The following is a 57480-nucleotide window of genomic DNA, read 5'->3' as shown; positions in this document are numbered from 1 at the left end:
TTTGCAGCAATTGGTGGCCGACAACCCGCAGCAGGTCGACCGCCTCAAGCGTCTTGAAGCGTTGCAGGCAGAGTGGAACAACTACGCGCAGTCGATGATTGAATTGCAGCGCGACAGCGGCGACTTCCGCGGTGCGGTGAAGGCGGGCCGGGGCAAGCGCCTGACCGATGAGATTCGCAAGGAGTACGACGACGCGGTGGCGATGGAGCAGCAGTTCCGTATCACCCGCAATGAAGAGGTCACCCGCACCACGGTGCTCAGCGTCACCCTGTACCTGGTGTTCGTACTCGGGCTCAGTGGGTTTCTGGCGTATGTCGGCCGAAAAAACCTGGTCGAACTTTCAAACAGTTACAGCGCAAGCCTCGCGTCACAAAAGAAGATCGCCAAGCGCCTGGAGCAGCAGGCCTGGCTGCGCAACGGCCAAACTGAACTGGCCGAACAGGTGCTCGGCCAGCTGACCCTGAACCTGTTGGGCCGCAATATCCTGCAGTTCTTTGCCCAATACATGGGCTCGGCCGTTGGAGCGTTGTATGTGCGCGAAGAACACGGCGGGCTCAAGCGCGTGGCCACCTACGGCTTCTCCCGCGAACAGGCGCAGCTGGAACAAGCGATCTACAGCGACGAAGGCATTGTGGGGCAAGCCGCCCAGCTCGATCGCCTGATCCGCCTGGACGACGTGCCGGTGGATTATTTCAAGGTCAGTTCGGGGCTGGGCGAGGGCGCGGCCCGCAGCGTACTGGTGGTGCCGACCAGCGATGACGACCGCGTCAATGGCGTGATCGAGCTGGGCTTCCTGCGCCCGCTGGAAGAACGCGATGTCGAATTGCTGGAGCTGATCGCGGGCAATATCGGTACGTCCATCGAAGCCGCGCGTTATCGCCAGCGTTTGCAGGAAGTACTCGCTGAAACCCAGCAGCTCAACGAAGAGCTGCAAGTGCAGCAGGAAGAACTCAAAACCGCCAACGAGGAGCTGGAAGAACAGTCACGCATCCTCAAGGAGTCCCAGGCGCACCTGGAAACCCAGCAAGCGGAGCTTGAGCAGACCAACGAACAGCTGGCCGAACAGACCCAGACCCTGGCTGACCAGCGCGATGCCATGGACCGCAAGAACATCGAACTCAACCGGGTGCAGCTGGAACTCGAAGACCGCGCCGATGAGCTGCAACGCTCCAGCAAGTACAAGTCCGAGTTCCTCGCCAACATGTCCCACGAGCTGCGCACGCCGCTGAACAGTTCGTTGATCCTGGCCAAGTTGCTGGCCGAGAACCCCCAGGAAAACCTCAGTGCCGAACAGGTCAAGTTTGCCGAGTCGATCTATTCGGCCGGCAATGACCTGCTCAACCTGATCAACGACATCCTGGATATTTCCAAGGTAGAAGCCGGCAAGTTGGAAGTGCGCCCGGAAAATTCCAGCGTCGAGCGTCTGGTGGATGGCCTGCGCGGCATGTTTGAGCCGCTGGCCAAGGATCGCCATCTGGGCTTTCAGATCGACCTGCAGGAAGGCGCACCGGCCTTGCTGTTCACCGATCGCCAACGCCTGGAGCAGATCCTCAAGAACCTGCTGTCCAACGCCATCAAGTTCACCGAGCAGGGCGACGTCAGCCTGACGGTGTCCCGTGCGCCGGGCGAGGGCATTGCCTTTACGGTGCGCGACTCGGGCATCGGTATCGCCCAGGATCAGCAGGAAAGCATCTTCGAAGCCTTCCGCCAGGCCGATGGCACCACCAATCGCCGTTACGGCGGTACCGGCCTGGGCCTGTCCATTTCCCGTGACCTGGCTAACTTGCTGGGCGGCTACATCAGCGTGGCCAGCGAGCCGGGCAAGGGCAGCATTTTCACGCTGGTATTGCCGGAACAGTATGTTGAACGCGCCGAAGACGCCGCGCCGATCGAGGCCCCGCGCCAGGCCGTAGCGGTACCGGCTCCCGCGCCCGTAAAGGTTGCGACGTTGCCAGTTGCCGATGCCGAGCCGATCCCGCGCTTTGCCGACGACCGTGACAAAGGGCCATTCACCACTCGCTGCATCCTGGTGGTGGAAGATGAGCCGAACTTTGCGCGCATCCTCTTCGACCTGGCCCATGAGCTTGGCTACAACTGCCTGGTGGCCCACGGTGCTGACGAAGGCTACAGCCTGGCCGAGGAATTCATCCCCGACGCGATCCTGCTCGACATGCGCCTGCCGGACCACTCCGGGCTGACGGTGCTGCAGCGTCTCAAGGCGCACGCCAATACCCGGCACATTCCGGTGCATGTGATTTCCGTGGAAGACCGCGTCGAAGCCGCCATGCACATGGGCGCCATCGGTTACGCGGTGAAGCCCACCACCCGTGAAGAGCTCAAGGACGTGTTCGCGCGCCTGGAAGCCAAGCTGACGCAAAAGGTCAAGCGCGTGCTGCTGGTCGAGGATGACGACCTGCAGCGCGACAGCATTGCCCGCTTGATCGGCGACGATGACATTGAAATCACCGATGTCGGCTACGCCCAGGCTGCACTGGACCTGCTGCGCACCAATGTCTACGACTGCATGATCATCGACCTCAAGCTGCCGGACATGCTTGGCAACGAGCTGCTCAAGCGCATGGCCACCGAGGATATCTGCTCGTTCCCGCCGGTGATCGTCTACACCGGGCGTAACCTGACCCGCGACGAAGAGGCCGAACTGCGCAAGTATTCGCGCTCGATCATCATCAAGGGCGCCCGTTCTCCGGAGCGCCTGCTCGATGAAGTCACACTCTTTCTGCACAAAGTCGAATCGCAGTTGTCCCATGACCGCCAGAAGATGCTCAAGACCGCGCGCAGCCGCGACAAGGTGTTCGAAGGGCGCAAGATCCTGCTGGTGGACGACGACGTGCGCAATATCTTTGCCCTGACCAGCGCCCTGGAGCACAAAGGCGCCGTGGTGGTGATCGGGCGCAACGGCCGCGAAGCCATCGACAAGCTCAATGAGGTCGAGGATATCGATCTGGTACTGATGGACGTGATGATGCCGGAGATGGACGGTTACGAAGCCACCGCCCTGATCCGCCAGGACCCGCGCTGGAAGAAGCTGCCGATCATCGCCGTGACGGCCAAGGCCATGAAGGACGACCAGGAGCGTTGCCTGGCGGCAGGTTCCAACGACTACCTGGCCAAACCGATTGATCTGGACCGGCTGTTTTCGTTGATTCGCGTATGGCTACCAAAGATGGAACGCATTTAAGTGGAGCGAAGTTTTTTGGACAAAAGCAGCGACATTGAGCTGCGCCTGTTGATCGAGGCGATTTACCTCAAGTACAGCTACGACTTTCGCGACTACTCCGGTGCGTCGGTCAAACGGCGGGTGGCCCACGCCTTGCGCCAGTTCGACTGCGCGACCATTTCCGCGCTGCAGGAGCGGGTGCTGCACGACCCGGCCGCGTTCATGCAGTTGCTGCAGTTCCTGACGATCCCCGTGAGCGAGATGTTTCGCGACCCCTCGCACTTTCTCGCGATTCGCCGGGAAGTGGTGCCGCTGCTCAAGACCTACCCGTCGATCAAGATCTGGATCGCCGGCTGCAGCACGGGCGAGGAGGTGTACTCCATGGCGATCCTGCTGCGCGAAGAAGGCTTGCTCGAGCGCACCATCATCTACGCCACCGACATCAACCCGGCATCGCTGGACAAAGCCAAGCAAGGCATCTTCTCCCTGGAGAACGTGCGCGCCTACACGGCCAATTACCAGCAGGCCGGCGGCCAACGCTCATTTGCCGACTACTACACCGCAGCTTACGATAACGCGATCTTCGACAAGACGCTGCGCGAGAACGTCACGTTCGCCGACCATAGCCTGGCGACCGACAGCGTATTCTCAGAAACTCAATTAATTTCATGCCGCAACGTGTTGATTTATTTCAACAAAAAGTTGCAAGACAGAGCGTTTGGGTTGTTTCATGAGTCGCTGTGCCATCGCGGCTTCCTGGTACTGGGCAGCAAGGAAACCCTGGATTTTTCCGCCTACAGCAAGCAATTCGAACCCTTGGTCAAACAGGAACGGATCTACCGCAAATTATGAGCGACGCTGCAATCTCCCCGATTATCGGGCTTGAAGCCATCGTCGTCGGCGCCTCCGCCGGCGGCGTGGAGGCGTTGCTGAGTATTTTTGGCCGGCTGCCGAATACGTTCGGCCTGCCGATCGTTGCCGTGCTGCACCTGCCGGATGAACGTCGCAGCCAGTTGGCGGAGGTCTTTGCGCGGCGCTTGCGCATTCCGGTCAAGGAGGCGCGGGACAAGGAGTCGATCGAGGCGGGCACCTTGTATTTCGCCGGCCCCGGCTATCATTTGTCGGTGGAACTCGACCGCAGCCTGTCCCTGAGCCAGGAAGACCGCGTGCACCATTCCCGGCCCGCCATCGATTTTCTCTTCGCCTCGGCCGCCGATGCCTACGGGCGAGGCCTGCTGGCGATCCTGCTGACCGGCGCCAACCAGGACGGCGCGCGCGGTCTGGCCCACGTCAAGCAATCGGGCGGCATCACCGTTGTACAGGACCCCGCTGAAGCCCGGATTGCCGTGATGCCCCTGGCGGCCCTGGCGTTGCACACACCCGACCATATTCTTTCCTTGAGCCAGATTGGCTCATTGCTGGCTTCCCTGGAACCTTCCCCATGTTAAGTACTGTCCAGGCCAAACTGCTGATCGTCGACGATCTGCCGGAAAACCTGCTGGCCCTCGAAGCGTTGATCAAGCGTGAAGACCGCCAGGTATTCAAGGCATTGAGTGCCGACGAGGCGTTGTCCCTGTTGCTGGAACATGAATTCGCCATGGCGATCCTCGACGTGCAGATGCCTGGCATGAACGGTTTCGAACTGGCCGAACTGATGCGCGGCACCGAAAAGACCAAAAACATCCCGATCGTGTTCGTCAGCGCCGCCGGCCGCGAACTCAATTACGCCTTCAAGGGCTATGAAAGCGGCGCGGTGGACTTCCTGCACAAACCGCTGGATATCCACGCGGTAAAGAGCAAGGTCAATGTATTCGTTGACCTGTATCGGCAGAGCAAGGCGATGAAGCTGCAGGTCGAAGCCCTGGAGCGCAGCCGCCGCGAGCAGGAGCTGCTGCTCACGCGCCTGCAGGCCACCCAGGCCGAGCTGGAGCAGGCCGTGCGCATGCGCGATGACTTCATGTCGATCGTCGCCCATGAAGTGCGCACGCCGCTCAACGGGCTGATCCTGGAAACCCAATTGCGCAAGATGCACCTGGCCCGCGACAACGCTGCGGCGTTCACCCTGGACAAGATGCACGCGATGGTCGACCGCGATGAGCGCCAGATCAAAAGCCTGATCCGCCTGATCGAGGACATGCTCGACGTGTCGCGCATCCGCACCGGCAAACTGTCCATACGCCCGGCGCGCTTTGACCTGGCGCAACTGGTGCGCAACCTGGTGCATAACTTCGAGCCGCAGGTCGCGGCCGCCGAATCGTCGATGCAGCTGGTTGCCGACGAGCCGGTGGAAGGCCTTTGGGATGAGTTCCGCATCGAGCAGGTGGTCACCAACCTGTTGACCAACGCCCTGCGCTACGGCGCCAAGAGCCCGGTCGAAGTGCGGGTTTACAGCGAACACGGCGAAGCGCGCGTGGAAGTGCGTGACCACGGCATTGGTATCAGTGAAGAGAACCAGAAGCGCATTTTTCAGCAGTTCGAGCGGGTTTCCGTCAACCATGCGGCGGCCGGCCTGGGCCTGGGACTGTTCATTTCCGAACAGATCGTCGCGGCCCACGGCGGGACCATTGAGGTCGAAAGCCAGATAGGCGAGGGCGCGCTGTTCCGGGTGTGCCTGCCGCTCCAGGCGACGGCATGAAATCAATCGTCACCTGGACGCAACCTCTACGTAACCCCATGGTCGTAACACCAGCAATTGACCGAACAAAGGCTTCCCATGAGTGAAGATGCGCAAGATGTCGTACTGATCGTCGAAGACGACGAATCCATTATGTTTGTGCTGGGTGAATACCTGGCGGGCCTGGGTTATCGGGTGTTGAAGGCGGTCAATGGAAAAGAGGCGTTTGAAATCCTCGCGACCAAACCGCACCTGGACCTGATGGTCACCGACTACCGCCTACCCGGCGGCATTTCCGGCGTGCAGATCGCCGAACCGGCGCTCAAGGTGCGCCCGGAGTTGAAAGTGATCTTTATCAGCGGTTATCCGCAGGAAATTCTCGACTGCGACAGCCCGATCACGCGCAACGCGCCGATCCTGGCCAAGCCGTTTGACCTGGATACGCTGCACGAGCATATCCAGCGCCTGTTGGCCTGACGTCTTCCAGGGCTGCCGTGCAGCCCTAGTCCCTGATCATCTCGCGTACCTTCTCGGTCAGCAGGTCGAACGTGAACGGCTTGGTGATCAGCTGCATGCCAGGGTCAAGAAACCCGCCACGCACCGCTGCATGTTCGGCATAACCGGTGATGAACAGTACTTTGAGGTCAGGGCGGATTTGTCGACCGATTTCCGCCAATTGCCGGCCGTTCATGCCAGGCAGGCCAACGTCGCTGATCAACAGGTCGATACGCTGATCGGATTCGATGATCGGTACCGCCGTGCTGGCGTCACCGGCTTCGACAAAGGCGTATCCCAATTCTTTGAGCACCGCGCTCACCAGCACCCGCACCGCCGGGTCGTCTTCAACGATCAGGACGGTCTCTCCGTCATTGGCGAACGGCAACAAGGCCGGATTCACTGCGGCATCCTCAACCATTTCCCCGACAAAGCGCGGCAGGAACAAACTGACGGTGGTGCCCTTGTCCACTTCGCTGTGCAGCGTGACATGCCCCCGGGATTGACGGGCAAACCCATAGATCATCGACAGCCCCAGGCCCGTGCCCTGGCCGATCGGCTTGGTGGTGAAGAAGGGGTCGAACACTCGGCCCATGACACTCTCTGGAATGCCGCAGCCGGTGTCACTGACACTCAACTCGACGTAGTCACCAGGGCTCAAGGTGCCATAGGCGGCCGTGAATACACTGTCGAGGTGACGGTTGGTGGTTTCCACGGTGAGGCTGCCGCCGCTGGGCATCGCGTCACGCGCATTGATCACCAGGTTGAGCAGGGCGCTTTCCAATTGATTCGGGTCGGCTTCGGCCGTCCACAGGGTGTCGCTCAGGCGCATTTGCAGGCAGATACTTTCATTGATACTGCGTTCCAGCAGTTCGCCCATGGAGGTCACCAGCTTATTGATCTCCACCGGTTTCGGGTCCAGCGACTGCCTGCGCGAAAACGCCAGCAGGCGATGGGTGAGGCCAGCGGCGCGGTTGGCCGAGGTGACGCCCAGGTCGATCAAACTGTCCAGATCGTCCAGCTTGCCCCGCGCCACACGCCGGCGCAGCAGTTCCAGGCTGCCGATGATGCCGGTCAGCATGTTGTTGAAGTCATGGGCGATACCACCGGTCAACTGGCCGACGGCTTCCATTTTCTGCGACTGGCGCAGGGCTTCTTCATTGCTGCGCAATTGCGCGGTACGTTCTTCCACTTGCTGTTCGAGGGTTTCCAGGGTGCGTTGCAGGCGCAGTTCACTGGCGCTCAGGTCGATCAAGCGGTCCCGGGCTTCGTATTGCCGGCGCCGCCCACGCAGGGCGGTACTGACCAGGCTGATCAGGGTCACGGGGTGGAAGGGGCGCTCAAGGAAAGTGACATTGCCCAGTAGCCCGCTCAGGTGCGACGAGCCATTTTGCTCGCTGCCGCCGTGATGGGTCATCAGCACAATGGGCAGGTCCGACCAGGCCGGCTGCTGGTGCAGGTACTCCAGTAGCGGCTCCATGTCCACGCCGCGCAAGGCTTCGGCGGCAATGATCAGCACGCCGGCGCCCTCGTGCAGTGCTTCGCACAAGTCGGCCAGGCTGCCGGCAACCAAGCCATGGTAGCCGGCCTCTTTGAGCATCATCAGCGCCAACGAGCTGTCGCGGCCCACAGGCGCAAGAATAATGGCCCGTTCAAAGACTGAGGAAAGGGGCGTCACACTTACTCTTCCTTGAGCAGAGGCGAGCCGGCGCCCATGTAGATCGGAATGCCGCGTAGCACACCCTGGAAATTATCCAGGGGTTCGCCAACGGTCATGCCGCGACCGCTGATGCGGTACTCGCGAATCGTCGACTCATGGCTACCGGTGCGTTTCTTGATCACCGAAATGGCCCGACGAACCTTGCCCAATGCCTCGAAGTAACGCAGCAGGATCACGGTATCGGCCAGGTAGGTGATATCCACGGGGGTCTGCATATCGCCGACCAGGCCATGCTGGGCCACGGTCATGAACGTTGCGGCACCGCGCCGGTTCAGGTACAGCAGCAGTTCGTGCATGTGCAGGATCAGCGCGTTCTCTTCCGGCATGGCCGCCTGGTAGCCGTTGATACTGTCGATGACCACGGTTTTGATGCCGCCTTCGTCCACGCAACGCCGTACTCGGTGGGAGAATTCCCCAGGAGACAGCTCGGCCGCGTCAACCTGTTCGATCAACAAGTTGCCGGTGGCCTGCATCGCAGCCAGATCGATACCCATGTTATGCATGCGCTCAAACAGCAAACCCATCTCTTCGTCAAAGATAAACAGCGCGGCCTTTTCGCCACGCTGTACGGCGGCGGCGGCGAAGACCATTGAAATCAGCGATTTGCCGGTGCCGGCCGGGCCCAGGATCAGGCTGCTGGAACCTGTTTCGACGCCGCCGCCCATCAGCGCATCGAGTTCGGGGATGCCGCTGCTCTTGGTCTGGCGTGTATACCCACCGCGATGTTCGGCGGCCACCAGGCGCGGGAACACATGTACACCGTCGCCCATGATGGTGAAATCATGAAAGCCGCCACGGTATTTCTGGCCGCGGTATTTCACTACCCGCACCCGGCGGCGTTCGGCACCGTAGCTGGGTGTCAGTTCTTCCAGGCGAATCACGCCATGGGCCACACTGTGAACGGTTTTGTCGAGGGATTCGGTGGTCAGGTCATCGAGCAGCAGTACCGTGGCGTCATACCGCACGAAATAATGCTTGATCGCCAGGATCTGCCGGCGATAGCGCAGGGAGCTCTGCGCCAACAGGCGGATCTCCGACAGGCTGTCGACCACTACGCGGGTCGGCTTGACCCGTTCCACCACCTCGAAAATCTGCCGCGTGGCTTCGCCCAGCTCAAGGTCCGAGGAGTACAGCAGGCTCTGCTGGTGCTCGGCGTTGAGCAGGCTTTCCGGCGGAGTCAATTCGAAGATATGGATGTTGTCGTCCAGGTCCCAACCATGGGACTTGGCGCCTTGGCGCAGCTCATGTTCGGTTTCGGACAAGGTGATATACAGCGATTTTTCACCGTCTTTCGCTCCCGCCTGCAGAAAGTGCAGCGCGACGGTGGTTTTACCCGTGCCCGGCTCGCCTTCCAGCAGGAACAAGTGGCTGCGCGATAGCCCCCCGGAAAGAATGTCATCAAGACCTTCGATACCAGTGGCTGCCTTTTCACTTAAAAGCGAATTAGATGTAGACAAGAAGTGCCCTCAGGTCACGTACAAGTTGGGTGCGCGCCGCTGTGGCGCGCCATATTCACTTGACCGTGTCGACCTGTGGCGGTTCAACGTTTTGGATTATTTGTGCGAAGCGCAGCCACTTTTGCACCTTTATTTGCGCGCGATCACAGGCCTTGCTGCAGCGCAGGGTCATCCGGGTTCTGTTGCTCAAGCTGTGCCAGCAGCACCTGGACATTCTGCAACTGGCCGCTCTCTTTCCAATAATTGACCAGCAACACCCGCGCTTTTCGATTGGCCGGGTGGCGCTGCACGATGTCTTCCAACTGGCGCTGGGCGGCTTCGAGTTCGTCCTGGTCGTGCAGCGTGGTAGCCAGGTCGTAGCGGTAGTCCTGATTGTCCGGTTCAAGCTCCACCGCCTTGGACAGGCCGAGCAAGGCATAGGGGCGCTCGCCATGGTGCAGCAGCCACATGCCCAGGGCGTGTTGCAGGTAAGCCGATTCCGGGTGCGCCGCCAATTGCTGCGCGAGCAGCTGGCGCGATTCGTCGGTTTTGCCCTGTTTATCCAGCAGCTCGATCTGCGCCACCACCGCTTGCAGGTTGTCCGGTTGCAGGCGCATGGCCTGCTGCAGGGCGTTTTGCGCCTCCGGCAGCAGGGCGCTGTGGATATACAGGCGCGCCAGTTGGATCCAGCCTTCGGCGGTTTCGGGCTGGGCCTTGAGGGTGTTGGCGAATTCGTCGAGCACTTGCTGCAGCGGGCCGAAGTACAGGCCCAGGGTGTCCGGCGACAGGCCGAGCAGGGCGTTGGCGGCGGCAAAGCGCACCGGCTGCTCGGGGTCATCCAGCACCGGGCCGAGCAGCAAGGTGCGCTGGCCGGAAGGCACCAGGCCGACAATGCTGTGGATCGCGGCTTCACGCACCAGGGGCGACTCATCGGCCAGGTCTTTGTCTGCCAGCTTCAACGCCTGGGGGCTGGGGTAGTTGGGCAATTCGGCATGCAGCGCGGCGCGGCGCTCAGGTGAAAGGTCCGGCCGCCCCAGCTGTTGATACAACACCCGCGCCGCGCCCGGCTCACCGTTGCGCGCCTGCTTCAAGGCTTTGGCATAACCATGGGCAATCGCCGGAGGCACGGCCACCGGTGTTGCGCGGGAGAAGAACCAGGTGATCAACAAAATCGACAACAGGGCGCACAGGCCGACGATGGCGTAACGGCGTGACTTTGACATGCAGGCGTCCGAAGGCAGGGTACAGGTACAAAGCCTCAAGCTTCGGCCAGTGCAGGGCGAGTGTCAAACCCGATTGGCCAAACCGGTCAGCCATGTTGGAGGCTTTGACCATTGCTCGTAGCGCCGCTGCAGAGCGACTATTTGAGGGCGATTGACCGCCTGGAAAGTGTCCTTAAAACAAAAAACACACAAGGAACTGAAGCGATGCGTGATTACCTGGCCGCCACCACCGAGTTCGATTACCAGCACACCGTCGACGCCGCCCTGGCCGGCAACCTGCAGGCGCTCAACGCCTGTGTGGAATGCTGTGACCGTCACGCATTGCCTGGGCGTATTGCGCTGTTCTGGGAGGGCAGGGACGGGCGCAGCGCCACGGTCACCTTCAGCGAGCTGCAGGACCAGGCCTCACGCTTCGCCAATTTCCTGCTGGCCCAGGGCGTCAAGCGCGGCGACAAGGTCGCCGGCTTGTTGCCGCGCACGGCCGAACTGCTGGTGGTGGTGTTCGCCACCTGGCGCATCGGCGCGGTCTATCAACCGTTGTTTACGGCGTTCGGGCCCAAGGCGATCGAGCATCGCCTGAACAGTTCCGGCGCCGCGCTGGTCGTCACCGATGCCGTGAACCGGCCCAAGCTCACCGACGTGGACGGCTGCCCCACCATCGTGACGGTCAGCGGGGCCAAGGGCGAAGGCCTGGTACGCGGCGATTTCAGTTTCTGGGCCGAACTGCCCAACCACTCGAACGTCTGCGAGCCGGTGCTGCTGGGGGGCGACGAGCCCTTCCTGCTGATGTTCACCTCGGGCACCACCGGCCCGTCCAAAGCCCTGTCGGTACCGCTCAAGGCGATTGTCGCGTTCCAGAACTACACCCGCGACGCGGCGGACCTGCGCCCCGAAGACGCGTTCTGGAACGTGGCCGATCCGGGCTGGGCCTATGGCATCTACTTCGGCGTGACCGGGCCGCTGTCCCTGGGGCATCCGATCACCTTCTACGATGGCCCTTTCAGTGTGGAAAGCACCTGCCGGATCATCAACAAATACGGCATTACCAACCTCACCGGTTCGCCCACCGCGTATCGACTGTTGATTGCCGGCGGCGAGCCGTTCGCTCGCTCGATCAAGGGCAAGCTGCGCATCGTCAGCAGCGCCGGCGAGCCCCTGAACCCCGAGGTGATCCGCTGGTTCGCCGACAACCTCGGCGTGACCATCCACGATCACTACGGGCAGACCGAATTGGGCATGGTGCTGTGCAATCACCATGGCCTGGCGCATCCGGTACACGTCGGCTCGGCCGGGTTCGCCTCGCCTGGGCATCGCATCGTGGTACTGGATGACAATCACCAGGAACTGCCTGCCGGTCAGCCCGGCATTCTCGCCATCGACCGCGAGCAATCGCCGATGTGCTGGTTCGCCGGGTATGAAGGCGTCAACACCAAAGCCTTTGTCGGCAAGTACTACCTCAGTGGCGACACCGTGGAGCTCAACCCGGACGGCAGCATCAGTTTTGTCGGGCGCAGTGATGACGTGATTACCACCTCAGGCTACCGCGTGGGGCCGTTCGACGTGGAAAGCGCCCTGGTCGAACACCCGGCCGTGGTCGAAGCCGCCGTGGTCGGCAAGCCCTGCCCAGAGCGCACCGAACTGGTGAAAGCCTTCGTGGTGATCAACGAACAGTACCGCGCCACCTCGGAACTCGCTGAAGAATTGCGCCTGCATGTGCGCCAGCGCCTGGCGGCCCATGCGTACCCGCGAGAAATCGAATTCGTCAGCGACTTGCCCAAGACCCCCAGCGGCAAGCTGCAACGCTTTATTTTGCGTAATCAGGAAATCGCCAAGGCCCAGGCGGCCGTGGCGTGATCCGTTGAAAAGGAAACCATGATGCAGATTGAAAACAAGGTATTTGTGGTCAGCGGCGGCGCTTCGGGCCTCGGTGCGGCCACTGCCGACATGCTGGTTGCAGCGGGTGCCAAGGTCATGCTGGTAGACCTCAACGCCGATGCCGTCGCCGCCAATGCCCGGCAGCTTGGCGATAACGCCCGCAGCGCCGTGGCAGATATCAGCCAGGAAGCCGCTGCCGAAGCGGCTGTGCAGGCCGCCGTTGCCGCCTTTGGCGGGTTGCATGGTTTGATCAACTGCGCCGGTGTGGTGCGCGGTGAGAAAATCCTCGGCAAAAACGGCCCGCACGCCCTGGCCAGCTTCGCCCAGGTGATCAACGTCAACCTGATCGGCAGCTTCAACCTGCTGCGCCTGGCTGCAGCGGCTATCGCTGACACACCCGCGGATGCCGATGGCGAGCGCGGTGTGATCATCAATACCGCTTCGGTGGCGGCGTTCGACGGGCAGATCGGTCAAGCCGCATATGCCGCCTCCAAAGGCGCGATTGCCAGCCTCACCCTGCCGGCCGCACGGGAGTTGGCCCGTTTCGGTATCCGGGTGATGACCATCGCTCCCGGCATTTTCGAAACCCCGATGATGGCCGGCATGACCCCGGAAGTCCGCGATTCCCTTGCCGCCGGCGTGCCGTTCCCGCCGCGCCTGGGCAAACCCGCCGAATATGCAGCCCTGGTGCGGCATATCATTGAAAACAGCATGCTCAATGGCGAGGTGATCCGTCTTGACGGTGCCTTGCGTATGGCTGCCAAGTAAGGAGCTCTCTTCATGAACGATCCTATCGTTATCGTCAGCGCCGTGCGCACGCCCATGGGCGGGTTCCAGGGCGACCTCAAGGGCCTGACCGCGCCGCAACTGGGCGCCGCCGCGATTCGTGCGGCCGTGGAGCGCGCCGGTATCGCCAGCGACGCCGTCGATGAGGTGTTGTTTGGCTGCGTGCTGCCCGCCGGCCTCGGCCAGGCGCCGGCACGCCAGGCAGCGCTGGGTGCCGGGCTGGACAAAGCCACCCGCTGCACCACCCTCAACAAGATGTGCGGTTCCGGCATGCAGGCGACAATTCTGGCCCACGACGCGTTGCGCGCCGGCAGCGTCGACGTGGTGATTGCCGGCGGCATGGAGAGCATGTCCAACGCACCGTACCTGCTCGACCGCGCCCGCAGCGGTTATCGCATGGGCCACGGCAAGGTGCTCGACCACATGTTCCTCGACGGCCTGGAAGACGCCTACGACAAGGGGCGCCTGATGGGCACCTTTGCTGAAGATTGCGCCGAGCACAACGGTTTTAGCCGACAAGCCCAGGACGCCTTTGCGATTGCCTCCCTGACGCGTGCGCAGGAAGCCATCACCCACGGCAGTTTTGCCGCCGAAATAGTCCCGGTCCAGGTCACCGTCGGCAAAGAGCAAAAAACCATCCTGCACGACGAACAGCCGCCCAAGGCCAAGCTGGACAAGATCGCCAGCCTCAAACCGGCGTTCCGCGAAGGCGGCACGGTGACCGCAGCTAATTCCAGCTCGATCTCCGACGGGGCAGCGGCGCTGCTGTTGATGCGTGAGTCCGATGCACGGCAACGCGGCCTCAAGCCGTTGGCGGTGATTCATGGGCATGCGGCGTTCGCCGATGAGCCGGGGCTGTTTCCGGTGGCGCCTGTCGGCGCGATCCGTAAGTTGATGAGCAAAACCGGCTGGAACGTGGCGGATGTCGACCTGTTCGAGATCAACGAGGCGTTCGCAGTGGTCAGCCTGGTGACCATGAGCAAACTGGAGATTCCCCACAGCAAGGTCAACGTGCACGGCGGCGCCTGCGCCCTGGGCCACCCGATCGGCGCCTCGGGCGCGCGCATCCTGGTGACCTTGCTCTCGGCCCTGCGCCAGAAAGGCCTCAAGCGCGGGGTCGCCGCCATCTGCATCGGCGGTGGTGAAGCCACGGCCATGGCCGTTGAATGCCTGTATTAAGGACTGACCATGCTGCCTAATGACGAACAACTGCAAATCAGCGACGCGGCCCGGCAGTTTGCCCAGGAGCGTCTGAAACCGTTCGCCGCCGAATGGGACCGCGAGCATCGCTTTCCCAGGGAGGCCATCGGTGAAATGGCCGAACTGGGCTTTTTCGGCATGCTGGTACCGGAACAATGGGGCGGCTGCGACACGGGTTACCTGGCCTACGCCATGGCCCTGGAAGAAATCGCCGCCGGCGACGGGGCCTGCTCGACCATCATGAGCGTGCACAACTCGGTGGGTTGCGTGCCGATCCTCAAATTTGGCAATGACCAGCAGAAAGACCAGTTCCTCAAACCCTTGGCCAGCGGGGCGATGCTTGGCGCCTTTGCATTGACCGAACCCCAGGCCGGTTCCGACGCCAGCAGCCTTAAAACCCGCGCACGTCTTGACGGTGATCATTACGTGCTCAACGGCTGCAAACAATTCATCACTTCCGGGCAAAACGCCGGTGTGGTGATTGTGTTTGCGGTCACTGACCCGGCGGCGGGCAAGCGCGGCATCACTGCGTTTATCGTTCCCACCGACTCGCCGGGCTATACCGTGGCGCGGGTCGAGGACAAGCTGGGGCAACATGCATCGGATACCTGTCAGATCCTGTTTGAAGACGTGAAGGTGCCGGTCGCCAACCGCCTGGGCGAGGAGGGCGAGGGCTACAGGATCGCCCTGGCCAACCTCGAAGGCGGGCGCGTGGGCATTGCCGCGCAATCGGTGGGCATGGCCCGCGCCGCCTTTGAAGCGGCCCGCGACTACGCCCGCGAGCGTGAGACCTTCGGCAAGGCGCTGATCGAACACCAGGCCGTGGCCTTTCGCCTGGCCGACATGGCCACGCAAATTGCCGTCGCCCGGCAGATGGTCCATTACGCGGCAGCCCTGCGTGACAGCGGCAAACCGGCCTTGGTCGAGGCGTCGATGGCCAAGCTGTTCGCCTCGGAAATGGCCGAGAAAGTCTGTTCGGCCGCCTTGCAAACCCTGGGCGGTTACGGTTACCTGAGCGACTTCCCGCTGGAGCGGATCTACCGCGATGTGCGGGTCTGCCAGATTTACGAAGGCACCAGCGATATCCAGCGCATGGTCATCTCACGCAATCTTTAAGGAGCCGATACATGAGTTATGAAACCATTTTGCTCGAAGTCCAAGGCCGCGTCGGGCTGATTACCCTTAACCGCCCGCAGGCGCTGAACGCCTTGAACGCCCAATTGGTCAGCGAGTTGAACCAGGCGCTGGATGGCCTGGAAGCCAATCCGGAAATCGGCTGCATCGTGCTGACCGGCTCGAAGAAAGCCTTCGCCGCCGGCGCCGACATCAAGGAAATGGCTGAGCTGACCTACCCGCAGATCTACCTGGACGACCTGTTCAGCGACAGCGACCGCGTGGCCAACCGCCGCAAGCCGATCATAGCCGCCGTGAACGGCTTCGCCCTCGGTGGTGGCTGCGAGCTGGCGCTGATGTGCGACTTCATCCTGGCCGGTGACAGCGCCAAGTTCGGTCAGCCGGAGATCAACCTGGGCGTGCTGCCGGGCATGGGCGGTACTCAGCGGCTTACCCGTGCGGTGGGCAAGGCGAAGGCCATGGAAATGTGCCTGACCGGGCGCTTTATCGACGCGGTAGAAGCCGAACGTTGCGGCATCGTTGCGCGCATCGTGCCTGCTGACGAGCTGCTGGACGAAGCCTTGAAAGTGGCCACCCTGATCGCGGGCAAATCAGTGCCGATCAGCATGATGGTCAAGGAAAGCGTGAACCGCGCGTTTGAAGTGAGCCTGTCCGAAGGCGTGCGTTTTGAGCGCCGCGTGTTTCATGCGGCGTTCGCGACCCAGGATCAGAAGGAAGGGATGGCAGCGTTCGTGGCCAAGCGCGCACCGGAGTTCAAAGACAAGTAGCTGTGGAGAGTCAAGATCGTTCCCACGCTCCGCGTGGGAACTCAGCCCGTGACGCTCTGCGTCACCCGTGGCCATCATTAGCGGGACGCGGAGCGTCCCAGGTGGCATTCCCACGCAGAGCGTGGGAACGATCAATCAGTTACTTATGGTGTGTCAGTCAGAGCTGATAATTCTTCAACTCCCTGGCAATCACCATCCGCTGAATTTCGCTGGTGCCTTCATAAATCTGTGTGATCCGTGCATCCCGGTAGTAACGCTCCACCGGATAGTCTTCCAGATACCCATACCCGCCGTGAATCTGCATCGCCTTCGAGCAGACTCTTTCGGCCATTTCCGAGGCGAACAGCTTGGCCTGGGACGCTTCCGACAGGCACGGCTTACCGGCGCTGCGCAGGCGTGCGGCGTGCAGGATCAGCAGGCGTGCGGCGTTCAGTTGGGTTTGCATGTCGGCCAGCAGGTTGGCCACGCTCTGGTGTTCAATGATTGCCTTGTCGAACTGCACCCGATCACGGGCATAGGTCAGCGCCGCTTCAAAGGCGGCACGTGCGATGCCCAGGGCCTGGGCGGCGATGCCGATACGGCCGCCCTCCAGGTTGGACAGGGCGATGGCCAGGCCCTTGCCGCGCTCGCCCAGCAGGTTGGCTTCGGGCACGGTGCATTGGTTGAGGGTGACGGCGCAGGTGTCCGATGCGCGAATGCCCATCTTGTGTTCGGTGCGGTCGACCACGAAGCCCGGCGTATCCGTGGGGACCAGGAACGCCGAAAGGCCTTTCTTGCCCAGCTCCGGGTCGGTCACGGCAAACACAATGGCCAACTTCGCGCGCTTGCCATTGCTGACAAACTGCTTGGCGCCGTTGATCACCCACTGGCCGTCGCGCAGTTCGGCGCGGGTGCGCAGGTTATGGGCTTCAGAACCGGCCTGGGGCTCGGTCAGGCAGAAGCAACCGATGGCCTGGCCGCTGGCGAGCGCGGCCAGCCAAGTGTGTTTCTGCGCCTCTGTGCCGTAGTTGAGGAGTGGGCCGCAACCCACTGAATTATGGATACTCATCAGTGCGCCCGTGGCGCCATCCCCGGCGGAAATTTCCTCCACGGCAAGGGCATAGGCGACGTAATCCACGTAGGTGCCGCCCCATTCTTCCGGCACCACCATGCCGAGCAGGCCCAGCTCGCCCATCTTGGCCACCAGCGCGTCGTCGATCCAGCCGGCCTTTTCCCAGGCCTGGGCATGGGGTGCGATTTCGCCACGGGCAAAGTCACGCGCCATGTCGCGGATCATCACTTGTTCTTCAGTGTATTCAAGATCTTGCATGGCTTATTTCTCAATCTGCGTGAAGTCGCGAAAGAAGCTGTCGACATGGTCGGCGTCCAGCCCTTGCAGGGTGGGCGGGTTCCACTGCGGGTTCTTGTCTTTATCGATGATCAACGCGCGAACCCCTTCGATCAGATCGCCGCGTGCGAACCACTGGCGGTCCAGATGCAGCTCCAGGGCAAAGCACTGTTCCAGCGGCAGGTGGCGCCCACGGCGCAGCATCTGCAGGGTGACGGCCATGGCCAGTGGCGAGCGGGTCTGCATCAGGGCGACGGTGGTCAGCGCCCAGTGGTGGCTGTCGGCGACGGTGACTTGCTGTAGCTGCTCGACCATGCTCGGCAGGTCCGGCAGGCCGAAGAAATGGTCAATGGCCGGGCGCAAGGCCGCCAGTGGCGCATCCGGCAGTTGTTGTACGGCGAGCCTGGCGAGCACGCCTTGCAGGTCCTTGAGGGGCGAATCGCGCCATTGCAGGCTGTCGAGCGCGTGCTCAAGCTCCGTCAGTTTGGCGCTGTCGAGGTACCAATCGGCCAGGCCGCAGTACAGCGCGTCCGCCGCACGGATCTGCACCCCGGTGACGCCGAGGTAAATCCCCAGCTCGCCTGGGACACGCGGCAGGAAGTAGCTGCCACCCACGTCCGGAAAATAGCCGATGGCCACTTCCGGCATCGCCAGGCGGCTGCGCTCGGTCACGACGCGCAGGTCGGCGCCCTGTACCAGCCCCATACCACCGCCGAGCACGAAGCCGTCCATCAAGGCCAGCACGGGTTTAGGGTAATGGTGGATGGACAGGTCGAGCGCGTATTCCTCGACGAAGAAGTCTTCATGCAGGGTGTCGCCACGCTTGAAACTGTCGTACAGGGAACGGATATCGCCGCCGGCACAGAAGGCCTTGTCGCCGGCACCGCGCAACACCACGGCGTAGACAAGCGAATCATCGGCCCAGGCCTGCAGCTGCGTCGTCAACAGACGCACCATGTCCAGGGTAATGGCATTCAAGCCGGCGGGGCGGTTGAGGGTGAGGTAACCGATATGGTTACGCACCTCACTCAGTACTGCTTCCTGCTGAATATCGGTGTGGCGTGCTTCGGAGGACACCTGAGCAGTCATCACTAACTCCCTGCTTTTATTGTTCTTTATCAAGATGTTCGCGGGCGAACTATCGCGTGATCCTACCAGCGCAAATTTGCCGCCTACAACCCGGAATCCTGCAGGTCGTTGTTGCATTTATGCACAACGGGTCAAACTACGCGACTGGCCAGGACTTCGCCGATACTGCGCCGTCGCGCATGGCCTTCGGCGGCATGAATCAATTGCTCCAGCTCCGTGGGCTCGACGTCGAAGAACTGCTCCATGTCGGCCAATGCCAATTTGAGGTCGGCGGCGGTGATGGCCGGGTCGTTCACGGGCGCGCTGCCGAGCATGACAGGTACCGGCTCGGCTTGCCCCTTGGGATAACGCGTGCGGGTGGCATTGTTGTAGGCCAGCGCACACGCCAGCAGGGCAGCGGCGCCGAGCATGACCGGTGCCAGCTCGTGCCAGCCGAGGGCGATGGAGGCAGGGTCGGCCAGTACCAGCGTCATGGCCAGGCCACCGGCCGGGGGATGCAGGCAGCGCAGCCAGCAGATCAGCACGACCGTCATGCCCGCCGCCAGGCAAGCGCTGCCCAGGGTGCGTCCCAACACTCGCGCCACGAGCAACGCCACCACGCCAGCACACAGATAGCTGCCCATGATCGACCAGGGTTGCGCCAGCGCCCCCGACGACACGGCAAACAGCAGCACCGCCGACGCCCCCAGCGGGCCAAGCAGGTGCAGGGCGACTTCCATGCCGAACACCTGGGCACACACCCAGACACTGAGCAGCGTGCCCAAGGCCATGCCGATAGCGGCGCGACTCCATTCGGAAGGACGGGTATTGATGGCAGCAGGTAACCAGCGAGCGAGCATTGAAGAGGGGTCCTGAAACTGAGGGCGAAAAAAAAGGCCTGCCTGGTTTCCCGGAAAAGCCCTTGAAAGTTCCAACATTGGGGGAAGGAACCCGAACAGTGTGCCAACTGAGTTGCAGCGGCGCCAATGCATATTAATGAGGGTTGAATGCAAAAATTATGTACTTAAGGGGCTTCGTCAAAAAAGATCCGGCCAGCATCATGGGAGGCGGGCGTGCAAATCTTGCCCAGTACAAGGCTGTCGACTTCTTCGTTGAACAAGCGTTTTTGCAGGTTCGCCTGCAGGCCTGGTTCGTCGGCCAGCGGCCCCTTCAACGCTACCAGCGCGTCACGTAAGCCCCTCAACCGATCCAGTCTCGGCGCGGCTACAGATAACCGATCCTCTCGCACGGCATTGCCCTCCTTGTTGTTATGTCGTTATGCAGGTTCCCTGACCAGGGCTGTTACAGGCAGCCCTTGATACGGGTGGTAAATAGTTAATGCCCTTGCAAACGAGTCTACAGTTGGGCTCCGGGCTCCGGAAGGCGAAGTTCAGCGGCCGTTACGCAAAGCACTGTAGGGGGTTTCTCGGTGATTATGATGAAAAACGCCCAGGGGGTTTATAAGCGGGCGTTTTTCTTACCTGACGGCTGCAAACACACTCAGAGAGGTGCTTTTTTCTCCAGGTGCAACAACACGTAGGGGGTCATATCGAACGCCCCGGTGAGCGTCGGCGTGAGCGCACGCAAGCGTGGGTCAGTCAGGCTGTTAAAGTCGGCCTGGCTCATCACCAGCCAGGCGGGCGCCTGAACAGGCTGGAGCTCGATGGGCAACTGGGTAAACAGCGGAACCTTGTCGCAATTGAAGTTGACCATGAACTTGATGGCTTTTGCGTCTTTGCCCAACGCATGCAAGACCAATGGCGCCGGTTGTTGCAGGATCTGCTCCTTGGCCGCCAGGGTGAACGTACGGGTGTCGTAAAGGCTGCGCTCCAAGGGTTCGACCACCATGATGTAAGTCGTCCAGAGTGCCATGACTGCGGCGAATGCCGGACCGACCGGGCGCAGCCGAGCCTGGAACAGTGCCAGCAATGCCAGTACCTGCAGCACTGCCAGTACGCCAAACATCGGCCCGAGATCGGCCAGCAGTTGCGGGTAACGCCGTCGCGCAACGATCAGGCCCACCGCCAACAGCGCCGGCAGCAACGTCCACAGCACCAGCATCAAGCCGCGCAACCCGCTGAACAGCCGGCCTTGGGCGACCTGAAACGGATACGCGGCAATGATCGCCGCCATCGGCAGCATCGGCAGGATATACCGCGCCTTTTTTGCCTGGGGCACCGACAAGCCAAGCATCACCAAGACACCCGCTGCCGCGCAGTACAGCACCAGCTTCAACGCCGGGTCCGGCGCTCGGCGGCCACCGCTCATCACGGCCAGCAGCACCAGCAGCGCCACCGGATAGGCCAGGGCGTAGTTGCCGAGGGAACTGGTGAAGTAATACAGCACGCCGCCAGAGCCTTCGCTGCCATCCATGCGCCCCAGAAACTGCATGCGAATCACCTCACGCATGAAGTCTTCGCCACCGCTGAGCTTGGCCAGCAGCAACAGCAGGCCGATACACGCCGCCAGCAAGGCCAGCGCCAACAACCCGAAGCTGAACAACTGACGCCATTGACGGTTGATCAGGTAATAACTGCACAGCACCCCGGTAGGAATCACCAGGCCGATTGGGCCACGAATCGCAAACCCCAGCATCAACAGCGCAAACACCCAGTGCAGGCGTCTGGCCGCAGCAAAATGCTCATGGGCATAACCCAGGTAGAACACCGCCAGGGTCACGGCCGCGAGCATCTGGTCCAGGGAGACGGCGCGGGTTTGGCTGATAAAGGTGCTGCTGAGCAGCAACATTGCAATGCTCAGAAGACCCCAGCGCGCGGAGTACGGCGCGGTGAGCCGGTAGACCAGCACCACGATGGACGCCGAAGCCACAGCGCTGGGCAGCCAGGCCGTGAAGCTGGTGACCTGGCCGATAGGCAGGGAGAGCAGCCAGGTCAGCAAGGTCGAGGTGGCCAGGTAGTCAGCATACGGCTGGCCGTAAGTGGTGGGAAAGAAGCTCGGCCCATGGCGCAGCATCTCCTGGGCAAACACCACGAAGCGCGAGTCGAAGCCGATAATCGCCTGGTGCCAGCTGCCCGCGATGAACAGCAGCAGTGCCAACAGCCCCAAACCCAGTGACTGTCGGCGCAGCGTTGGCGTGAGCAGGGGCGGCTGAGCCTTGTTCACTGATCAGCCTGCCTTGGCCTGTTGCACCCAGTTTTGCTGGGGGATCGGCAACTCGCACGAGTCACCACGGCCAATCGGGAAGTATTTGAAGCCTTTGCGCGTCAGGCGCTCGCCGTCGTACAGGTTGCGACCGTCGAAGATCACCGGGGTTTTCAGGCGCTGGTGGATCAGGTCGAAGTCCGGCGCCTTGAATTGCTGCCACTCGGTGCAGACGATCAGCGCATCGGCGCCGCCCAGGGTGGACTCCGGCGTGCCCATCAGCATCAGTCGTGGGTCGTCGCCATAGATGCGCTGGGTTTCCTGCATGGCTTCGGGGTCGAACGCACGCACATTGGCGCCGGCGGCCCACAAGGCTTCCATCAGCACGCGGCTCGGCGCGTCACGCATGTCGTCGGTGTTGGGCTTGAAGGCCAGGCCCCACAGGGCGAAGGTCTTGCCGCGCAGGTCGCCCTTGAAGAACGCGTTGATGCGCTCGAACAACTTGCTTTTCTGGCGCTGGTTGATCGCTTCCACGGCTTCCAGCAGGTCGCTGGAACAGTTGGCCTGCTTGGCGCTGTGGATCAGGGCGCGCATGTCCTTGGGAAAGCAGGAGCCGCCGTAGCCGCAACCGGGATAAATGAAGTGGTAGCCGATGCGCGAGTCGGCGCCAATGCCCAGGCGCACGGCTTCGATGTCGGCGCCCAGGTGTTCGGCCAGCTCGGCGATCTGGTTGATGAAGCTGATCTTGGTGGCGAGCATGCAGTTGGCGGCGTACTTGGTCAGTTCGGCGCTGCGCAGGTCCATGAAGATGATGCGGTCATGGTTGCGGTTGAACGGCGCGTAGAGGTCACGCATGACCTCCCGCACTTCTTCGCGCTCGCAGCCAATGATGATGCGGTCCGGTCGGCGGCAGTCGGCGACGGCCGAGCCTTCCTTGAGGAATTCCGGGTTGGAGACGATATCGAATTGCAGCTCGCGGCCCGCTGCGTGCAGTTTTTTGTGTATGTGATCGCGCAGGGTATCGCCGGTACCCACAGGCACGGTGGACTTCTCCACCAGGATCACCGGTGCCACGCGATGGCGGGCCACCGCATCACCCACTGACAGCACGTATTTCAGGTCGGCCGAACCGTCCTCATCCGACGGCGTACCCACCGCAATGAACAGCACCTCACCATGCTCGACGGCGAGTTTTTCGTCGTAGGTGAAATGCAGGCGTCCGCTTTCCAGGTTTTCCTTGACCATGGCCGCCAGGCCCGGCTCGAAGATCGTCACATGGCCCTTCTGCAGCGACTCGACCTTGCTCCGGTCAACGTCCATGCAAATAACATCGTGACCGACTTCGGCTAATACGGTGGCCTGTACCAAGCCAACGTAACCACTACCAAATACACTGATTTTCATGGGGTATTCCTGGGACTTGAGGTGCTAGCACGACGAGAGTTGATAACCAGTACGCCGAGGATGACCAAGGCCACCCCCAGGGTTTTTGCAAGCGAAAAGTGTTCGTTGAATACCGGCAGGCAGGCGGCCAGCAGGTACACCAGCGCGTAGCTGATGCTCAGCAGCGAGTAAGCGCGCCCGAGAGGCAAGTGCTTCAGCGCGCCGAGCCAGCAGAGCATCGACAGTGCATAGGCGCTGATCGCCAGGGCCACCACGCCCAGGGCGCTCAGGTCGAGGCTGGCGCTGCTCAAGGCGCTTAGCCACGCCTCCGGCAACGGCAGGCGCGTCATGCTCCAGCGCATGCCCAATTGGGCCGCGCTGACCAGGCCGACACTGCCCAGGGCCAGGGCGAAACCGCGCATCCGGCTCATACCTGGCGCCCCAGCAGCACAACGCCTGCAATGATCAGCACCACGCCCAGCCAGTGGCGGCCATCGATGTGTTCAGCAAACACAAAGCGCGCCATCAGCGTGACCACTACAAAATTCAGGCTGAGCATCGGGTAGGCAATCCCGACTTCCAGGCGCTGCAGCACCAGCAGCCACACCAGCAAACCCAGGCCCAGGCACACCAGCGCCGACCACAACCAGGGTGAGCGCAGCTTCAGCGCCCAACGGTCGGGCAATTCGCGCCAGCTTTCCACGGCAAATTTCTGCGAGACCTGGCCCGCGCACGTAAGCATGCAGGCGCTGAGTAACAGAAGCAGGGTGATCATTGCGCGACCTGCGGGAAAATCAGAATCACGATGTTGCCCTGCGCATAGCGCTTGCCGTCCGCGGGCAGCAGGGCGAGTTCTTCCTTTTCGCCCTGGCTGTTGACGCGCATCACCACGCCGACGGCGCCGCTGCGGCGGGTTTCGGCCATCCAGGCCTGGATTCGATTGCGGTCGACCAGGCGTTGGGCAGTGTCCGCATAAGCCAGGCCGTATTTCACCTCGCCAGAGGTGTTGTACAGCGTGATGTCGGGCCGTTTCAGGCGCCACGACAGCGCAGCGGAGGCGCCCAGGTCGTTGCTCAACAGCGCAATGGAGGGCATGAGTTCTTCGGCATGATCGATGATGAACTGGTCCGGGGTCTTGTTATAAACCACCGAATGGGGCAGCGCGGCGGGCACCAGGGCAACCAGCAAGGCACTGCCGATCAGCGGCGCGGCCCACAGTGTCAACGGGCGGGCCGCCTGCAGCAGGTTGGCCAGGATCCAGCCGAGCAGACAGGTAAACAGCAGCACCAGGCTGAGGGTTTCTTCACCGGGTTCGTACACCGGTTTCTTCCACTGGAACCAGATGATTGCCAACAGGGCGAGCACGCCGATGACCAGGTTCAGCCAACCGTTGATGCGCAATACGCGGCCACGGCCTTGAGCGAGCTTGTCACTCAAGGTCGAACCCATCAGCAAGGCCAGGGGCAGCAGGCACGGCATGATGTACGCTGGCAGTTTGCCTTTGGCCAGGCTGAAAAAGGCCAGGGGCATCAGCAGCCACAGCAGCAGGAACGCGGTGTTCGGCAGGCGCCGGTCCAGCCACGCCTGTTTGAGGCTGGACGGCAGCAGCGCAACCCAGGGCAGCGTGAACGCCAACAGCAACGGCAGGTAATACCAGAACGGCTCGGCGTGCTGCGCGTCTTCACCGGCAAAGCGCTGGATATGCTCATGCCAGAAGAAGAAGTGCCAGTAATCCGGCTCTTGCAGGTGCACGGCCAGGGCCCATGGCAAGCTGACCAGGATCGCCGCAGCCACGGCCACCGGGCCGTACTTGAACAGTTCCATCGAACGTTTCTGCCAGAGGGCATAGGGCAGGGCGATCAACACCGGCAGCAACCACGCCAGAAAGCCTTTGGTCATGAAGCCCATGCCACAGGCCAGGCCGAGCACGGCCCAGGACCACAACCTGGCGCGCTGCATGCGGCTGTCGAAGCAGAACCACAAGGCAACGCCTGTGAGGTTGACCCAGAAGGTGAACTGCGGGTCCAGGTTGGCGTAGCCACCGAGCATCGCCACGCTGACGAAACTCATGTACAGCACGCTGCTGATCAGGCTTTTCTGCGGGTCATTCCACAACCGGCGCGACATCAGGTAAACCAGCAGGATGCTCAAGCCGGTGCTCAAGGCCGACGCAAAGCGCACGCCGAACAGGTTCTGGCCGAAGATCGCCTGGCCCAGCGCGATCATCCAGTAGCCCGCCGCCGGTTTCTCGAAGTAGCGAATGCCCATGAAGTGCGGCGCGGCCCACTTGCCGGTCAGCAGCATTTCCTGGCTGATCTGCGCATAGCGGGTTTCATCCGGAATCCACAGGCCGTGGGTGGCCAGCGGTACCAGGTAAAACACGCCAAACGCCAACAGGAGCAAGGGCAATGCCCAGCGGCGGATCATGCCTGCTGCACTCCAAGCCAACCCTCGCGGCCGCTCAATGCGCCGCGCACCAGCTGTTGCTGGGGCAGGGTGGTCACATCCGCGGGCAATAACGCGCTCAAGGGTTGGAAATCAATGCCGCGCTGCCCTGCCTGGGCGAGCAACTGGCGAAAATCATTGGCCATCAGAATCCCTTCTACTTCTGCGTGGATGGTGTAGACGTTCAGCTTCGACGCGTTGAACCGGTCAAGGATGAACGTGTTGAAGTCCTTGGCAGCCACTACCGGCCCGACAACTTCGTCGAAGGTCGGCAGGTCTACCGGAATTTGTGGGGTGCCCGCGCTGCCATCGGCCAAGGTCGGTCGAAACAGGCTGGTGCCCCGGCAATCACTGTTGTAGCGAAAGTTGAAGGCTTGTTTGGCTTGCACCACGCGCTCGTCGGCGCGCCAACCGGCGGCCGCTGAACAGTCGATCCGCTCACCCAGGATGTCGCTCAAGGTATCCACGCCGCGTCGGATCTGCTCGACCAGCTGTGCGTCGCTCCAGCGCCCGGTATTGGCCTGCCAGCCGTGGTGGTCCCACGCGTGCAGCCCAACTTCATGCCCGGCGGCCTTGGCCTGGCGCATCAAGTGCCCCAGGTCACGGCCAATCGGCTTGCCCGGCCAGGCGGTGCCGGCCAGCAGGATGTCCCAGCCATACAGGCCGGCGGCATTGGAACGCAGCATTTTCCACAGGAACTGCGGGCGGATCAGGCGCCACAAGTGGCGCCCCATGTTGTCCGGCCCGACGCTGAAAAAGAACGTCGCTTTAATCCCGGCTTCGTCCAGGGACTCGAGCAGCCGTGGCACGCCTTCACGGGTGCCTCGGTAGGTGTCGACGTCGATGCGCAGGCCTGCCTTCATTACTTTTTGTCCGCTATTTCAAGCATCGCTTCACGCAGGAAGAAATCCAGCGTGTTGCCGATGGTTTCGCTCATCGCCACGGTCGGCTCCCAGTTCAGCAGGCGCTTGGCGTTCTCGATGCTCGGCTTGCGGTGTGCCACGTCCTGGTAACCGGTGCCGTAGAACGCCTTGCTTTCCACGTCGCGAAAACCCGCGAACGGCGGGAAGTTGCCGCGCAGCGGGTGCGCTTCGAACTGACGCAGCAGCTCTTCGCCCAACTGACGGATGCTGGCTTCGTTTTCCGGGTTGCCGATGTTGATGATCTGGCCGTCGCAGACGCCCTTGTCGTTATCGATGATGCGCGCCAGGGCCTCGATGCCGTCGGCAATGTCGGTGAAGCAACGCTTCTGCTCGCCACCGTCGAACAGGCGGATCGGCGTGCCTTCCACCAGGTTCAGGATCAGCTGGGTGATGGCGCGGGAACTGCCGATACGCGCTGAATCCAGGCGGTCCAGGCGCGGGCCCATCCAGTTGAACGGACGGAACAGGGTGAACTTGAGGCCCTTGTCGCCGTAGGCCCAGATCACGCGGTCGAGCAGTTGCTTGGAGACCGAGTAGATCCAGCGTTGCTTGTTGACCGGGCCCACCACCAGGTTGGAGGTGTCTTCGTCGAAGTACTGGTCCTGGCACATGCCATAGACTTCGGACGTGGAGGGGAAGATCACGCGCTTGTTGTACTTGACGCAGTAGCGCACCAGCTTGAGGTTTTCTTCGAAGTCCAGCTCGAACACGCGCAGCGGGTTGCGGGTGTATTCGATCGGCGTGGCGATGGCCACCAGCGGCAGCACCACATCGCATTTCTTGATGTGGTATTCGATCCACTCGGTGTGAATGCTGATATCGCCTTCCACATAGTGGAAATTGGGGTGGCTGCGCAGGCGCTCGATGGCGTCGGAGCCGATGTCCAGGCCGTAGACTTCGTAACGGTCGTCACGCAACAGGCGCTCGGACAGGTGGTTACCGATAAAGCCGTTCACCCCCAGGATCAGCACGCGGGTGCGGCGTGGCTTGCGGCCCGACTCGGCGCCGCGCAGCACGGAGCCGTCCACCAGGCCCAGTTCATCGGCCAGGGACGGGCCGGCCAGGTACAGGCCGTTGTCGTTGCGCTGGCCGAACTTGATCACCAGCGAGTCTTCACCACAGGCGATGCGCAGCGGATTGACGCTGATCACCCGGCCCGGCGCCAGGCCTTCGTTGCCCTGGGCCACTTCCGCCTGCCAAACGATGAGTTTGTGCTCGCCCACCGCGCAAAAGGCGCCAGGGTAAGGCTGAGTCACGGCGCGCACCAGGTTGAACAATTGTTCGGCGGGCTTTTTCCAGTCGATCTTGCCATCGGCGGCAGTACGGCGGCCGAAGCAGGTCGCCTGGCTTTCGTCCTGGGCAGTTTCAGCCAGTTTGCCCTGGGCCAGTTGCGGCAGGGCGTCGCGCAGCAGGTGGCTGGCGGCCTCTCGCAGCTTGGCGTGCAGGCTCAAACCGGTGTCGCTGCGCTCGATGCTGACTTTGTGTTGGGCCAGGATCGCGCCGGCATCGGCACGCTTGACCATGCGGTGCAGGGTCACGCCGGTTTCGGTTTCACCGTTGACCAGCACCCAGTTGGCCGGCGCGCGGCCACGGTATTTGGGCAGCAGCGAACCATGCAGGTTGAACGCGCCTTGGCGGGCGAGGGCCAGCAGCGGTTCGCTGAGCAGGTTGCGGTAGTAGAACGAGAAGATGAAATCCGGGTTCAGCTTGGCGATGCGTTCGACCCACAGCGGGTGGTTCGCGTCTTCCGGGGCGTGCACCGGGATACCGTTGCGGGCGCACAGCTGGGCGACGGAGCCGTAGAAGTTGTTTTCCTTGGGGTCATCGGCATGGGTGAACACGGCGGCAATGTCGTAACCCGCAGCCAGCAGGGCTTCAATACCTGCACAACCAATGTCGTGGTAGGCGAATACAACGGCTTTTGAACTCATGACTGAACCTGATCGGAAGAAGTAGAAGTATGGGAAGACACCAGGCCATCGACGACGACCACGGGAGCCGGTGCTGCCGGTTGGTTGCGCAGCACTTTTTCAATGAAGAAACGCGGGCGGGCGCGCACATCGCTGTACATACGGCCCAGGTATTCACCCAGCAGGCCCATGCCGATGAACTGGCCACCGGTGAACACGAACAACACCGCAAACAGCACGAACAGGCCGTCGCCCGCCCAAGTGGCGCCGAAGGCCAGGCGCATGACGATCAGCGCGAAGGCAAACAGCACGCCCAGCGCCGCCAGGCTGAACCCGACGATCGACAGCAGGCGCAGCGGCGTGGTGGTCATGCAGGTGAGCAGGTCGAACATCAGGCTGATCAGGCGCATGGCGCTGTATTTGGATTCGCCGTGTTCACGCTCGGCGTGGTGCACCAGAATTTCCGTGGTGTGACGGGCGAAGCCGTTGGCCAGGATCGGGATAAAGGTGCTGCGCTCGCGGCAGGCCAGCATCGCGTCGACGATGGTGCGGCGGTAGGCGCGCAGCATGCAGCCGTAATCGGTCATCGCCACGCCGGTGGAGCGCTGCACGGCGAGGTTGATCAGGCGCGAAGGCCAGCGGCGGAAGGCCGAATCCTGGCGATTGTTACGCACCGTGGCGACCACGTCGTAGCCCAGGGCGGCTTGTTCCACCAGGCGCGGGATTTCTTCCGGCGGGTTCTGCAGGTCGGCGTCGAGGGTGATCACCACTTCACCGCGGCACTGTTCGAAACCCGCCATGATCGCGGCGTGCTGGCCATAGTTACGGTTGAGAATCACCGCCACTACCTTGCTGCCATCTTCGGCGGCGGCGTCTTCGAGCAATTGCGCCGAATTGTCGCGGCTACCGTCATCCACCAGGATGATTTCGTAGTCGTAGGCCAGCTGTTGGCAAGCGGCCGTGGTGCGGCGCAGCAACTCAGGCAGGCTCTCTTGTTCGTTATAAACCGGGATAACGATCGATACGCACTGAATAGGGTAGGGTTTCAAAGATTCATGACCTCGGGCTGAAGCAAACTTGGAGCGCGAAAACTGCAGCGTTTGTTGGGCAAAACTACAGCCCGCAGATGACAAAGCCGCGCTAAAGATAAAGTGTAATCAATAGGTTAGTCGATAAACCCCGGATTGCTCTGAAGTGATGCCTATAAGGTTAAGCGCAAAAATGTTCAACGAATATGAAAGGCGGATGAAAAACTCGTTTATTTGACAGGTAGACAGCCAGTGTTCAGCAATGTGGCCAAGGTGTTAAAGCCTGTGAATGTTCAGCCGAATAGGAGCGGGCTGGCACCTATCTGGTTCACATGATCAGCCCACGTAGTTGCTCCACTGCCTCTATTCAACAATCTTCTCTGCATTGCCCTTCAAGTGCCGGTAAAGTAAGCCATCTCTTGCCAGGGTACTCGGATGAATAGCGTGCAGCTTTTACGCGGCCAGTTGCGGCCGGTGTTGATCGGATTGTGGGTGTGCGTTGCCTGGGTCACGACCGTGCGGGCCGATGAGGGCGTGACCCTGGCCAGCGTTGACCAGGTACCGGAGGGCGTCGAAGTACGCGGCAAGCAGGTCGCTGCCTATACCTGGGACGACCGCCAGGGCAAGAACCTGCTGGTGCTGGCCGAACAGGTCAGCGAGCGGGACGACGATGGCACCCAGTCGGCCTTTGTCTACGCGGCCCAGTACCTGCTGGCGGGCGAGCATCCCAAGCGCGTGTGGATGCTTTACGACGATGTGCGCCAGTGCGAATTCGACGCCGGGCTGCACTTTGACACGGCAGCCACCCGAGTCACCGACCTTTTGGGTGACGGCACGACCCAGGCGACTGTGGGCTACTCGCGCACCTGCACCAGCGACGTGAGCCCAAATGAATTCAAGCTGATCCTGCACGCCGGCAAGTCCGAGAAGTATCGCCTGCGCGGCGTCGACCGTTACGGCGCAGCCTGGTGGGACGAGGACGCCGGCGCCCTGCGCGGCATGCCATTGCCGACCGATTGCAGCGTTGCCGCGCAGCAGGCGCTGGTCAGCCAGTACAAAGAGCAGGGCACCGAGCTACCGCTGCCGGGCTGCTATGGCGACGAGAAGGATTTTGCCAAGGCACCGGACAGCTACCTGGCGTTCATGCGTCAGCACTGGTTTGCGCTGATGAAAAAACAGGACGCCGACTGGAGCCAGTCCCAGACCCAACCCCAGCAGCCCACGCAAGAGGACGACATGGCACCGTGATTTGATGGCAGTGCCCGGATTGCGCTAGACTCGGCCCTCGCCAATTCAATAAATATCGCGATTAATCAATAGATTGCTCGTGATATTTAATCCAAAGGCTGATCTACCTTGACTGAGTCCATCCGCAACCCGCTGACCCTCTACCTCACCCGCCTGGCGCCTTCCAGCCAGTTGACCATGCGCTACGTGCTGCAGGACGCCGCCGACCGCCTGGGCTTTGAAGACGTCAACCTTGAAGACATCGACTGGCACCTGCTGCAGCCCGAACAGGTGATCGGCCTGGTCGCTGCGTTGCGCGAAGACGGCTATGCGCCGAACACCTCATCGCTGTATGTGAATGCGGTGCGCGGGGTGATGAACGAAGCATGGCGGATGAGCCTGATCAGCCAGGAACACTTGTTGAAGATGCGCTCGGTCAAGGCCGCGTCCGGTACGCGCCTGGGGCAGGGGCGTAACCTGCGCCGCACATTGATCCGCGAAATGATGGAGGTCTGCGCCGCCGACCCGCGCCCGCAAGGCCTGCGCGATGCCGCCGTGATCGGCATCCTGTACGGCTCGGGCATGCGCAAGTCGGAGTCGGTCAACCTTGACCTGGCGCAGATCGATTTTGAGCAGCGCAGCTTGCGCGTGATCGGCAAGGGCAATAAAGAGCTGATCAAATACGCGCCGGACTGGGCCTTCGCCAAGCTGCAGGCCTGGCTGGAGTTTCGTCGCGGGCAACTCAAGGAAGGCGAACAGGACGACCCGTTCCTGTTCAACCGAATCCGTCGCGGCAGCCATATCACCCGTGAACGCATCACCAAGCACGCGATTTACTACATCGCTCGCCAGCGCGGGGACCAGGTGGGCGTGAAGATCATGCCCCATGATTTTCGCCGCTCGTTCATTACCCGGGTGATCGAGGAGCATGACCTGTCGATCGCGCAGAAGCTGGCCCATCACACCAACATCCAGACCACCGCCAGCTATGACGTGCGTGACGACAATGAGCGGCGGCGCGCGGTGGATCGCTTCGATTTGTAAGGCTCAAGCACTCGCCAGGTGCGGCGGCAAGCGGCGCAGCGTCCATATCACCGTGAGCAGGGCGGCGGCCGCGCACAGCGCGATGCCCACCAGCATTGGCGCGGGCGTATGGTCGGCGAACAACCCCACCAGCGTCATCGACACAGCGGCGGTAACCATCTGAATCGCGCCCAGCAACGCCGACGCCGACCCTGCCACCGCACCGTGATCCTCCAGTGACAACACCCCGGCGGCCGGCAACAACAGGCCGAGAAAGCCGAAGCCGACAAACAGCAGGGTCATCATCAACGCCAGGTTATCGCCCCACAGCGTGGTGGCCGCCAGCAGCGCCATCACGGCCGCCACGGCAATTACCGACCAGCGAATCAGCGGTGCCAGGCCAAAGCGCGCGCTCAGGCGGGCTGTCAGCTGGCTCATGGCGAAAAACGAGGCGGCGTTGACGGCAAAGCACAGGCTGAACTGGGTAGGCGTCAAGCCGAAATACTGGATATACACGAACGGCGCACTGCCGATAAACACGAAGAACGTGGCCAGGCCAAAGCCACTGACCACTGCCAAGCCGATAAACACCGGATCGCGCAGCAGCGCGCCGTAGCTGCGGATCGCACCGCCCAGGGTTTTGCCCAGGCGCCGCTCGGCCGGGTGGGTTTCGGGCAGTTGTACAACGGTCATCACCAGGCACAGCACGGCCACCACCGCCAGCACGGCGAACACCTCGCGCCAGCTCCAGAGTGAAATCACCACACTGCCGGCCAGGGGCGCAAGGATCGGCGAGACACTCATCACCAGCATCAGCAACGCCATCAAGCGCGCGGCTTGATGGCCGGTATAGAGGTCGCGCACGATCGCCCGCGGGATGACCATGCCGGCGCACGCGCCAAACGCTTGCAGGGCGCGAAACCCGATCAGCACTTCAATGGTTGGCGCCAGCGCGCAACCGACGCTGGCCACGGCGAAAATCACCAGGCCGGCGTAGATCGGCGGCTTGCGTCCATACACATCGCTGAGCGGCCCGTAGAACAGCTGGCACACGCCGATGATCATGAAAAATACCGTGAGGCTCATCTGCACGGCGGCGGGCGAGGCCTGCAGGCTGGCGCCCAGGGTGGGCAGGGCGGGGAGGTAGCTGTCGATGGCGAACGGGCCGATGGCGGTGATCAACCCCAGCAGCAAGGCGAGGTGGGCAATACGTTGAGGCATGGGTGTCCCGGGGCAAGCAAAAGACGCCCAGCTTAAGGTATCCGCGCAGATCCGCAAACTTGAGCTTCACTAACAGCCAGTGATGCCGATAACGCTAGTAACGACGTATCGGCGCTTGGGTAAGGGGATATCCGCATGACGATCAAATTACGCTTGACGCTGTTGATTGCGACCGGGTTGCTGACCGCCCTGGTCATGAGCCTGGCCGGTTACCTTGGAAACCGACAGATGAGCGCTGCCGTGCAGGAAAACGAGGTCAGCATGACCGTTTTGCGCAACCACATGGAAGCCGACATGATGCATGACGCGCTGCGCGCCGATGTGTTGTCCGCCATGCTGGTGGGCCTGGGCAAAAGCACCACCACCGCCGCAGAGGTCAATAGTTCGCTCAAGGAGCACGCCGAGAACTTTCGCAAGGTACTGGGGGACAACCTCAAGTTGCCGTTGGAAGCCACGCTCAAAACCAACCTCGACAACATCAAGCCCAGCCTGGACACCTACATCAGCGCCGCCGAGCGTATCGTCGCGCTGGCCTTGGGCAACCCCGAAGGCGCTCGCGGGGAGCTTGAAACTTTCAATAAAGCCTTCAGCCAGCTCGAAGATCAAATGGGCGCCTTCAGTGAGTTGATCGAAAGCCATACCGAACGCACCGGCGAGGCTACCCAACAAACTATTCATAACGCCAATCTGATCCTGGGCGCAGTCTTGATCGCCAGCCTGTTGCTACTGCTGGCCCAGGGACGCTGGGTAATCCTCAGCATCATGGGGCCTCTGCAGGCTGCCAGCCGCATCGCCGCGAGTATCGCCAGCGGCAACTTGAGCGAGCCGATTGTCGAGCCCAGCCGCAAGGACGAAGCCAGTTCATTGATTCGCAGCCTTGCCACCATGCAGCGCGACCTGCGCGGCATGATCGACGTGGTGCGCAGCAATGCCCACGGCGTCAATGGCGTGAGCGAACGACTGAGCCAGGGCTGCCATGAAGTGGCGGGCAGCAGCCAGCAGCAAAGCGCCGCAGCCAGCACCATGGCCGCCGCCGCCAGCGAAATGACCGCCAGCATCGAAGAAATCACCCGCCACGCCGGGCGCGCGCTGGACATGGCCAACCAGGCCGAAGCCCTGGCCAAGGACGGCGGCCGGGTGATTCACCAAGTGGTCAGCGACATGGACGGCATTGCCCGTTCCGCCCAACAATCGGCCCTGGTCATTCGCACCCTGGACAAGGAATCCGAGGCCATCTACAGCATCATCCAAGTGATCAAGGGCATCGCCGACCAAACCAACCTGCTGGCCCTCAACGCCGCCATCGAAGCCGCTCGCGCCGGTGAACAAGGGCGCGGTTTTGCCGTTGTTGCCGACGAAGTACGCAGCCTGGCCGGCCGCACCAGCGCCTCCACCCAGGAAATCGCCAGCATGGTCGGGCGTATCCAGCAAAGCACCCGGGAAGCGGTGACCAGCATGGAGGAGGGCGTCGCCCAGGTGGACAAAGGCATGGCCGTGACCGCCGATGTGGAGCGCGCCATTCGCGAGATTCTGCAGGCCACCTTGAGCACCACGGAGTTGGTCAACGACATCTCCCGGACCATCGGCGAGCAGAGCCTGGCCAGCAATGAAATCGCCCACCAGGTGGAGATGATCGCCGGTATGTCGCAAAACAATAGCCGCGTCATCGGTGAAACAGCCGCGACCACCGATGAGCTGGCCGGCCTGGCCGGGAAATTGTCGCAGTCGGTGGATCGGTTCAGCGTGTAGACCTGTTGATCAACGGCCGGCCTCTGAGGCCGGTTTTTTTTGTCCGGAGAAAAGGGGAACCGGGTAAGACCATCCGGCAAAATTGATTCGACCCCACAAAAAAAGATTGAATATTCACACCTAATGTTATTTAAATAACAAAACAAGAGCGACACGCCTTGCCTCGTCGTGCCGTAACAAGGTGGAATAGCAATGAGCAAGATCGCAGTCATCGGCAGCAATATGGTTGATCTGATTACCTACATCGACCGCATGCCGGCCCAGGGCGAGACCCTCGAAGCGCCGGGTTTTGCCCTCGGTTGCGGCGGCAAGGGGGCCAACCAGGCCGTCGCGGCCGCCAAGTTGGGGGCTGATGTCCTGATGCTGAGCAAGGTCGGCGACGACATGTTTGCCGACAACACCGTGGCCAACTTCCAACGCTTTGGCATCGACACCCGTTACGTGCAGCGCGTGCCGGGTGTTTCCAGCGGCGTCGCGCCGATCTTCGTGCGAACTGACTCGCACAACAGCATATTGATCGTCAAAGGAGCCAATGCGCATCTGTCGCCGGCGGACATCGATGCCGCTGCAGCGGACCTGCGTGAATGCACGCTGATCGTGCTGCAGTTGGAAATCAACGTGGAGACGGTCTACCACGCCATCGAATTCGCTCACCGACACGCTATCGCGGTGCTGCTCAACCCGGCACCGGCGCTGACCGGGTTGAGCACCGAGCATCTGGCGCACCTGGACTTCCTGATCCCCAACGAATCGGAACTGGCGCTGATCACCGGTCACGTCGTGAACTCGCCGGCCTCGGCCCAGGCCGCCGCGCGCAGCCTGGTCACCAGCGGCATTCGCCACGTGATCGTCACCCTTGGCGAGCACGGTGCGTTGTACGTGGGCGAAGAGGGCGAATTCCATGTGCCCGGCGTACAGGTGGTGGCCCGTGATACCACGGGGGCCGGCGATGCCTTTATCGGATGCTTCATTCACCACTGGAGCCGCGACGGCCATATCCGTCAGGCCATTGAACAGGCGGTAGCGTATTCCGCGTGCTCGGTCATGGCGCTGGGTACGCAAACGTCTTATCCCGACCACGAAACGTTCACGCGTTTCCAGCAACAGCGGTAACACCCCACCCAGCCCGGAGAACAATAATGAACAAACCTGCGCTGCAACCGACTCCCGATGGCTTCTACCTGAACCGCACGCCCTGGTTCGCCTTTATCCTGCTGTGCAGCATCTTTGCGCTGTGGGCGGCGGCGGCGAGCATGAACGACGTGCTGATCGCCCATTTCAAGAAAGCGTTTCTGCTCAGTGATTTCCAGACCGCCTTTGTGCAGTCGGCGTTTTACCTGGGCTACTTTTTCGTAGCGATCCCGGCCGCGATGGTGGTGCGTCGCTTCAGCTACAAGAGCACGATCCTGATCGGCCTCCTGCTGTATATGTTCGGCTGCCTGTTGTTTTTTCCGGCGGCGTCCACGGCCAAGTACGGCATGTTCCTGTTGGCGCTGTTTGTGATAGCCGCCGGGCTGTCGTTCCTTGAAACCGCGTGCAACACCTATTCGACACTGATGGGGCCACGGGAAACCGGGACCCGACGCTTGAACATTTCGCAAACCTTCCACCCCTTCGGCGCAATGGCCGGGGTGTACGTAGGCAGCTTTGTGATGTTCAAGGACACGGACGCCACCAGGGAACAACTGACGCAGATGAGCGCTTCCGAGGCGGCGGTTGCACAGTTGCAAATGATCCAGTCCACGCTCTTGCCCTACAAGTGGATGATTGCCGTGCTGGTGCTGATCTTTATTCTGATCGCCATTACGCGATTTCCCGCCTGCAAGGGCAATAAGCCCGCTGGCAGCAAGCCCGGCAGTCTGCGTCAGAGCCTGGGCCGCCTGTGGCGCAACCCACGCTTTACCTTTGGCGTATTGGCGCAATTTCTTTACGTGGGCGCCCAGGTCGGCGTGTGGAGTTTCACCATTCGCCTGGCCATGCAAATGGGCGGTATGAACGAGCGCAGCGCCTCCTGGTTTTTGCTGACCACCTTTGCCGCGTATTTTGTCGGCAAGCTGATCGCCAACCTGTTGATGCGGCGGCTGCACCCCGCCAAGGTCCTGGCGATCTACGGGGTGCTGTGTATCGTGCTGCTGGCCTATACCATTCTGGTGCCGAACATTTCGGCGGTGTATGCAGCAGTCGGCGTGAGCATTTTCCTCGGCCCCTGCTGGCCGACCATCTACGGCCTGACCATCGATGGCCTGGGTGAAGACACCGGTGTCGGTGGCTCTTTGCTGGTGATGAGCATTGTAGGCGGCGGGGTGATCCCGATCTTCCAGGGCCTGCTGTCCGACGCCAGCGGCGGCAACATGCAGCTGGCTTACAGCGTGCCGTTACTGTGCTTTATCGTGATCGTGATGTATGCGCTCAAGTGCATGCGCCAACCCGGCACCTTACCGGCGGGCGCCACCGGGGCGGTGGTCTCATGAATACACGTATCCCACTGTACCGAGCGTTGTTTGGCGAGCAGGAAAAGATCCTCCTGCAATCCCCTGCATTCAAGGTCAGTGCCTGGACCTATGCGTCCGGTGTGTTGGCCCTGAGCCTGGAGAACAGCCGTGGCAAGCTGGTGGTACTGCCTTATCAAGGACAGATGATCTGGTCAGCCGAGTTCGACGGTTGCAACCTGACCATGAACAACCTGTTCGAGCAACCTCGGCCCAGCCCGACGATCATCGACACCTATGGCTGCTTCATGTTTCACAGTGGCCTGCTGCGCAATGGTTGCCCGACACCGGACGACACGCACGCCTTGCACGGCGAAATGCCCTGCGCGCCCCTGGACACGGCCTGGCTGGAAGTGGGCGAGGGCTTTTTGCGCCTGGGCGGCTCGTATCAGTACGCCAAGGGGTTCGGCGATCGTTACCTGGCTTGCCCCAGCGTCACATTGCGCGCCGATTCGGCCTTGTTCGATATCGATATGGACGTGACGAACCTGGCCGCAAAGCCCATGGACCTGATGTACATGGCCCACATGAACTACGCGTTTGTGGCCGGTGCGCGGTTTGTCGAACCGTTGGGCGTGCAACGCCTGCGCCTGCGTACCAGCGTGCCGGACCACGTCAAGCCGACGCCAGCCTGGAGCGCCTACATGGCCCGACTGGCCGAGCACCCGACTCAGTTGGCCTGCCTTGAACAGCCGTCACTGTACGACCCCGAGATCGTGTTTTTCTTTGATGGTGTTGCCACTGACGCCGCGGGCCAGGCGCATTTTCTACTCGATCATCCCGATGGCGCGGCGTTTTACACCCGTTACCGTCCCGAACAGTTCGAGCACGCCGCGCGTTGGATCCTGTACACGCCGGATCAGCAAGTGGCGGCGTTCGTTCTGCCGTCCACCTGTGAACCCGAGGGCTATAACGCCGAGAAAGCCAAAGGTCACGTGCGTGTGCTGACGGCTGGAGCCAGCGCTTCGTTCAGTGTCACCACCGGTTACTTGAGTGCGCAGGAGCGGCAGAAACTGTTGGGTTAGACCAGCAATTGCGTGCCGTTGGCCTGGATGACTTCCTTGTAGCCACGGGGGATTTTCTTGTCGCTGACCACGTAGTGAAAGTCTTCCAGGGCGGCGAAGTGAGCGGTGCGCACCGTGTCGAACTTGCTGAAATCGGCGAGCAGCACGCGCTGCTGGGCCTGGCGTATGACCTTTTGCTTGACCTCGACTTCGTTGAAGTTGAAGCACGTCACGCCGAATTCCTGGCTGACGCCGGCGGCGGTCACAAAGGCCCATGTCAGGCGCACGCTGTCGAGGATGCTGCTTTCGGCGCGGCTTTCAAAAACCTGATTCTTGCGGTGAAAGGTGCCACCGCACAACACGATGTGGCAATTGGGCTTGTTCTGCAGTTTGAGCAGCACGTTCAGCGAGCTGCACACCGCCGTGAACTCCAGCGCATCGGGAATGAAATCAACCACAAAAGGCGAGGTGGTGCCGCAGTCAAAAAACACCGTGTCACCGGCCTGGATCAACTGGGCAGCGAGCTTTCCGATGCGGCGTTTTTCCTCAACGTGACGCGTGTCCTGCTCCGCCACGCGATAATCGCCGGCCTCGTTGCCGACTCGCGTGATGTAGCCGCCCAGCAGGCGCAGATGATCGCTGAAATGGTTGAGATCGCGGCGCAGGGTCATTTCGGAAACCTCCAGCAGCGCGGCCATTTCCTTCAAGTGAATGGCATTCTGGTCCTGCAAGGCTTGTTGAATGAGCTTCAGTCGCTCGGCTTTTCTACTGTCCACGAGTATTCCAGAGGTTGATTGTTGTTGTTAAATAAGTAACATTAAATGTTAATATTGTAACTATTTTATGTGCGCACTGTGACACGCGCGCCACAATCATTGGCAACATACAGGCAAGGGCTCGTTAAATGAACAATCTTCCACCCGCAGCATTGGCCAAGTACATCGATCACACCCTGCTGGCTCCCGACGCCTCCCGTGAGCAGATCCGAACCTTGTGCGAAGAGGCCCGCGAACACGGCTTTTACTCCGTGTGCCTGAACTCGGGTCAAGTACCTTACGCCGCGTCATGCCTGACCGACAAAAGCGTAGTGATTTGTGCTGTTGTGGGCTTTCCATTGGGGGCCGGTCTGAGTGACACCAAGGCTTTCGAAGCCCAACGGGCAATTGCCGCCGGGGCAGGGGAGATCGATATGGTGCTCAATATCGGATGGTTGAAAGACGGGCTGCTGGACGCCGTGCGCGAAGACATCGCCCTGGTCCACGAGGCCTGCGGCGCCGTGCCGTTGAAGGTCATACTGGAAACCTGTCTGCTCGACGACAAGCAGAAGGTCCAGGCCTGCGAAATCTGCCGCGACTTGGGTGTGGCGTTCGTCAAGACCTCCACCGGCTTCAGCCGAAGCGGTGCGACAGTCGAAGATGTGGCACTGATGCGCCAGACCGTGGGCGCAGGGGTTGGTGTAAAGGCGTCCGGCGGTGTGCGCGATTATCCGACGGCTTTAAAGATGATTGAAGCCGGGGCGACACGTTTGGGCAGTAGTTCAGGAATTGCGATCGTGGGCGGAGCGATGACGGCGGCGGGTGGTTATTGAAGGTTTTTTGCTGATTGGTGATCGGGAGATATAACTATACTAAATAGTCATTTAGTTGAGTTATACGATATATGTATATAAACGGGCAGGGCAACAGGTCGATTTCAACCGAAAACAGCCAGCCAGATCGTATGCCCGCCACATTCCGGATCTTCTATTATTTGCTCAACGACGCTGAAACCGTGGGCATTGAGCAGCGCATTATATTCACCATGGTCCAGGCTGGCATGATAAAGCGTTTCGCCCTCAAAGCTGCCCAGCGCAACGCCATGTGCCGTGCCACTGGTAAACATCAGTGCAGCACCAGGCTGGGCATGGGCCTGGAAAATCGGGAACATTCGACGCTGATCATCAGGCGTCAGGTGAAAGAAACTGTCCCACGCCAGAATGCCTGCGTAACGCCGATTCAACGCCAACTGGCGCATGTCGGCCACATGCCAGGCGTGCTGCGGGAAACGTTGCCGACACAAGGTGATCATCGCCGTGGACGAATCAATCCCACATACAGCGTGACCCGCGTCGATCAAATAAGCTGCCACGGGTTCGGCGCAGCCACAGCCAACGTCGAGGACATCACCAGCCGCAATCGGCATGGCCTGACGAAAACGATCCAGCCAGGATTGTTCAACGAGGCGCCGTGAACGAACTCGATCCCATGTTTGAGCGTGACGTTCGTAAAGATCGATGATGTGATGGGCTGCTTCATGCATGCGGGAAATCCTGAGGGGATGTGGTTAAGAGGCGTGGCTGAGGTTTGAAATGTACCTGGGAGACGGCCTGTGTGGAATACCAATGGGTTCGCATAATGTATATTATGTTAAACGAGAGGCCATGTCATAAATGTTCATGAGCTGCCTAAGTGACTGATTCGACGAATTCGTTGTTGACGCCTACTCTCTCAACGGGCTATGTCCATAGTGTTCATGACGAATCCTTGAATGAGGTGGCTGCCGATGAGACTGATTCAGTGCCGTTTCTCTTCAGGTCAACGACTACCGCTACTTGTACAAGCTGGTGATGCGACTCCGTTGCCCATACTCATTCCGTTCATCTACGTCCAACTCAAACTCAGGCACCGCGCTTACAATACGGCTGCGGCGCACCTGCGCGCGATCCAGGCTTTCTACGCCTATGCCAAAAGCCGAGATCTGGATATCGATGAGGCCATTTTGGCCTGCCACTTTGAGGCGATTCTGGCTTTGCTGGATGGTTACGCTATTTGGCTCCAAAGTGGCCGTCATGCCGATAATCTGATTGCCCGAATCGGCAAACCGGGCACTGTACTTTTTCAGCAGATCAGTTCACGAACACGTGACCAGTACCTGCTCTGAAGCTCTACACCACGAATATCAATAAAGGTTCTCAGCACGCCTATGTCAGCATCAATGATCGCGAACATGATCCCCGCGACCCGCGCGTTGAAGAGCCTGCGCTCAAAACACATGGACGGACCGTAGGCATCTCCGCACAGTTGTATGAGGTCTACGAGCGCTATATCCAAAGCGACCGGCGCCCTCTGCGTGACGGTAAACCGATGAAATTGCTCTATCGCTATTTGTTCATCTCGGATCGTGGCCGCCCGCTATCGATCCGCGCGTTGTCTAACGTTCTTGATCGGCTGTTTCTGACCATTGAACTGGCTGATCCAGGGTTATTGTCAATTTGATTTTTGATATTGACATATCCAGAAACAAATGTGATCGTAACGCCCATGAGTGAGGATACTACTCATTGTAATAACCACAATAACGCTCAAGGGATTGGCATGTTTCATATCACTGTTATAAATCCATCTTCTCTTTCGCTTGCCTTTCCCTCCCGGGCACTTCGTACACTTTCAGCCTCTGTTCGATGCCGCATCAATGATTGGCGTTATTACGTCCTCGGCATGAAGTCGTCCCTCGTCGGTTGACGAGTACTCAAATCAAATAAAGCCTTTACGGCATGACGTTCAAACATATGCGTAACGACGCGCCGCTCGTTTCTTTTTCTGAAGCGCGCGACGAATTTTATCGGCCTCATGAATCAACATCGGTACATTTGCGACTTCTGGCCACAGAGATAGCGCGGTGCATGGCGGTGTCGCTTGCGACTTGATGGATCAACAAGGCCACAGAAAAATGAAAAGATCACTTATCGGTTTACTAGGATTTTTATCGCTGCTTCAGACATCACTTTCCTTTGCCGACAACGCCAACGGAAAAGCCCTTTTTGTACAGCGATGCGCCGTGTGTCACGGCCCCGACATCAAGGGAACAGGGCCGCTGGCCAATAAAAGCAATCCACCAACGCCAGACCTTACAACGGCTGCGTTCAAGAAGCGTCTCAATGATTATCCGGGCGTGATTGTGTCCTCAATAATACTTCGCCCCAGTGGAAGCCTGATTCCAAAAACGTTGCGAGAGAATGGCGTGAAGATACCGCCACATGCCTGGAGCGTGAATGATCTGCGTGACTTGCATCAATACATGAGTGACGTCATTACAAAGAAACGATGATTGTCAAAGGTGTGACGGATACATAAATCCGGTAACCCTTACACAGTGACTGGAAATCAAATCGCTCGATAACGCGCTGATGAAGTATTAGACGTGATCAATAGCTATTGCTGAATTATATTCAAGCCTTATAACTCAGAGCAGAGGGACAAACCCATGCGGACAAAGGTTGCAATCGTTGGAGCGGGCCCGGCGGGATTGATGTTGGGGCAACTTCTCTCGCTGATGAACATAAGCAACGTGATTGTTGAAAGTCGCTCAAGGGATTACGTCGAGGGGCGGAGTCGCGCCGGCCAGATCACCCCTGCCACGGTGAAGATTCTGACCGAAAGCGGTGTTGGTTCGAGGGTTCACGCTCAAGGAATGGTGCATTCGGCACTGCAATTCCATTACGACGGTGCGACACGCGAGCTGGACTTCCAGGCAATGACCGGGCGCACGGTCACCATCTATGGCCAGCAGGAGATCATTAAAGACCTCATTGCAGCGCGGTTGAAAACAGAGTTCCCGATCATGGCGCTGAGGCACCGGGAATTGCCGATCTATGGCGTGCAGTTTCATCCCGAGTCAGTGATGACCCAGCAAGGCCTGGCGATGCTGGGCAACTACCTTCAACTGGTTGAGGCTGTCCGCCCCGCCAGGGCAGCGATCTGATCGTTCGCGCTGAGGCGACGCCGGGTCGCCGCCCGAGGCCCGGCGAGGTGATGACTCAGCCCAGACGCATCGATACTTCGATGTCATCGCCGAACGGCACGCTGAGATAACCGTTCTGCGGCGAGCGCACGTGAGCCAGGTATTCCGGGCAATAGTCAGTGTTGTCGGCGATCACCAGTGCACCGGGGCGCAGGTGTTTTTCAACCAGACTCAATACGTCGCCATACAACGCCTTGGCGCCATCGAGCAGCAACAGATCGACCGTCCGCGGCAGGTTGCTGGCAAGGCTGTCGAGTGCATCGCCTTCGCGAATTTCAATCAGGTCACTGACGCCACCTTCTACAAAGTGATGCCGCGCCAGTTCAATCTTCACGGTTCGAATTCGCTAGTTCGGATCGACCAGACGAGCGGAAAATCTCGTCCATGAACATAACTCGATGAACAATCGCATTCGTTTTGAGCTATTGAGCCAAGTGCAGTGCGCTGGGGGGCGTCTTATGAACATCTGACATCGCCCACTTGTTAAATAAAGCATTACGGTATGGTCGAGATCTGCATCGTCTTTATTGTTACGGATCTCGAAACCGCACCGACGTCGCTGGACTAAAGTTTTTGCCCCGAAGGACATCTACTTTTAAGCACTCTCTTCCTCGGCCTGGAAAACCTCTATGAGCTTTTGATTGTAGTCATCCAGATAGCTTTGAAGCCCATCTCGATCGATCAGCCGAACGCCTGCTGTGCTGGCCAACTCCTTGGCCGACTTCGTGTAGTAGGAATTGGTGACAACCATGGCCTCGTCGCAACCGTAAAAGGCCTTAGCGGAAATGGCTTGCTGCACAGCCGCGTTACCGACTGAGCCAGAGTAGTTCTTGGCCTGGATAACCATGTTTTTACCGAAGCGACTGACAAAAAGATCGGCACCTTGATCAGCCGTCTTCTTGGTCTCTTTGACGTCGTAGCCGATCGTTTGGAAGATCTCAACCAGGAAGGCTTCGAATTGAAACCCGTCCATGGCATCCACCAAGTACATGGTGATGAACTGGTTCGGATTGAAATGCTCGAGCTGCGATCCCAGCCGCTCGACGAGGATATCGAAATAGATCTCCTCGCAGAGGCTCAGACCATTTCGAAAGGCTTGCAGCGGCAGGAGTGGAACCCCGGATGTGGTCGATGATTGGGGGTTGAATTGAACATTGGGGAATGGAACGTCATTTTCCCATAGGTAGTAATAGAACAAAGCCAAGTCAGACCTGAACGTCGTCCCTGCCTCTTCAATCCAAGAACGTAAGGTGTCGGCAAGGTCAGTTCGAATGTGTCTGGTCAATTCTCTGGAGAAGCCCAGATAGGCAGAGTTGAAGGCGGTGGTCTGCAAAAGCTTGTCCAAGAGAGATGGAAGCCCTTCAAGCTCGTCAAAGCCTTTGCGTATCAAGACTTCTCTGAACAATTCCCTCTCGCTATACACACCATCCAATCGCGGCCCAGGTACACCCGCGTCATCGCTGCTACCTGCGCTTTCGCGAGTCGTGTGAATGAAGTTCGTGAAGTATGGCTGCTTCAGCTCCGCGTACTTCCTCAAGACGTTGTTCAAAAGATCGTTGAGCTGGGCTTGCTCCTTCTTCTTCCCGAAAAAGTCCTGAATCAAGCCTTTGGATCTGTATTGAAAGTCGGGATAAAACGAAGGATCCAGTGGCGTGAGGTGTCGCAACGTGATCTCTGATGAAGGTGAAACTTGAGAACCCATGCACCACGGGCATGCGATCTCAAAGGTAGTTCTGTTGCATCCATTGCATTGGTAAATCATCGCACTCATCCCTTTCATGATTCGTCACGCAACCTGTGCGTTCTCATGCTTGCGACAATATCTGAGTGCCATTAGCACGTCCACGCATGAGTGTCGGCGTCATTTCATCCGCACCAATGGTTCGTCCACCTTTAGCACTCCCCTCCTCCAAGGACATTTCATGACTTCAAAGTTTCAGCGCTACGCAGATGACGAAATTTCAGATCCAAGCATCCGAATGCCTGGTCAAATTTTGGCAACCAGCACCAACCAATATCCGATTGACGTCGTTGTTTCTCGCTGGAAAAAACACCTGATCGAGCCGTCTGCTGCTCACGAATGGACATGAACATGATCCGTACCCTCACAATTTAAGTACGCACCTGTTCCAACCTTTTACCCAACCCAACTGACCGCAGTTTTGGGAATCACTTCTGACTCGTCGAGTTTGGAGGCGAACATGCTCACTGCCGCGACGGCGTCGCTGGTGCCGCTGCGGATCTGCAATATCACCGAGCCGGCCTGATCGGCCAGGCCTACGCCGCGTTGCGCGCCCTCTTGAGTAGCGTTCATGCTGGCGACTGCATCGCGGGTTTCAGAAAGGATCTTGCCGATCATTTCGGCAATTTCTGCAGTCGAGCGACTGGTGCGCCCTGCCAGTTGTCGGACTTCGTCGGCCACTACCGCAAAGCCTCGGCCCTGATCGCCCGCTCGAGCGGCTTCAATGGCGGCGTTGAGGGCCAGCAGGTTGGTCTGATCAGCGATACCGCGAATGGTATTGACGATCGCCGTGATCTGTTCGGAACGGTCACCCAGCTGACCGACCAGCCGCGCCGACGCACCAATGTTTTCGGCTATCTGGCGCATCTCTCTGGCTGTTTCCTGGATGACTTGGGCGCCCTGTTCGGCGACTTTCTCAGTCTCGGCGGAAATATGGTACGCCCGGGAAGCGCCGCGCGAGTCCTCTTCAAAGCGCTCGATGCGCGCGGTGATATCACTGGCGAACTTGACGATCTTCGATAATTTGCCGTCAGCGTCATACACCGGGTTATAGGTCGCTTCCAGCCAGACTACCCGTCCGTTTTTGCCGATACGTTTGAACTGGCCACTGAAAAACTCGCCGGCATTCAATCGACGCCAGAAGTCGCTGTATTCGCTGCTATTGATCAAGCTTGGCTCGCAAAACAGCCGGTGGTGCTTACCCTTGAGCTCGTTCAGGCCGTAGCCCATGGTGTGTAGAAAGTTGTCGTTGGCCGAGAGGATATTGCCAGTTAGATCAAACTCAATCACAGCCATGGCGCGATCCAGCGCGGCCAGTTTGCCCCGCGCCAGCGCTTCTTGAGCGACTTTTTCAGTCACGTCCAGTGCATACTTGACGATCCTGTTCACTTGACCGCGCTCGTCGAGCACCGGGTTGTAACTGGCTTCAAGCCAGACATTCTGCCCCATCGCGTTAATTCGCTGGAAAGTACCCGACACGAATGTACCGGCACGCAGTTGCGCCCAAAACTGGCTGTAATCCGCGCTGCGGGTTAACGCAGGGGTGCAGAAGTCCCGATGCGACTTACCAGGCAATTGGTCAGCGCTATAGCCCATGGTGGCGAGAAAATTATCGTTGGCTCGCAGCACCTTTCCGTCCAGATCAAACTCGACCACCGCCATAGAGCGGCCCAGTGCTTCGAACAATCCCTTGTAACCCACTACTTCGGCCTTCCTGGCCTCCAGTTCATCTTTTATAGTTTTATTGAACATGGACTGACCCTCGGTTTACCGCCAACGGATACGACTTGAATAGATATCGGCGGTCAATCGGGCAACTGAATGGCGCCCTACACAATTATGATTTGACGTCAATAAACCGCGCTCTGATCACGCCTCATTCAACGCCAGCGCCATCTTCAACCGAAGATCGTCTTCCGCAAACGGCTTATGCAAAACCGGACAGCCAGCAAACTCCTTCGGCAGGCCGCTGGCTCCATACCCCGTGCTGAATAAAAACGGAATATTGCGCGCACGCAAAACGCTGGCAACCGGAAACACGCGTTCTCCCGCCAGGTTCACGTCCAGAATCGCCAGGTCTACGTCGAGCACACTGGCCTTTTCGAGTGCCTTCGCGAGTCGGGCCACGGAGGCGACTACCGTGCATCCCATGTCTTCGAGCATTTCCTCGATCAACATCGCGATGGCGCCTTCGTCTTCAACCAACAGCACCCTGATCCCTGGGAACACGGTCATGGTGTGTTCTCAACGACCATAAACGAGAAGCGGCAGTGAACGCCCTCATGGGCAAAGTCGAGTTCAAAAGAACCGTCTAGATCACGCTCGATGCAGCGCTGCATCAAACGTGAACCCAACCCTTTGCGTTCTGGCGTGATCACCGCAGGGCCGCCCTCCTCGCGCCAGTCCAGGGTGAGTAGCGCGCCGTCCGGTTGGGGTTGAACGCTCCAGTTCACGTAAAGTGTCCCGGTCTCGTTCGACATCGAACCGTATTTCAGGGCGTTGATTGCCAGCTCATTGAGGGTCATGGTGAGGCTCAGGGCGACGCGGGTGTCCACATCGATGGCATCACCGGCGATCATGATGCGCCCAGGTTCATCGCCGAATACCGGCATTAGCACTTCATGGGCCAGCACGCTCAGCGGAGTGTGGCCCCAATGCCGCTTCGTCAACAGGTCGTGGGCACGCGACAACGCGAGCAGCCTGGCTTCGAAGCGGACATAACCTTCGTTGGCATCCTGCGCGCTGCGCGCGGTTTGCGCCGCCAGAGACTGGACCGTAGCCAGGGTGTTCTTGACCCTGTGATTGAGTTCATCGATCAGGTTTTTCTGTCGGTCTTCTGCCTGCTTTCGCTCAGTAATGTCCACGAGCATGTTGATCGCACCGATCAGGTTTCCGTCGGCATCGTGCAGAGGGGTCGGATACGGCGCAAAGGACACGCGAGTGCCGTCCGGGCGTTCCGCAATGGCCTCGACGCCCCGCACCGGCCGATTTTCCCTGAGCGCCACGGCCATCGGGCATTGGTCGTGAGGCAGATACGTGCCATCGGTGTTGAACAGTTTCCAAGTGACGCACCACAGGTCGCCCAGTTGCGGTGTGCGCCCCGACAACTCGACGGCCGCGCCGTTATAGAAGTTGATGCGCCCTTCGGCGTCGGTGGTGTAGACGGCCGCCGGCAGCGCCTCCAGCAGGTTGCGCATGTGTCGCTCGCTTTCGCGCACGCGGTGTTCCATCTCTCGGGCCAGCGTCACGTCCTGGATGACCCGTACGCCGTAGCGGAACCTGCCATCGGCAGCCCTGACCGATGAGCTGTGAATATCCAGATAGATCGGCTGGCCATCGAGCTTTACGGCCCGTTTGCGCAACACGTAATTGTCCAGTTCGCCCGCCACCTGCCGTGCGTATAACGCCGCGTCCTGCTCGACACTGTCTGGATGGGTGTAGTCCAGGAAGGTCATCGCCAGCAGTTGTTCGCGAGACCGACCGAGCATGGTGCACAGGGCATCGTTCACCCGCAGCAGGCGACCGTCCTCCCCTGCTTCCGCAATGCCGATGGTCGCCGCCTCGTAAGTCGCCGCCAAGCGGTCATCGCTTTCCTGGCGCTCGGTTTCGGCGTCGTGCACGCGGGTCACGTCGATAGTGAAGCAACGGGTATTGAAGAATTTGCCGTTTTCAAAGCGCCCATTGGATGTAATCGCGACATGCTTGATGGTGCCGTTCTTGGCTTTTAGGCGCGCCGGATAGCTGTTCAGGCAATCGCCGCTGCCAAGCTTGGTGAGGATGTCACCGATAACCGGCTCATCCACATGGAATTCGGTGATATGACGGCCGATGTACTCGTCCGCTGAATAGCCCAGCAGCGATAACTCGGCTTTGTTGGCCCGCAGAATAATGCCTTCGCCGCTGACGATATGAAGGCCCACGGTGCTGTTTTCGAAGAAGTCTTCAAGATCGCAGCTTTTACGTCGCAGTTCTTCGGCGATGGCGTGGTGCGTCGAGACATCCTGAAAGCAGTTGATTGCGCCCTGGATGTGTCCCTCCCGGTCTCTCAGCGTGCGGATACTCATGAGTGCCACGAATCGCGATCCGTCAGGGCGCTCGATCAAGACTTCCTGGTTACGCGCGCACTGGCCCGCGTTGAGGGTCGAGGCCATCGGGCATTCGTCAACGGCCAACGGCGTGCCACCTGTGGAATAAAGGCGATAAGAACCGCAGAAGCGGTCTCCGCCCTCCCCCAGCGCCGGTGTCCTGCCCCACAGCTCGACCGCTTCGCTGTTGAACCTGATGAGCCACCCATCGCGGTCACATAGGTAGATAGCCCCAGGAATGGCATCGAGCGTGCGGGTTCCCATCGCGACCAGGCTCTCGTACTCGCTGGGCTCGCGCGCGTCCCTGGGGCGCTCATCAAAATTCAACATCGTTCATTCCTCAAACACCTGATTGGAACGCATCTGTTTCCACCGTCTTGGGGCCTACTCTGCCTGAGACGGCGTTCCACTTCAGATAAATCTCATTTCACCCGGAAAGATCTTTTCTGAGCCTGCAATGGACGCTAGATCATTATGGGTTTCGGTAGTTCAGTAAAAATGGCGCATAGAGCCCACTACAAGATCTTGTAGGTGCCAAGCCTCTACAAGTCCTCTATAAAAACCCGCACTTGCCCCCTCCCCCAAGGACATCCTGTCATGCACATGGAAGAGCATACGCTGAGCGAAATGAGTGACGAGCTCAAACTCATGTTAGGTCGCTTTCGGCACGAACAATTCGTCGAGAAACTTGGATGGCGATTGCCCATCCAGCCGCACCAGGCCGGTTGTGAGTGGGATCAATACGACACGGAGCACGCCCGCTACCTCCTGGCGTTCAACGAGCATCATTGCATTGTAGGCTGCGCCCGCCTGATACCCACAATATTCCCCAACCTGCTGGAGGGCGTCTTCCGCCATACCTGCGCCGGCACACCGCCCAAGCATACCGCTATCTGGGAAATGACACGTTTCACCACCCGCGAACCGCAATTGGCCATGCCTTTGTTCTGGAAAAGCCTCAAGACCGCCAGCCTGGCAGGCGCCGATGCCATCGTCGGCATCGTCAACAGCACGATGGAGCGCTATTACAAAATCAATGGGGTCAACTACGAACGCCTGGGGCCGGTCACCCTGCACCAGGACGAAAAAATCCTCGCGATCAAACTCTCGGCTCACCGTGAACACCACCGTGGTGCGCGCATGCCTTCAGCCTTCACGTCCGGGGCGTTTCTGGAAGAGACCGTATGATACCGGCCGAGTCGTCCTGCTGGACGACTCGGCGCAGTCGATGAACCTCAGATATAGCCCAGCGCGACCGCGTAAGACACGGCCTGCACGCGGTTGCTGGCACCGAGTTTGCGTTGGATATTGCGGTGATGGTAATTCACGGTGTCGGTGCACACGCCCATGATCACGCCAATTTCTTCCGAGGTCTTGCCGTCTGCGGTCCAGCGCAACACATCACATTCCCGCTCGCTGAACTCAACATCGGTGTTGAACACACGAACGTCGCTTTCCAACTCGGAAATTTTCGCCAGGGCCGCCGCGGCAAACGCTTTGGTCACCGGCTTCAGCGCTTCGAACTCCTGAAGACTGATGACATTGTCCTTGCGTGCCAGGCTCAACACCCCGACACGCCCCTGGGTGTTGAACGAAGGTTGTGCCAGGCCGTGGCGTAGATTCGAATCGTTGGCTTCAGACCACAGCTGCGGGCAACCCCGGAACAGCTCATTGCTCCACAAAATAGGGGCCGACGAGACTTTGCTGTGTTTCACCGTAGGGTCGATCGTTGCGTAGTTAGCTGCCTGATAGCGCTGTATCCAGTCTTCGGGATAATTGCTGTACATATGGGTTCTGGGCCGCATGAACGGCGTCACACTGCACATGCCATAAGCAAAGAAATCAAACCGCAGTTCACGCAAGACCCTCAATGAAACCGCTGTGAATTCCTCCATGTTCATGGTTTGCGCAAAGATACTGTAAAAATAAGCATCCCATCCCAACAGCTGTCCTAATTCCATTTTGAACACCTATAAAGCTCGAAAGGAATCGTGAGACTAAAGCAACCTGAACTCATGTCAAACACAAAATTCCAGCGCTATAGACTGCTTCGCACTAGCACTAGATTTCTTATGACTAACCCAACTAACTAGCCATAGGCCACTGTTTCTCGGCCGACGAATGAACCTGCCCCTTCATAATAATGCAACAACCTGTCCGACAGCCCGCACCGCCCCACTCAGGCTTGAGCCACTACAAGATCTGGTAGTTCCAAGCCCAGGAAATGCAGGTGTATAAACAACACCGCTCGGAACAGCCGCGAAGGCACGACAGTTAAAACAACTGTTAGATACGGCCACGCGCAATTAACTAAATATTTACTTGATTTTTAAATCTTAATCCAACTAAGGAGAACGCTGCCCATGCCTGCCTCGCTTATCACTGGCGGTTTTAATGATCAGCTCGAACTTCGCCAAAAAAATCGCGCCACGGTTGAACAGTACATGCGCACTAACGGCGCAGATCGCCTGCGCCGGCATGAGCTGTTCACGCCGGATGGCAGTGGCGGCTCCTGGAACACCGAAACCGGTCAGCCCCTTGTGTTTAAAGGCCACGCAAAACTCGCCGCCCTCGGCGTGTGGCTGGACAAGTGCTTTCCAGACTGGCAGTGGCACAACGTCCGGGTGTTTGAAACCGACAATCCCAACCATTTCTGGGTGGAAAGCGACGGTCGCGGCAAGTCCCTGGTGCCCGGTTACCCGGAGGGGTATTGCGAAAACCATTACATCCATTCCTTCGAGCTGGACAACGGCAAGATCACGCAAAACCGTGAATTCATGAACCCCTTCGAACAACTTCGCGCCTTGGGCATCCCGATTCCAAGCATCAAGCGTGAAGGGATCCCCGCCTCATAAGCCCTTTATCCATTGGAGATTGAGCATGTCTACCAGCGCAGCACAACAACTGACAACTAATGACACTGAACTACGTCGCAAGAACCGCGCCACGGTCGAGCAATACATGCGCACCAAAGGCCAGGATCGCTTGCGCCGTCATGAACTATTCACTGAAGACGGTTCCGGCGGCTTATGGACCACGGATACTGGCGCTCCGATTGTAATCAGTGGCAAAGCCAAATTGGCCGAACACGCTGTTTGGTCACTCAAGTGCTTCCCGGATTGGGAATGGTACAACGTCAAAGTGTTTGAAACCGATGACCCTAACCATATTTGGGTCGAGTGCGATGGTCACGGCAAGATTCTCTTTCCGGGTTACCCGGAAGGGTATTACGAGAATCATTTTCTGCACTCCTTCGAACTGGAGGACGGCAAAGTAAAACGCAATCGTGAATTCATGAACGTCTTTCAACAACTGCGCGCCCTGGGTATTGCGGTACCGCACATCAAGCGTGAAGGCATCCCTACTTAATCCTTTGGGAGAGTGATCGCATCATGGAAGACTTACTGAAACGGGTTCTAAATTGTGAAGCGTTCCAGCAGCCTCAATGGAGCGAACCCTCACAATTGCATGACGCACAGGCCTACCTCAGGGACAGCGCGTCACTGATTCGCGTCGAAGACATTCTGGTCCTGCGTGCCACCCTGGCGAGGGTCGCGGCTGGCGAAGCGATGATCATCCAGTGCGGCGACTGCGCCGAGGACATGGATGAAAGCGCGCCCAGCCATGTAACGCGCAAAGCCGCAGTGCTGGACATCCTGGCCGGTGCGTTCCGGCTGGTAACCCAGCAACCGGTGGTGCGGGTGGGGCGGATTGCCGGGCAGTTTGCCAAGCCGCGTTCCAACCACAGCGAACGCATCGGCGATGTCGAGTTGCCGGTGTATCGCGGTGACATGGTCAACGGTCGCGAGGCAGTCAGCGGCCATCGCCAGCATGATGCGCAGCGCCTGGTGCGCGGCTATCACGCTGCGCAGGACATCATGCAACACCTGGGGTGGAAGGACCCGGCCGGCAAGGAGCCGCTCAGCGGTTCTCCCGCCTGGACCAGCCACGAAATGCTGGTGCTCGACTACGAACTGCCGCAAGTGCGCCAGGACGAGCAGGGCCGGGTATTTCTCGGCTCAACCCACTGGCCGTGGATTGGCGAGCGTACCCGCCAGTTGACCGGCGCTCACGTAGCCTTGCTCAGCGAAGTGCTCAACCCGGTGGCCTGCAAGGTCGGCCCGGACATCACCCAGGACCAGCTGCTGAGCCTGTGCGAGCGCCTGGACCCCAGGCGCGAACCCGGCCGGCTGACGCTGATCGCCCGCATGGGCGCCCACAAGGTCGCCGACCGCCTGCCACCGCTGGTTGAAGCGGTGCGCCGTGCCGGCCACCAGATCATCTGGCTCAGCGACCCGATGCACGGCAACACCATCGTCGCGCCCTGCGGCAACAAGACCCGCATGGTGCAGACCATCACCGAGGAAATCACCGCCTTCAAACATGCCGTGACCTCCGCTGGTGGCGTGGCCGCCGGCCTGCACCTGGAAACCACCCCCGATGACGTCAGCGAGTGCGCCTCCGATGCCGCCGGCCTGAACCAGGTTGCCAGCCACTACACAAGCCTGTGCGACCCGCGCCTGAACCCCCGGCAAGCGATTGCTGCGGTGATGGCCTGGCAAACCTGCCCTCCTCCACCCCTGGTTCCCTCTGACTGGAGTTTGTCGCCATGACCGGCATTCCATCGATCGTCCCTTACGCCCTGCCCACCTCCCGCGACCTGCCCTCCAACCTAGCGCAGTGGCGTATCGACCCCGAGCGCGCCGTGCTGTTGGTGCATGACATGCAGCGCTACTTCCTGCGGCCCCTGCCCCAGGCCCTGCGTGAAGAGGTCGTGAGCAATGCCGCGCGCATTCGCCAGTGGGCCGCCGACAACGACGTGCCAGTGGCCTACACCGCCCAACCGGGCAGCATGAACGCCGAGCAACGCGGGCTGCTCAAGGATTTCTGGGGCCCAGGCATGCAGGCCAGCCCGGCCGACCGCGAGGTGGTCGACGCCCTCACGCCCAAACCGGGTGACTGGCTGCTGACTAAGTGGCGCTACAGCGCCTTCTTCAATTCCGACTTGCTGCAACGCATGCACGCCGGCGAGCGCGATCAGTTGATCCTGTGCGGGGTGTATGCGCATGTCGGGGTACTGATTTCCAGCGTGGATGCCTACTCCAACGACATCCAACCCTTCCTCGTGGCCGACGCGATCGCCGACTTCAGCAAGGAGCATCACTGGATGGCCATGGAATACGCCGCCAGCCGTTGCGCCATGGTCATCACCACCGACGAGGTGGTGCTATGAGCCAAGCCGCCGCCCGCCTCATGGAACGCATCCTGCAACCGGCGCCCGAACCGTTTGCCCTTTTGTACCGTCCGGAATCCAGCGGCCCCGGGCTGCTGAACGTGCTGATCGGCGAGATGTCGCAGCCACGGGTCTTGGCCGATATCGACTTGCCTGCCCCGTCGATCGGTGCCCCGCGCCTGGATGTACTGACGGTGATTCCCTACCGCCAGATTGCAGAACGCGGCTTCGAGGCGGTGGACGATGGGTCACCGTTGCTGGCGATGAACATCACCGAGCAGCAGTCCATCGGCATTGAGCAGTTGCTGGCGTTGCTGCCCAACGTGCCGATTCAATTGAACAACGAACGCTTCGACCTCAGCGACGCCACCTATGCCGAGATCGTCAGCCAAGTGATCGCCAACGAAATCGGCTCCGGGGAAGGCGCCAACTTCGTGATCAAGCGCACCTTTCTGGCCGAGATCAGTGAGTACGGCCCGGCCAGTGCGCTGTCGTTCTTTCGTCATCTGCTGGAGCGGGAAAAAGGCGTCTATTGGACATTCATCATCCACACCGGCAGTCGCACCTTTGTCGGCGCGTCCCCCGAGCGCCACATCAGCGTCAAGGATGGGCTCGCGGTGATGAACCCCATCAGCGGCACCTATCGCTACCCGCCCGCCGGCCCCAGCCTGACCGACGTCATGGACTTCCTGGCTGATCGCAAGGAGGCCGATGAGCTGTACATGGTGGTCGACGAAGAGCTGAAAATGATGGCGCGCATCTGTGAAGACGGCGGGCACGTGCTCGGTCCTTACCTCAAGGAAATGACGCACCTGGCCCACACCGAGTACTTCATCGAAGGCAAGACCCGCCGCGATGTGCGCGAGATCCTGCACGAAACCCTGTTCGCCCCGACGGTTACCGGCAGCCCGCTGGAAAGCGCCTGCCGGGTGATCCAGCGCTATGAGCCGCAAGGCCGTGCGTACTACAGCGGCATGGCCGCGCTGATCGGCAGCGATGGTAAGGGCGGACGCTCCCTGGATTCGGCAATCCTGATTCGCACCGCCGACATCGATAATAGCGGGCAGGTACGCATCAGCGTGGGTTCGACCATCGTGCGCCACTCCGAGCCGCTGACCGAAGCCGCCGAAAGCCGGGCCAAGGCCGCCGGCCTGATCGCCGCACTGAAAAACCAGGCACCTTCGCGCTTCGGTGGCCATCTGCAGGTGCGCGCAGCATTGGCCAGCCGCAATGCCTACGTCTCGGATTTCTGGTTGATGGACAGCCAGCAGCGCCAACAGACCCAGGCCGACTTCAACGGGCGGCATGTGCTGATCGTCGATGCCGAAGACACGTTCACCTCGATGATCGCCAAACAGCTGCGGGCGCTGGGCCTGGTGGTGACGGTGTGCAGCTTCAGCGACGAGTACAGTTTTGACGGTTACGACCTGGTGATCATGGGCCCCGGTCCTGGCAACCCAAGCGATGTTCAGCTGCCGAAAATCGACCATCTGCACATGGCCATCCGTTCCTTGCTCAGCCAGCAGCGGCCGTTCCTGGCGGTGTGCCTGAGTCATCAGGTGCTGAGCCTGTGCCTGGGCCTGCAGTTGCAACGCAAGGCCATTCCCAACCAGGGCGTGCAAAAACAGATCGACCTGTTCGGCAACGCCGAACGGGTGGGTTTCTACAACACCTTCGCGGCCCAAAGTTGCAGTGACCGCCTGCACATCGACGGCATCGGCACGGTCGAGATCAGCCGCGACAGCGAGACCGGCGAGGTCCATGCCCTGCGCGGGCCGTCGTTCGCCTCCATGCAGTTTCATGCCGAGTCGCTGCTGACCCAGGAAGGCCCGCGCATCATCGCCGACCTGCTGCGGCACGCCCTCATCCACGCACCTGTCGACAGCACCGTTTCGGCCGCCGGGAGATAACCATGCACAACTACGTCATCATCGACGCCTTTGCCAGCGTGCCGCTGGAAGGCAATCCGGTCGCGGTGTTCTTTGACGCCGACGACTTGCCGGCCCCGCAGATGCAACGCATCGCCCGAGAAATGAACCTGTCGGAGACCACCTTCGTGCTCAAGCCACGTAATGGTGGGGATGCGCTGATCCGGATTTTCACCCCGGTCAACGAACTGCCCTTCGCCGGCCACCCGTTGCTGGGTACGGCCATTGCCTTGGGTGCGCACACCGACAATCACCGGCTGTACCTGGAAACCCAAATGGGCACCATCGCGTTTGAACTCGAGCGCCAGAACGGCAGCGTGATCGCCGCCAGCATGGACCAGCCGATCCCGACCTGGACGGCCCTGGGCCGCGACGCTGAATTGCTTGAGGCCCTGGGCATCGGCGAGTCGACCTTTCCCATCGAGATCTATCACAACGGCCCGCGCCATGTGTTCGTCGGCCTGCCGAGCATTGAAGCCTTGTCGGCCCTGCACCCCGACCATCGCGCGCTGTCCAGCTTCCACGACATGGCCATCAACTGTTTTGCCGGCGCGGGACGCCATTGGCGCAGCCGGATGTTCTCGCCGGCCTACGGCGTGGTCGAGGATGCAGCCACCGGTTCTGCTGCCGGGCCGTTGGCGATTCACCTGGCGCGCCATGGCCAGATAGCGTTCGGCCAACCCGTGGAGATTTTGCAGGGGGTGGAAATCGGCCGCCCTTCACTGATGTTCGCCAAAGCCGAGGGCAGCGCCGACCAACTGACGCGAGTCGAAGTATCCGGTAATGGCGTCACGTTCGGACGGGGGAGCATTGTGTTATGAACCTTTCACTGCAAGGCAAGCCGCTGCTGGGTAAAGGCATGTCGGAATCCCTCACCGGCACCCTGGATGCGCCCTTCCCCGAATATCAGACGCTGCCCGCCGATCCCATGAGCGTGCTGCACAACTGGCTGGAGCGTGCGCGCCGCGTGGGCATCCGCGAACCCAAGGCCCTCGCGCTGGCCACCGCCGACCGCCAGGGCCGGCCCTCCACGCGGATCGTGGTCATCAGTGAAATCAGCGACGCCGGGCTGTTGTTCAGCACCCATGCCGGCAGCCAGAAAGGCCGTGAACTGACCGACAACCCGTGGGCGTCGGGTGTGCTGTATTGGCGCGAGACCAGTCAGCAGATCATCCTCAACGGCCAGGCCGCGCGCCTGCCAGATGCCAAGGCCGATGAAGCGTGGCTCAAGCGCCCGTATGCGACGCACCCGATGTCATCGGTATCGCACCAGAGTGAAGATTTAGAGGACGTGCAAGCCATGCGCAACGCCGCCAGGCAACTGGCCGAGGCGCAAGGCCCGCTGCCACGTCCCGAGGGGTATTGCGTGTTCGAGTTGCGCCTTGAA

General features: G+C 60.2%; 50 protein-coding genes and 5 pseudogenes (2 of these 55 only partly in view). 30 read left to right on the top strand and 25 right to left on the bottom strand.

Going from position 1 to position 57480, the window contains the following annotated elements; translation table 11 throughout:
• From C4J87_RS12985 to C4J87_RS12965, 5 genes are all read left to right on the top strand, one after another.
• Positions 1-3199, top strand: partial view of a response regulator gene (locus C4J87_RS12985; RefSeq protein ID WP_124367115.1) — the 3' portion only. The gene continues 299 nt to the left of window position 1, outside the view; only the last 3199 of its 3498 coding nucleotides appear in the window; its start codon lies off the left edge, out of view; its stop codon occupies positions 3197-3199.
• Positions 3200-4030, top strand: coding sequence for a protein-glutamate O-methyltransferase CheR (locus C4J87_RS12980; RefSeq protein WP_372237478.1), 831 nt, complete (start codon positions 3200-3202; stop codon positions 4028-4030).
• Positions 4027-4626: a chemotaxis protein CheB gene (locus C4J87_RS12975; protein WP_124367114.1), complete on the top strand. Its 600-nt coding sequence runs from the start codon at positions 4027-4029 to the stop codon at positions 4624-4626. The genes C4J87_RS12980 and C4J87_RS12975 overlap by 4 nt, the downstream gene beginning before the upstream one ends.
• Entirely contained in the window at positions 4620-5813 is a 1194-nt protein-coding gene (locus C4J87_RS12970; RefSeq protein WP_124367113.1) for a hybrid sensor histidine kinase/response regulator, read from the top strand. The genes C4J87_RS12975 and C4J87_RS12970 overlap by 7 nt, the downstream gene beginning before the upstream one ends.
• A gap of 78 nt (positions 5814-5891) precedes the next feature.
• Positions 5892-6269 (top strand): response regulator, encoded by a 378-nt coding sequence (locus tag C4J87_RS12965; protein ID WP_124367112.1) that lies wholly within the window; start codon positions 5892-5894, stop codon positions 6267-6269.
• A 25-nt stretch (positions 6270-6294) separates the two neighbouring features.
• Here the strand turns inward: C4J87_RS12965 and C4J87_RS12960 are convergent, their stop codons facing one another.
• The 3 genes from C4J87_RS12960 to C4J87_RS12950 form a co-directional block, all read right to left on the bottom strand.
• The gene (locus C4J87_RS12960) at positions 6295-7965 is read right to left on the bottom strand and encodes an ATP-binding protein (protein ID WP_124367111.1); all 1671 of its coding nucleotides are present in this window, start codon (positions 7963-7965) and stop codon (positions 6295-6297) included.
• A gap of 2 nt (positions 7966-7967) precedes the next feature.
• Entirely contained in the window at positions 7968-9464 is a 1497-nt protein-coding gene (locus tag C4J87_RS12955; RefSeq protein WP_124367110.1) for an ATPase domain-containing protein, read from the bottom strand.
• Between the two features lie 143 nt (positions 9465-9607).
• A complete protein-coding gene (locus C4J87_RS12950; RefSeq protein ID WP_124367109.1) occupies positions 9608-10666 on the bottom strand; it encodes a HEAT repeat domain-containing protein in 1059 nt (352 codons plus the stop codon).
• Positions 10667-10870: 204 nt separating this feature from the next.
• On the opposite strand from C4J87_RS12950, the gene C4J87_RS12945 reads away from it, so the two are divergent.
• Genes C4J87_RS12945 through C4J87_RS12925 form a run of 5 tightly spaced genes read left to right on the top strand, consistent with a single transcriptional unit; the run spans position 10871 to position 16428 of the window.
• Positions 10871-12520 carry an AMP-binding protein gene (locus C4J87_RS12945; RefSeq protein ID WP_124367108.1) on the top strand — a complete coding sequence of 550 codons (1650 nt, stop codon included), beginning with the start codon at positions 10871-10873 and terminating at the stop codon, positions 12518-12520.
• Positions 12521-12541: 21 nt separating this feature from the next.
• A complete protein-coding gene (locus C4J87_RS12940) occupies positions 12542-13309 on the top strand; it encodes an SDR family NAD(P)-dependent oxidoreductase (protein ID WP_124367107.1) in 768 nt (255 codons plus the stop codon).
• A gap of 12 nt (positions 13310-13321) precedes the next feature.
• Complete coding sequence (locus C4J87_RS12935; RefSeq protein WP_124367106.1) at positions 13322-14506, top strand: acetyl-CoA C-acyltransferase; 1185 nt, start codon at positions 13322-13324, stop codon at positions 14504-14506.
• A gap of 9 nt (positions 14507-14515) precedes the next feature.
• Positions 14516-15643, top strand: coding sequence for an acyl-CoA dehydrogenase (locus C4J87_RS12930; RefSeq protein ID WP_124367105.1), 1128 nt, complete (start codon positions 14516-14518; stop codon positions 15641-15643).
• An 11-nt stretch (positions 15644-15654) separates the two neighbouring features.
• Positions 15655-16428, top strand: a complete 774-nt coding sequence (locus tag C4J87_RS12925) for an enoyl-CoA hydratase (protein ID WP_092243611.1) — start codon at positions 15655-15657, stop codon at positions 16426-16428.
• Between the two features lie 157 nt (positions 16429-16585).
• On the opposite strand, the gene C4J87_RS12920 is transcribed toward C4J87_RS12925, so the two are convergent.
• From C4J87_RS12920 to arnC, 12 genes are all read right to left on the bottom strand, one after another.
• Positions 16586-17737 (bottom strand): acyl-CoA dehydrogenase family protein, encoded by a 1152-nt coding sequence (locus C4J87_RS12920; protein ID WP_124367104.1) that lies wholly within the window; start codon positions 17735-17737, stop codon positions 16586-16588.
• Between the two features lie 3 nt (positions 17738-17740).
• Positions 17741-18844: an enoyl-CoA hydratase/isomerase family protein gene (locus tag C4J87_RS12915; RefSeq protein WP_124367103.1), complete on the bottom strand. Its 1104-nt coding sequence runs from the start codon at positions 18842-18844 to the stop codon at positions 17741-17743.
• Positions 18845-18975: 131 nt separating this feature from the next.
• Entirely contained in the window at positions 18976-19683 is a 708-nt protein-coding gene (locus C4J87_RS12910) for an HPP family protein (RefSeq protein WP_124367102.1), read from the bottom strand.
• A gap of 164 nt (positions 19684-19847) precedes the next feature.
• A complete protein-coding gene (locus tag C4J87_RS26380) occupies positions 19848-20027 on the bottom strand; it encodes a hypothetical protein (RefSeq protein WP_124367101.1) in 180 nt (59 codons plus the stop codon).
• Positions 20028-20323: 296 nt separating this feature from the next.
• Positions 20324-21946: a glycosyltransferase family 39 protein gene (locus tag C4J87_RS12900; RefSeq protein WP_124367100.1), complete on the bottom strand. Its 1623-nt coding sequence runs from the start codon at positions 21944-21946 to the stop codon at positions 20324-20326.
• A 3-nt stretch (positions 21947-21949) separates the two neighbouring features.
• Positions 21950-23329 (bottom strand): UDP-glucose/GDP-mannose dehydrogenase family protein, encoded by a 1380-nt coding sequence (locus C4J87_RS12895; protein WP_124367099.1) that lies wholly within the window; start codon positions 23327-23329, stop codon positions 21950-21952.
• Positions 23326-23739, bottom strand: a complete 414-nt coding sequence (arnF, locus tag C4J87_RS12890) for a 4-amino-4-deoxy-L-arabinose-phosphoundecaprenol flippase subunit ArnF (protein WP_124367098.1) — start codon at positions 23737-23739, stop codon at positions 23326-23328. Before arnF ends, C4J87_RS12895 begins: the two co-directional genes overlap by 4 nt.
• Positions 23736-24083 carry a 4-amino-4-deoxy-L-arabinose-phosphoundecaprenol flippase subunit ArnE gene (gene arnE / locus C4J87_RS12885; protein ID WP_124367097.1) on the bottom strand — a complete coding sequence of 116 codons (348 nt, stop codon included), beginning with the start codon at positions 24081-24083 and terminating at the stop codon, positions 23736-23738. The genes arnF and arnE overlap by 4 nt, the downstream gene beginning before the upstream one ends.
• Positions 24080-25735: a lipid IV(A) 4-amino-4-deoxy-L-arabinosyltransferase gene (arnT, locus tag C4J87_RS12880; protein ID WP_124367096.1), complete on the bottom strand. Its 1656-nt coding sequence runs from the start codon at positions 25733-25735 to the stop codon at positions 24080-24082. The genes arnE and arnT overlap by 4 nt, the downstream gene beginning before the upstream one ends.
• Positions 25732-26616: a 4-deoxy-4-formamido-L-arabinose-phosphoundecaprenol deformylase gene (gene arnD, locus C4J87_RS12875; protein WP_124367095.1), complete on the bottom strand. Its 885-nt coding sequence runs from the start codon at positions 26614-26616 to the stop codon at positions 25732-25734. The genes arnT and arnD overlap by 4 nt, the downstream gene beginning before the upstream one ends.
• Positions 26616-28607, bottom strand: coding sequence for a bifunctional UDP-4-amino-4-deoxy-L-arabinose formyltransferase/UDP-glucuronic acid oxidase ArnA (gene arnA, locus C4J87_RS12870; RefSeq protein WP_124367094.1), 1992 nt, complete (start codon positions 28605-28607; stop codon positions 26616-26618). The genes arnD and arnA overlap by 1 nt, the downstream gene beginning before the upstream one ends.
• Positions 28604-29635 carry an undecaprenyl-phosphate 4-deoxy-4-formamido-L-arabinose transferase gene (gene arnC / locus C4J87_RS12865; protein ID WP_124367093.1) on the bottom strand — a complete coding sequence of 344 codons (1032 nt, stop codon included), beginning with the start codon at positions 29633-29635 and terminating at the stop codon, positions 28604-28606. The genes arnA and arnC overlap by 4 nt, the downstream gene beginning before the upstream one ends.
• Positions 29636-30049: 414 nt before the next feature.
• Between arnC and C4J87_RS12860 the strand changes: the two genes are divergently transcribed.
• Both C4J87_RS12860 and xerC read left to right on the top strand, forming a co-directional pair.
• Positions 30050-30862: a M949_RS01915 family surface polysaccharide biosynthesis protein gene (locus C4J87_RS12860; protein WP_124367092.1), complete on the top strand. Its 813-nt coding sequence runs from the start codon at positions 30050-30052 to the stop codon at positions 30860-30862.
• A gap of 108 nt (positions 30863-30970) precedes the next feature.
• Complete coding sequence (gene xerC / locus C4J87_RS12855; protein ID WP_124367091.1) at positions 30971-31885, top strand: tyrosine recombinase XerC; 915 nt, start codon at positions 30971-30973, stop codon at positions 31883-31885.
• A 3-nt stretch (positions 31886-31888) separates the two neighbouring features.
• Here xerC and C4J87_RS12850 read toward each other — a convergent pair whose 3' ends face one another.
• Positions 31889-33085 (bottom strand): multidrug effflux MFS transporter, encoded by a 1197-nt coding sequence (locus C4J87_RS12850; protein ID WP_124367090.1) that lies wholly within the window; start codon positions 33083-33085, stop codon positions 31889-31891.
• Between the two features lie 135 nt (positions 33086-33220).
• On the opposite strand from C4J87_RS12850, the pseudogene C4J87_RS26705 reads away from it, so the two are divergent.
• The 5 genes and pseudogenes from C4J87_RS26705 to C4J87_RS12830 all read left to right on the top strand — a co-directional run.
• Positions 33221-33976 (top strand): annotated as a pseudogene (locus C4J87_RS26705) (MCP four helix bundle domain-containing protein); the annotation flags it as partial.
• The gene (locus C4J87_RS26700) at positions 33971-34834 is read left to right on the top strand and encodes a methyl-accepting chemotaxis protein (RefSeq protein WP_372238019.1); all 864 of its coding nucleotides are present in this window, start codon (positions 33971-33973) and stop codon (positions 34832-34834) included. The pseudogene C4J87_RS26705 and the gene C4J87_RS26700, both read left to right, overlap by 6 nt.
• Positions 34835-35026: 192 nt before the next feature.
• On the top strand, positions 35027-35947 hold the full coding sequence (gene rbsK, locus C4J87_RS12840; protein ID WP_124367088.1) for a ribokinase: 921 nt from the start codon (positions 35027-35029) through the stop codon (positions 35945-35947).
• Positions 35948-35973: 26 nt separating this feature from the next.
• On the top strand, positions 35974-37305 hold the full coding sequence (gene fucP / locus C4J87_RS12835) for an L-fucose:H+ symporter permease (RefSeq protein ID WP_124367087.1): 1332 nt from the start codon (positions 35974-35976) through the stop codon (positions 37303-37305).
• On the top strand, positions 37302-38348 hold the full coding sequence (locus C4J87_RS12830; protein ID WP_124367086.1) for an aldose 1-epimerase family protein: 1047 nt from the start codon (positions 37302-37304) through the stop codon (positions 38346-38348). Before fucP ends, C4J87_RS12830 begins: the two co-directional genes overlap by 4 nt.
• Here C4J87_RS12830 and deoR read toward each other — a convergent pair.
• Complete coding sequence (gene deoR / locus C4J87_RS12825; RefSeq protein ID WP_124362918.1) at positions 38345-39103, bottom strand: DNA-binding transcriptional repressor DeoR; 759 nt, start codon at positions 39101-39103, stop codon at positions 38345-38347. The genes C4J87_RS12830 and deoR overlap by 4 nt on opposite strands.
• Before the next feature lie 128 nt (positions 39104-39231).
• Here deoR and deoC point away from each other — a divergent pair, with 128 nt between their 5' ends.
• Positions 39232-39915, top strand: a complete 684-nt coding sequence (gene deoC, locus C4J87_RS12820; protein ID WP_124367085.1) for a deoxyribose-phosphate aldolase — start codon at positions 39232-39234, stop codon at positions 39913-39915.
• Positions 39916-40019: 104 nt separating this feature from the next.
• On the opposite strand, the gene C4J87_RS12815 is transcribed toward deoC, so the two are convergent.
• Positions 40020-40625, bottom strand: coding sequence for a class I SAM-dependent methyltransferase (locus C4J87_RS12815; protein ID WP_124367084.1), 606 nt, complete (start codon positions 40623-40625; stop codon positions 40020-40022).
• Between the two features lie 243 nt (positions 40626-40868).
• Between C4J87_RS12815 and C4J87_RS26530 the strand changes: the two are divergent.
• From C4J87_RS26530 to C4J87_RS12800, 3 genes and pseudogenes are all read left to right on the top strand, one after another.
• A pseudogene (locus tag C4J87_RS26530) lies at positions 40869-41572 on the top strand (site-specific integrase); the annotation flags it as partial.
• Between the two features lie 463 nt (positions 41573-42035).
• Entirely contained in the window at positions 42036-42413 is a 378-nt protein-coding gene (locus C4J87_RS12805) for a c-type cytochrome (RefSeq protein WP_124365156.1), read from the top strand.
• Between the two features lie 156 nt (positions 42414-42569).
• The gene (locus C4J87_RS12800; protein ID WP_124367083.1) at positions 42570-43067 is read left to right on the top strand and encodes an FAD-dependent monooxygenase; all 498 of its coding nucleotides are present in this window, start codon (positions 42570-42572) and stop codon (positions 43065-43067) included.
• Positions 43068-43122: 55 nt separating this feature from the next.
• On the opposite strand, the pseudogene C4J87_RS12795 reads toward C4J87_RS12800, so the two are convergent.
• Both C4J87_RS12795 and C4J87_RS12790 read right to left on the bottom strand, forming a co-directional pair.
• Positions 43123-43454, bottom strand: a pseudogene (locus C4J87_RS12795) (O-methyltransferase); the annotation flags it as partial.
• Between the two features lie 247 nt (positions 43455-43701).
• Complete coding sequence (locus C4J87_RS12790) at positions 43702-44868, bottom strand: restriction endonuclease (RefSeq protein WP_124368967.1); 1167 nt, start codon at positions 44866-44868, stop codon at positions 43702-43704.
• Between the two features lie 160 nt (positions 44869-45028).
• Between C4J87_RS12790 and C4J87_RS26120 the strand changes: the two genes are divergently transcribed.
• On the top strand, positions 45029-45196 hold the full coding sequence (locus tag C4J87_RS26120) for a hypothetical protein (RefSeq protein WP_164487658.1): 168 nt from the start codon (positions 45029-45031) through the stop codon (positions 45194-45196).
• Between the two features lie 47 nt (positions 45197-45243).
• Here the strand turns inward: C4J87_RS26120 and C4J87_RS26695 are convergent.
• The 4 genes and pseudogenes from C4J87_RS26695 to C4J87_RS12775 all read right to left on the bottom strand — a co-directional run.
• Positions 45244-45720, bottom strand: a pseudogene (locus tag C4J87_RS26695) (methyl-accepting chemotaxis protein); the annotation flags it as partial.
• 111 nt (positions 45721-45831) lie between these two features.
• A pseudogene (locus C4J87_RS26690) lies at positions 45832-46509 on the bottom strand (PAS domain-containing protein); the annotation flags it as partial.
• A 207-nt stretch (positions 46510-46716) separates the two neighbouring features.
• Positions 46717-47082, bottom strand: coding sequence for a response regulator (locus tag C4J87_RS12780; protein WP_124367081.1), 366 nt, complete (start codon positions 47080-47082; stop codon positions 46717-46719).
• On the bottom strand, positions 47079-49262 hold the full coding sequence (locus C4J87_RS12775; protein WP_124367080.1) for a PAS domain S-box protein: 2184 nt from the start codon (positions 49260-49262) through the stop codon (positions 47079-47081). Before C4J87_RS12775 ends, C4J87_RS12780 begins: the two co-directional genes overlap by 4 nt.
• Positions 49263-49529: 267 nt before the next feature.
• Between C4J87_RS12775 and C4J87_RS12770 the strand changes: the two genes are divergently transcribed.
• Positions 49530-50120, top strand: coding sequence for an acyl-homoserine-lactone synthase (locus tag C4J87_RS12770; RefSeq protein ID WP_124367079.1), 591 nt, complete (start codon positions 49530-49532; stop codon positions 50118-50120).
• Positions 50121-50167: 47 nt separating this feature from the next.
• Here C4J87_RS12770 and C4J87_RS12765 read toward each other — a convergent pair whose 3' ends face one another.
• The gene (locus tag C4J87_RS12765) at positions 50168-50893 is read right to left on the bottom strand and encodes an autoinducer binding domain-containing protein (protein ID WP_124367078.1); all 726 of its coding nucleotides are present in this window, start codon (positions 50891-50893) and stop codon (positions 50168-50170) included.
• Between the two features lie 402 nt (positions 50894-51295).
• Between C4J87_RS12765 and C4J87_RS12760 the strand changes: the two genes are divergently transcribed.
• The 7 genes in view from C4J87_RS12760 to phzG are tightly spaced (at most 25 nt apart) and all read left to right on the top strand, a layout consistent with a single transcriptional unit that may run on beyond the window.
• Positions 51296-51787 carry a PhzA/PhzB family protein gene (locus C4J87_RS12760; protein WP_124367077.1) on the top strand — a complete coding sequence of 164 codons (492 nt, stop codon included), beginning with the start codon at positions 51296-51298 and terminating at the stop codon, positions 51785-51787.
• Between the two features lie 25 nt (positions 51788-51812).
• The gene (locus C4J87_RS12755; RefSeq protein WP_124367076.1) at positions 51813-52301 is read left to right on the top strand and encodes a PhzA/PhzB family protein; all 489 of its coding nucleotides are present in this window, start codon (positions 51813-51815) and stop codon (positions 52299-52301) included.
• Positions 52302-52324: 23 nt separating this feature from the next.
• Positions 52325-53545 carry a 3-deoxy-7-phosphoheptulonate synthase gene (locus C4J87_RS12750; RefSeq protein WP_124367075.1) on the top strand — a complete coding sequence of 407 codons (1221 nt, stop codon included), beginning with the start codon at positions 52325-52327 and terminating at the stop codon, positions 53543-53545.
• Positions 53542-54165 carry an isochorismatase family protein gene (locus tag C4J87_RS12745; RefSeq protein ID WP_124367074.1) on the top strand — a complete coding sequence of 208 codons (624 nt, stop codon included), beginning with the start codon at positions 53542-53544 and terminating at the stop codon, positions 54163-54165. The genes C4J87_RS12750 and C4J87_RS12745 overlap by 4 nt, the downstream gene beginning before the upstream one ends.
• Positions 54166-54185: 20 nt before the next feature.
• A complete protein-coding gene (locus C4J87_RS12740; protein WP_372238444.1) occupies positions 54186-56075 on the top strand; it encodes an anthranilate synthase family protein in 1890 nt (629 codons plus the stop codon).
• Positions 56076-56077: 2 nt separating this feature from the next.
• Positions 56078-56914 carry a PhzF family phenazine biosynthesis protein gene (locus C4J87_RS12735; RefSeq protein WP_124367072.1) on the top strand — a complete coding sequence of 279 codons (837 nt, stop codon included), beginning with the start codon at positions 56078-56080 and terminating at the stop codon, positions 56912-56914.
• Positions 56911-57480: the 5' portion of a phenazine biosynthesis FMN-dependent oxidase PhzG gene (gene phzG / locus C4J87_RS12730; RefSeq protein ID WP_124367071.1), read on the top strand. The gene runs 99 nt beyond the window's last position; 570 of the gene's 669 nt are visible here — the first part of the coding sequence; the start codon lies at positions 56911-56913; the stop codon falls past the right edge of the window. Before C4J87_RS12735 ends, phzG begins: the two co-directional genes overlap by 4 nt.

The organism is Pseudomonas sp. R1-43-08, from assembly GCF_003852255.1.
GTDB lineage: Bacteria > Pseudomonadota > Gammaproteobacteria > Pseudomonadales > Pseudomonadaceae > Aquipseudomonas.
The sequence above is the reverse complement of the archived record's forward strand: the minus strand, read 5'-3'. Positions and strand labels throughout refer to the sequence as shown.

Excerpts from the sequence above, each read along its gene's own strand:
- arnT (WP_124367096.1), bottom strand. The coding sequence starts at position 25,735 with ATGATCCGCCGCTGGGCATTGCCCTTGCTCCTGTTGGCGTTTGGCGTG.
- C4J87_RS12805 (WP_124365156.1), top strand. The coding sequence starts at position 42,036 with ATGAAAAGATCACTTATCGGTTTACTAGGATTTTTATCGCTGCTTCAG.
- C4J87_RS12775 (WP_124367080.1), bottom strand. The coding sequence starts at position 49,262 with ATGTTGAATTTTGATGAGCGCCCCAGGGACGCGCGCGAGCCCAGCGAG.
- C4J87_RS12765 (WP_124367078.1), bottom strand. The coding sequence starts at position 50,893 with ATGGAATTAGGACAGCTGTTGGGATGGGATGCTTATTTTTACAGTATC.
- C4J87_RS26120 (WP_164487658.1), top strand. The coding sequence starts at position 45,029 with ATGACTTCAAAGTTTCAGCGCTACGCAGATGACGAAATTTCAGATCCA.
- C4J87_RS12915 (WP_124367103.1), bottom strand. The coding sequence starts at position 18,844 with ATGACTGCTCAGGTGTCCTCCGAAGCACGCCACACCGATATTCAGCAG.
- C4J87_RS12815 (WP_124367084.1), bottom strand. The coding sequence starts at position 40,625 with ATGCATGAAGCAGCCCATCACATCATCGATCTTTACGAACGTCACGCT.
- deoC (WP_124367085.1), top strand. The coding sequence starts at position 39,232 with ATGAACAATCTTCCACCCGCAGCATTGGCCAAGTACATCGATCACACC.
- C4J87_RS12920 (WP_124367104.1), bottom strand. The coding sequence starts at position 17,737 with ATGCAAGATCTTGAATACACTGAAGAACAAGTGATGATCCGCGACATG.
- C4J87_RS12895 (WP_124367099.1), bottom strand. The coding sequence starts at position 23,329 with ATGAAAATCAGTGTATTTGGTAGTGGTTACGTTGGCTTGGTACAGGCC.
- C4J87_RS12740 (WP_372238444.1), top strand. The coding sequence starts at position 54,186 with ATGGAACGCATCCTGCAACCGGCGCCCGAACCGTTTGCCCTTTTGTAC.
- C4J87_RS12970 (WP_124367113.1), top strand. The coding sequence starts at position 4,620 with ATGTTAAGTACTGTCCAGGCCAAACTGCTGATCGTCGACGATCTGCCG.
- rbsK (WP_124367088.1), top strand. The coding sequence starts at position 35,027 with ATGAGCAAGATCGCAGTCATCGGCAGCAATATGGTTGATCTGATTACC.
- C4J87_RS12925 (WP_092243611.1), top strand. The coding sequence starts at position 15,655 with ATGAGTTATGAAACCATTTTGCTCGAAGTCCAAGGCCGCGTCGGGCTG.
- fucP (WP_124367087.1), top strand. The coding sequence starts at position 35,974 with ATGAACAAACCTGCGCTGCAACCGACTCCCGATGGCTTCTACCTGAAC.
- C4J87_RS12935 (WP_124367106.1), top strand. The coding sequence starts at position 13,322 with ATGAACGATCCTATCGTTATCGTCAGCGCCGTGCGCACGCCCATGGGC.
- C4J87_RS12755 (WP_124367076.1), top strand. The coding sequence starts at position 51,813 with ATGTCTACCAGCGCAGCACAACAACTGACAACTAATGACACTGAACTA.
- C4J87_RS12745 (WP_124367074.1), top strand. The coding sequence starts at position 53,542 with ATGACCGGCATTCCATCGATCGTCCCTTACGCCCTGCCCACCTCCCGC.
- C4J87_RS12735 (WP_124367072.1), top strand. The coding sequence starts at position 56,078 with ATGCACAACTACGTCATCATCGACGCCTTTGCCAGCGTGCCGCTGGAA.
- arnD (WP_124367095.1), bottom strand. The coding sequence starts at position 26,616 with ATGAAGGCAGGCCTGCGCATCGACGTCGACACCTACCGAGGCACCCGT.
- C4J87_RS12770 (WP_124367079.1), top strand. The coding sequence starts at position 49,530 with ATGCACATGGAAGAGCATACGCTGAGCGAAATGAGTGACGAGCTCAAA.
- C4J87_RS12800 (WP_124367083.1), top strand. The coding sequence starts at position 42,570 with ATGCGGACAAAGGTTGCAATCGTTGGAGCGGGCCCGGCGGGATTGATG.
- C4J87_RS12860 (WP_124367092.1), top strand. The coding sequence starts at position 30,050 with ATGAATAGCGTGCAGCTTTTACGCGGCCAGTTGCGGCCGGTGTTGATC.
- C4J87_RS12950 (WP_124367109.1), bottom strand. The coding sequence starts at position 10,666 with ATGTCAAAGTCACGCCGTTACGCCATCGTCGGCCTGTGCGCCCTGTTG.
- arnE (WP_124367097.1), bottom strand. The coding sequence starts at position 24,083 with ATGATCACCCTGCTTCTGTTACTCAGCGCCTGCATGCTTACGTGCGCG.
- arnA (WP_124367094.1), bottom strand. The coding sequence starts at position 28,607 with ATGAGTTCAAAAGCCGTTGTATTCGCCTACCACGACATTGGTTGTGCA.
- C4J87_RS12760 (WP_124367077.1), top strand. The coding sequence starts at position 51,296 with ATGCCTGCCTCGCTTATCACTGGCGGTTTTAATGATCAGCTCGAACTT.
- C4J87_RS12850 (WP_124367090.1), bottom strand. The coding sequence starts at position 33,085 with ATGCCTCAACGTATTGCCCACCTCGCCTTGCTGCTGGGGTTGATCACC.
- C4J87_RS12830 (WP_124367086.1), top strand. The coding sequence starts at position 37,302 with ATGAATACACGTATCCCACTGTACCGAGCGTTGTTTGGCGAGCAGGAA.
- C4J87_RS12750 (WP_124367075.1), top strand. The coding sequence starts at position 52,325 with ATGGAAGACTTACTGAAACGGGTTCTAAATTGTGAAGCGTTCCAGCAG.
- C4J87_RS12780 (WP_124367081.1), bottom strand. The coding sequence starts at position 47,082 with ATGACCGTGTTCCCAGGGATCAGGGTGCTGTTGGTTGAAGACGAAGGC.
- C4J87_RS12945 (WP_124367108.1), top strand. The coding sequence starts at position 10,871 with ATGCGTGATTACCTGGCCGCCACCACCGAGTTCGATTACCAGCACACC.
- C4J87_RS12930 (WP_124367105.1), top strand. The coding sequence starts at position 14,516 with ATGCTGCCTAATGACGAACAACTGCAAATCAGCGACGCGGCCCGGCAG.
- C4J87_RS12910 (WP_124367102.1), bottom strand. The coding sequence starts at position 19,683 with ATGCTCGCTCGCTGGTTACCTGCTGCCATCAATACCCGTCCTTCCGAA.
- C4J87_RS26700 (WP_372238019.1), top strand. The coding sequence starts at position 33,971 with ATGCAGCGCGACCTGCGCGGCATGATCGACGTGGTGCGCAGCAATGCC.
- C4J87_RS12975 (WP_124367114.1), top strand. The coding sequence starts at position 4,027 with ATGAGCGACGCTGCAATCTCCCCGATTATCGGGCTTGAAGCCATCGTC.
- arnF (WP_124367098.1), bottom strand. The coding sequence starts at position 23,739 with ATGAGCCGGATGCGCGGTTTCGCCCTGGCCCTGGGCAGTGTCGGCCTG.
- C4J87_RS12965 (WP_124367112.1), top strand. The coding sequence starts at position 5,892 with ATGAGTGAAGATGCGCAAGATGTCGTACTGATCGTCGAAGACGACGAA.
- C4J87_RS12790 (WP_124368967.1), bottom strand. The coding sequence starts at position 44,868 with ATGATTTACCAATGCAATGGATGCAACAGAACTACCTTTGAGATCGCA.
- C4J87_RS12940 (WP_124367107.1), top strand. The coding sequence starts at position 12,542 with ATGCAGATTGAAAACAAGGTATTTGTGGTCAGCGGCGGCGCTTCGGGC.